34 protein-coding genes and 1 pseudogene (1 of these 35 running past the window's edge) are annotated in these 42,135 nt (G+C 42.2%); 12 read left to right on the plus strand and 23 right to left on the minus strand.

Annotated elements, in window-relative coordinates; all coding sequences use genetic code 11:
- Positions 1 to 806, plus strand: partial view of a phosphoenolpyruvate--protein phosphotransferase gene (gene ptsP / locus NL645_RS16030; protein ID WP_253652023.1) — the 3' portion only. 1,594 nt of this gene lie to the left of the window's left edge; the window shows 806 of its 2,400 coding nt (coding positions 1,595–2,400); its start codon lies off the left edge, out of view; the stop codon is at positions 804 to 806.
- 80 nt (positions 807 to 886) lie between these two features.
- On the opposite strand, the gene dhaR is transcribed toward ptsP, so the two are convergent.
- From dhaR to NL645_RS16060, 6 genes are all read right to left on the minus strand, one after another.
- Complete coding sequence (gene dhaR / locus NL645_RS16035; RefSeq protein ID WP_225461762.1) at positions 887 to 2,812, minus strand: dihydroxyacetone kinase operon transcriptional regulator DhaR; 1,926 nt, start codon at positions 2,810 to 2,812, stop codon at positions 887 to 889.
- A gap of 148 nt (positions 2,813 to 2,960) precedes the next feature.
- Positions 2,961 to 3,491 carry an MltR family transcriptional regulator gene (locus tag NL645_RS16040; RefSeq protein ID WP_253652024.1) on the minus strand — a complete coding sequence of 177 codons (531 nt, stop codon included), beginning with the start codon at positions 3,489 to 3,491 and terminating at the stop codon, positions 2,961 to 2,963.
- A 57-nt stretch (positions 3,492 to 3,548) separates the two neighbouring features.
- Positions 3,549 to 4,697: a mannitol-1-phosphate 5-dehydrogenase gene (locus NL645_RS16045; protein ID WP_253652025.1), complete on the minus strand. Its 1,149-nt coding sequence runs from the start codon at positions 4,695 to 4,697 to the stop codon at positions 3,549 to 3,551.
- Between the two features lie 112 nt (positions 4,698 to 4,809).
- Positions 4,810 to 6,762 carry a PTS mannitol transporter subunit IICBA gene (locus tag NL645_RS16050; protein WP_065769459.1) on the minus strand — a complete coding sequence of 651 codons (1,953 nt, stop codon included), beginning with the start codon at positions 6,760 to 6,762 and terminating at the stop codon, positions 4,810 to 4,812.
- Positions 6,763 to 7,365: 603 nt separating this feature from the next.
- Positions 7,366 to 9,114, minus strand: a complete 1,749-nt coding sequence (locus NL645_RS16055; RefSeq protein WP_253652026.1) for a lysophospholipid acyltransferase family protein — start codon at positions 9,112 to 9,114, stop codon at positions 7,366 to 7,368.
- 136 nt (positions 9,115 to 9,250) lie between these two features.
- Positions 9,251 to 9,517, minus strand: a complete 267-nt coding sequence (locus NL645_RS16060; RefSeq protein WP_041852999.1) for a hypothetical protein — start codon at positions 9,515 to 9,517, stop codon at positions 9,251 to 9,253.
- Positions 9,518 to 9,680: 163 nt separating this feature from the next.
- On the opposite strand from NL645_RS16060, the gene NL645_RS16065 reads away from it, so the two are divergent.
- Positions 9,681 to 10,400, plus strand: coding sequence for an SIMPL domain-containing protein (locus NL645_RS16065; protein WP_005392213.1), 720 nt, complete (start codon positions 9,681 to 9,683; stop codon positions 10,398 to 10,400).
- A 53-nt stretch (positions 10,401 to 10,453) separates the two neighbouring features.
- On the opposite strand, the gene NL645_RS16070 is transcribed toward NL645_RS16065, so the two are convergent.
- Positions 10,454 to 11,503 (minus strand): DUF4382 domain-containing protein, encoded by a 1,050-nt coding sequence (locus NL645_RS16070; RefSeq protein ID WP_046874012.1) that lies wholly within the window; start codon positions 11,501 to 11,503, stop codon positions 10,454 to 10,456.
- 229 nt (positions 11,504 to 11,732) lie between these two features.
- On the opposite strand from NL645_RS16070, the gene NL645_RS16075 reads away from it, so the two are divergent.
- Positions 11,733 to 12,008, plus strand: a complete 276-nt coding sequence (locus NL645_RS16075) for a hypothetical protein (RefSeq protein ID WP_048626615.1) — start codon at positions 11,733 to 11,735, stop codon at positions 12,006 to 12,008.
- A gap of 94 nt (positions 12,009 to 12,102) precedes the next feature.
- Here NL645_RS16075 and NL645_RS16080 read toward each other — a convergent pair whose 3' ends face one another.
- Positions 12,103 to 12,906 carry a MetQ/NlpA family ABC transporter substrate-binding protein gene (locus NL645_RS16080; RefSeq protein WP_253652027.1) on the minus strand — a complete coding sequence of 268 codons (804 nt, stop codon included), beginning with the start codon at positions 12,904 to 12,906 and terminating at the stop codon, positions 12,103 to 12,105.
- A 574-nt stretch (positions 12,907 to 13,480) separates the two neighbouring features.
- On the opposite strand from NL645_RS16080, the gene NL645_RS16085 reads away from it, so the two are divergent.
- Positions 13,481 to 14,848 (plus strand): site-specific integrase, encoded by a 1,368-nt coding sequence (locus NL645_RS16085; protein ID WP_182019229.1) that lies wholly within the window; start codon positions 13,481 to 13,483, stop codon positions 14,846 to 14,848.
- Positions 14,849 to 14,898: 50 nt separating this feature from the next.
- On the opposite strand, the gene NL645_RS16090 is transcribed toward NL645_RS16085, so the two are convergent.
- Both NL645_RS16090 and NL645_RS16095 read right to left on the minus strand, forming a co-directional pair.
- On the minus strand, positions 14,899 to 16,230 hold the full coding sequence (locus NL645_RS16090; RefSeq protein ID WP_253652028.1) for an ATP-binding protein: 1,332 nt from the start codon (positions 16,228 to 16,230) through the stop codon (positions 14,899 to 14,901).
- Between the two features lie 285 nt (positions 16,231 to 16,515).
- Positions 16,516 to 17,307, minus strand: coding sequence for a metallophosphoesterase (locus NL645_RS16095; RefSeq protein WP_078581137.1), 792 nt, complete (start codon positions 17,305 to 17,307; stop codon positions 16,516 to 16,518).
- Between the two features lie 319 nt (positions 17,308 to 17,626).
- Between NL645_RS16095 and NL645_RS16100 the strand changes: the two genes are divergently transcribed.
- Positions 17,627 to 17,914, plus strand: coding sequence for a hypothetical protein (locus NL645_RS16100; RefSeq protein WP_253652029.1), 288 nt, complete (start codon positions 17,627 to 17,629; stop codon positions 17,912 to 17,914).
- Between the two features lie 13 nt (positions 17,915 to 17,927).
- Here the strand turns inward: NL645_RS16100 and NL645_RS16105 are convergent, their stop codons facing one another.
- The gene (locus NL645_RS16105) at positions 17,928 to 18,314 is read right to left on the minus strand and encodes a transcriptional regulator (protein ID WP_253652030.1); all 387 of its coding nucleotides are present in this window, start codon (positions 18,312 to 18,314) and stop codon (positions 17,928 to 17,930) included.
- 656 nt (positions 18,315 to 18,970) lie between these two features.
- On the opposite strand from NL645_RS16105, the gene NL645_RS16110 reads away from it, so the two are divergent.
- The gene (locus tag NL645_RS16110) at positions 18,971 to 19,585 is read left to right on the plus strand and encodes a hypothetical protein (protein WP_250154589.1); all 615 of its coding nucleotides are present in this window, start codon (positions 18,971 to 18,973) and stop codon (positions 19,583 to 19,585) included.
- 573 nt (positions 19,586 to 20,158) lie between these two features.
- Here NL645_RS16110 and NL645_RS16115 read toward each other — a convergent pair.
- A pseudogene (locus NL645_RS16115) lies at positions 20,159 to 20,381 on the minus strand (hypothetical protein); the annotation flags it as partial.
- Positions 20,382 to 20,599: 218 nt separating this feature from the next.
- Here NL645_RS16115 and NL645_RS16120 point away from each other — a divergent pair.
- Positions 20,600 to 21,298: a hypothetical protein gene (locus NL645_RS16120; protein ID WP_213869531.1), complete on the plus strand. Its 699-nt coding sequence runs from the start codon at positions 20,600 to 20,602 to the stop codon at positions 21,296 to 21,298.
- 174 nt (positions 21,299 to 21,472) lie between these two features.
- On the opposite strand, the gene NL645_RS16125 is transcribed toward NL645_RS16120, so the two are convergent.
- The gene (locus NL645_RS16125; RefSeq protein ID WP_253652031.1) at positions 21,473 to 22,012 is read right to left on the minus strand and encodes a hypothetical protein; all 540 of its coding nucleotides are present in this window, start codon (positions 22,010 to 22,012) and stop codon (positions 21,473 to 21,475) included.
- 576 nt (positions 22,013 to 22,588) lie between these two features.
- On the opposite strand from NL645_RS16125, the gene NL645_RS16130 reads away from it, so the two are divergent.
- The 3 genes from NL645_RS16130 (at position 22,589) to NL645_RS16140 (ending at position 25,198) form a co-directional block, all read left to right on the plus strand.
- A complete protein-coding gene (locus NL645_RS16130) occupies positions 22,589 to 22,876 on the plus strand; it encodes a hypothetical protein (protein WP_253652032.1) in 288 nt (95 codons plus the stop codon).
- Between the two features lie 556 nt (positions 22,877 to 23,432).
- Positions 23,433 to 24,023 (plus strand): recombinase family protein, encoded by a 591-nt coding sequence (locus NL645_RS16135; RefSeq protein ID WP_001963163.1) that lies wholly within the window; start codon positions 23,433 to 23,435, stop codon positions 24,021 to 24,023.
- 203 nt (positions 24,024 to 24,226) lie between these two features.
- Complete coding sequence (locus NL645_RS16140; RefSeq protein WP_253652033.1) at positions 24,227 to 25,198, plus strand: hypothetical protein; 972 nt, start codon at positions 24,227 to 24,229, stop codon at positions 25,196 to 25,198.
- A gap of 930 nt (positions 25,199 to 26,128) precedes the next feature.
- Here the strand turns inward: NL645_RS16140 and NL645_RS16145 are convergent.
- The 7 genes from NL645_RS16145 to NL645_RS16175 form a co-directional block, all read right to left on the minus strand.
- Positions 26,129 to 27,124, minus strand: a complete 996-nt coding sequence (locus NL645_RS16145) for a hypothetical protein (protein ID WP_140104346.1) — start codon at positions 27,122 to 27,124, stop codon at positions 26,129 to 26,131.
- A gap of 2 nt (positions 27,125 to 27,126) precedes the next feature.
- Positions 27,127 to 28,851 carry a restriction endonuclease subunit S gene (locus NL645_RS16150; RefSeq protein ID WP_086587227.1) on the minus strand — a complete coding sequence of 575 codons (1,725 nt, stop codon included), beginning with the start codon at positions 28,849 to 28,851 and terminating at the stop codon, positions 27,127 to 27,129.
- Positions 28,851 to 30,341: an N-6 DNA methylase gene (locus NL645_RS16155; protein ID WP_086587226.1), complete on the minus strand. Its 1,491-nt coding sequence runs from the start codon at positions 30,339 to 30,341 to the stop codon at positions 28,851 to 28,853. The genes NL645_RS16150 and NL645_RS16155 overlap by 1 nt, the downstream gene beginning before the upstream one ends.
- Before the next feature lie 142 nt (positions 30,342 to 30,483).
- On the minus strand, positions 30,484 to 31,809 hold the full coding sequence (locus NL645_RS16160) for an MATE family Na+-driven efflux transporter (RefSeq protein ID WP_253652034.1): 1,326 nt from the start codon (positions 31,807 to 31,809) through the stop codon (positions 30,484 to 30,486).
- Positions 31,810 to 31,812: 3 nt separating this feature from the next.
- The gene (locus NL645_RS16165; protein WP_078580891.1) at positions 31,813 to 33,099 is read right to left on the minus strand and encodes a hypothetical protein; all 1,287 of its coding nucleotides are present in this window, start codon (positions 33,097 to 33,099) and stop codon (positions 31,813 to 31,815) included.
- 56 nt (positions 33,100 to 33,155) lie between these two features.
- The gene (hsdR, locus tag NL645_RS16170) at positions 33,156 to 35,600 is read right to left on the minus strand and encodes an EcoAI/FtnUII family type I restriction enzme subunit R (protein WP_140292462.1); all 2,445 of its coding nucleotides are present in this window, start codon (positions 35,598 to 35,600) and stop codon (positions 33,156 to 33,158) included.
- A gap of 786 nt (positions 35,601 to 36,386) precedes the next feature.
- Positions 36,387 to 37,544 carry a MarR family transcriptional regulator gene (locus tag NL645_RS16175; RefSeq protein WP_253652036.1) on the minus strand — a complete coding sequence of 386 codons (1,158 nt, stop codon included), beginning with the start codon at positions 37,542 to 37,544 and terminating at the stop codon, positions 36,387 to 36,389.
- 100 nt (positions 37,545 to 37,644) lie between these two features.
- Between NL645_RS16175 and NL645_RS16180 the strand changes: the two genes are divergently transcribed.
- Together NL645_RS16180 and NL645_RS16185 are read left to right on the plus strand one after the other, a co-directional pair.
- Positions 37,645 to 37,809, plus strand: coding sequence for an AlpA family transcriptional regulator (locus NL645_RS16180; protein WP_025591867.1), 165 nt, complete (start codon positions 37,645 to 37,647; stop codon positions 37,807 to 37,809).
- A 452-nt stretch (positions 37,810 to 38,261) separates the two neighbouring features.
- Entirely contained in the window at positions 38,262 to 39,077 is an 816-nt protein-coding gene (locus NL645_RS16185) for a restriction endonuclease (RefSeq protein ID WP_005480548.1), read from the plus strand.
- 398 nt (positions 39,078 to 39,475) lie between these two features.
- Here NL645_RS16185 and NL645_RS16190 read toward each other — a convergent pair whose 3' ends face one another.
- The 3 genes from NL645_RS16190 to NL645_RS16200 form a co-directional block, all read right to left on the minus strand.
- Positions 39,476 to 39,940 carry a hypothetical protein gene (locus NL645_RS16190; RefSeq protein ID WP_025500613.1) on the minus strand — a complete coding sequence of 155 codons (465 nt, stop codon included), beginning with the start codon at positions 39,938 to 39,940 and terminating at the stop codon, positions 39,476 to 39,478.
- Positions 39,930 to 40,466, minus strand: coding sequence for a type II toxin-antitoxin system MqsA family antitoxin (locus tag NL645_RS16195; RefSeq protein WP_025500614.1), 537 nt, complete (start codon positions 40,464 to 40,466; stop codon positions 39,930 to 39,932). Before NL645_RS16195 ends, NL645_RS16190 begins: the two co-directional genes overlap by 11 nt.
- 786 nt (positions 40,467 to 41,252) lie before the next feature.
- Entirely contained in the window at positions 41,253 to 41,588 is a 336-nt protein-coding gene (locus NL645_RS16200; protein WP_025500616.1) for a helix-turn-helix domain-containing protein, read from the minus strand.
- Positions 41,589 to 42,135: the final 547 nt, after the last annotated feature.

Here is a 42,135-nt window from a genome sequence, read left to right on the forward strand (position 1 = left end):
ATATTGGCGGACCAAAGGATATTGATGATGCGCTAACATCGGGGGCTGAGGGCGTTGGTCTATTTCGGACTGAGTTTCTATTTCAAAACAGTGATGAATTGCCAACTGAGGAAGCGCAATATCAAGTGTATCGTGATATTGCCGCCGCACTTGGTGATAAGCCACTTACGATTCGTAGTCTAGACGTTGGCGGTGATAAGCCTTTAGCCGCTTACCCTATGCCATCGGAAGATAATCCATTTTTAGGTTTGAGAGGGGTGCGGTTGTGCCTTCAACATGAGTCATTGTTTACCGCCCAACTTCGAGCCATTCTGAGAGCTTTTCACGAGCAACCGAATATTCAATTGATGATACCGATGGTGGCTCAGGTTGAAGAAGTGAGAAAAGTAAAAGCGCTGTTGGCACATCAAGCAACCCAACTCGGCTTGGATGCGACTCATTTGCCTGTTGGTATTATGATTGAGGTACCCGCCGCGGTATTAAATGCAGATGCGTTAGCACAAGAAGTCGACTTTTTCTCTATTGGCACCAATGATTTGACTCAATATGTTATGGCTGCCGATCGAGGCAACGCCGCCGTTGCTGAGTTAGTGAACTACTTTGAACCATCGGTACTAAAAGCCATTGAACTCACGTGTGCAGCAGGCGATCGCGCGGGCATACCGGTCAGTATGTGCGGTGAGATGGCTGGCGATCCAAATGCTACAGAAACATTGCTTCGCGTGGGGTTACGAAAATTCAGCGCCAGTTCTAGTCTGCTACCGGGACTAAAAGCGCAGATTCGTCAGTTGTCTATTGATGTTTAATCGATACCTTATCGTTAGTACATCTATACCGGCGTGCTTACGCCGGTTTTACTTTTGTTATAGGAACGCCACTTCACGGCTTAATACAGCTTCATTTGCTCCTGCAGCCCAAACTTATTAATTTTTCTCCATAGGGTCGTGCGGCCAATTTGCAATGCTTTCGCCATATCATGCATCTTTCCATCACACTGATTCCAAGCCTGAACAATCGCTCTTCTCTCAGCTTCTTCTAGCGTGATTACCGGCGTATTCTCTGCGGTATGGCGAGAATTCAGTTTAATGTCTTCTGGAATATCGTTCAGCTTAATTAAGTTCGAACTGCGGTTAAGCAAAATTCGCTCAGTTCGGTTTCTTAATTCGGAGTTATTGCCTGACCAACGAAAATTCATCAACGCTTCCAGTGCGACTGGCTCTATCGAGATCGTCACATTGTGGCGGCGCTCATAATGGCTGATAAGCTGCTGGACGAGAAATTCAATATCTTCTTTGCGCTTTCTTAGTGGTGGAATATGCAGCTCGTTCGAGGAGATTTCATAATAAAGTTGCCGACCAAATGAGCGCTGAGTGACATACTCGCTGATCTCTGAAGAGGTGCTGGTAATAAGTTGAAAGTCTACGGGGATCAATCGCAAACTGTCGCTGCGGCTGACGAGCCCAGTTTTTAACAACTTAAGTAGCACGGCTTGTAAATCGGGCGACAGATATTCCACCTTTTCCAAAAAGAGCGTACCGCCATGGGCGAGTTCAAACTTAGAGGGCATGCCTTGTCCCTCGTCGTATCCCAGGGTTTCTTTGACCAGTTGTTCTGTATTGATGGAGCGACAGTTGAGCGTAATGAACGGCCCTTCTTTGTAGGTACTTTCGTTATGAATCGCCATGGCGAGAGTGGCTTTTCCTACACCTTCTTCACCTGTAATTAGAATTGGTGATTTGGACTTTATGGCCCGTTTTGCCACGGTAATGACATGCTTCATTTTTCGTGAAATAACAGGCAAAGTGCTGAATGTATAGCGCGCACTGCCACCTATTTGTTGTTGAGCAAGTTCGCGAATTTTATCGATGGGATGCAAAAATAATAAGTGTGTGCCGTCGTTGAGTGGACGCAAGGTAATGATCGCTTCAACAAACTCGCCACGAACCTCTACCGTTGTGAGTTTTCGGTTGATGCTTGCACCCGACTCAAGACTATTGAGGACATTTGGCGGGAAACGTAAAACAGAAAAGACTTCTTTATCCAAAACCTGACTGGCTTCAATGTTTAACAAACGCTCTGATTGATGATTTACCATGGTGATACGGCTTTCTTCATCCCAGGCCAGAAGGCCGTCATCCATGCATTCTAGTGTTGCGTTGTGAGCACAAGTGAGGCGGTTAATGTTTTCTTGTTCCGACTGAATATGGATTTGCAAACTGACTTCTTTCGCGCTCGACGCGATGATGACTAAGTTTTCTTTCTTATAGGTCTCTGCTTTTTTGAGAAGGCATGTTGTGCCGCGTAACTTGCCAAATTGGTCGAAAACAGGCGCTGCTACAGAGGCATAAGAATGTAAGTGGCGATTGAAATGTTCTGCTGCGAAAACTTCACTCGGGATATGAGTACTAATACAGAGATTGACCGCATTTGTGCCAATTTTTCCTTCAGATAGAAAACAGCCTTGTTTAATGCCGAGCGCCTGCATCTCTTGCTGCATAGAGTGATGTCCCACAACGGAAAGAACGCAGCCGTTGCCGTCAGTCACCATCAATAGCAGGTCTTCGTCCCCTAGCATGTCGTAAGTGTCTTCAAGTACGGTCGTGGCGCATTCGATGAGGTGCTCGTTGCGTTTCATCAGAGATGAGAAGGTAAAGCCAGAGGCAATATGTGGCTTTGACCAGGTGTAAGGACTGCATTGCTTTATGCAACGCTCCCACGACTCAAGTACGGGTGTGCGGGAAAATTCTGGAGATACCCAATGGTGTTTCTGGAAAAACTCCCATTTGGTTTTAGTGTCTTCGATTGAAAGCATGCCATACCGTTTCAATACCAGCGATAGATTGGTCTGATATTACAGAGACATACGAATATGGACTGTGATGGCTTTCACGCACGTCATACAGAAAGGATACGCAAAGAAAAGAGGCTAGTAGAGAAGGCGTTCCTTGCCGGAGGTTGGGTTAAAAAGGGCTGTCTTTGCCCAGTTCGTTACAAATCTCGACAATCGCGAGTGACAGGCCGGACTTAATGATTTGTTGTTGGCGCAGAAGTTGGAGTTGATAAAACTCAAGGTCGATGTCGTCATCAGGTTCGTTGACTTCTAATTGCACCATGCCCATTTTCTTCACCAGATGCAGTTTTTTGATCGGTTCTAGGATATTCGGGTCAGTGAACTCGTAGTCCGATGCATCGCTGTTCAGTTGGTTTTTCAGCTTAATGATGTCTTCAATATCATGATAAATATCGTCTGGGAGGACGCCTAAGCCAAATAGGAGTTTCAAACGAACGGAGAGATCGCCCAGCGGTCCGGAGTCTTGCAGTAGGGGACCAACAACCGATTGCACGGCGAAGTTATCTTTACGAAAGATCCTTTGTATTAGCCCGTCGATGGAATCGTTGAACACATCGACTGCTGCAATAAAAAAGCCTCGTACCGATGGCGCGCTGTTTAATCGTTCAATGATCTCGGTTTCGTTGATGTTATCTGCCATATACTGAGTAACTGTTTAAAATTATATTTATGGGGAGCAGAGCTCCCCTTGATTCGATTAAAGCTGGTGGTAAATCACTTCGATTTGAGCCACTTCAACACTGTCTTCAGCCAGGCCAGTGTACGTTGCTAGCGTTTTCTTTACGCCCACGGCTTTTAATGAGGTTTGTAGTTCCACCGCTTGTGGGTCGGTGTCGTTAGTGTACTTCAACGCAGCAGCAATGCCTTTCAAAAGTGTTTGATTTTCAGTGCCATACTCAATTGTACCGAGTAACGGCTTCACTAATCTATCATTTGCACCCAATTTACGAATTGGTTGTCGTCCAACGCGATCCAATTCATCCACTAAATATGGGTTGGCAAAGCGTCCTAGGATCTTTTCGATGTAAGCGTTGTGCATGTCGCGATCAAAACCGTAGCGCTTGATCAGTACTTCTCCGCTTTCGTGCATTGCTTGTTTTACTTCAGCATGAATGCTTGGGTCTTCAATTGCTTCACGAATGGTACGGTGCCCTTTCAAACAACCTAAATAAGCGGTAATGCAGTGACCTGTGTTTAGGGTGAACAGCTTACGTTCTACGAATGCCATTAGGTTGTTGGTTTTTTCCATGCCAGCAATGTTTGGGATATCGCCCTTAAACTGTTGCTCATCGACAATCCATTCACTAAAGCTTTCTACCGTGACTTCTAGTGGATCATCGTTGGCGGCTTCTGCTGGTGGCACGATGCGGTCTACCGCTGAATCAACAAAGCCAACCAACTCGTCTGCCTTTGTGTGCAGTGATTCATCCAAGTGCTTGTACACCTCACCTTTTAGGTGTGTGGTACCACGCACCATATTTTCACAGGCGATGATGTTAAGTGGCGCGTCATTGCCAGCTTCAAAACGTTTGGCGATGCCTTTCGCGATGGTTTTCGCGATGATATCTAATACGTTTGGACCGACCGCAGTGGTAACTAAATCGGTTTTGACGATGCGATCAATCACGTCATCACTGGCTGAGTTTACCGCTGTGACGTGGGTAACAGTGTCGATTTGGCACTCGGTGCCCACGACTTTCACTTTGTATTCTTGTTTGTGGCTGAGCTGGTCTACCAACGGCGCATCAACGTCAGCGAAAGTGACCTCGACTTCTGCGTCTGCTAAGAGTTTACCGATGAAACCACGACCGATGTTACCTGCACCAAAATGAACTGCGTTTTTCATAATTCTTACCTACCAATATCTGAAAATGTTGACTTACGAAACTAGGGTGAGGCCAACCGCATAGGGGGTGACAGCTGACCTCATTTGCCTCAGGAGCAAATTAAAGGAGTAATTAAGCCGCTTGTTGACCGCCAAGGATGTTCAGAATCTCTTCCACATCGTTGGTGCTGGTTAGCTTCTCAATTGCTTCCGGCTCATCGAGCGCGTTCGTAATGGTGGTGATCACCTGGATGTGCTCATCGTTCTTAGCGGCAATGCCGATAACCAGTTTCGCGACATCGTCGTCATCTTCAGTAAATTGGATACCCGATGGGTATTGGCAGATTACAATGCCTGTTTTCTTCACGCGGTCTTTCGCTTCTACGGTGCCATGAGGAACCGCGATAGACTCGCCAAGGTAAGTTGGAACCAACGCTTCACGCTCAAACATCGCGTCTACGTATTCTGGTTCTGCGTAGCCAAGTTCAACCAATTTGTTGCCTGCAAAGCGAATGGCTTCTTCTTTGTTGGCTGCTTTCAAACCTAGGTGAATGTTCTCACGCTGGATTTGGAAAACCGATGGCTGCTGTGGCTCAAAGCAGTCGTCGTTCGCCGCCATGACTGACACTTTCACCATTTGGTCGTCATTGGCTGCGGATTGGTTTTGTGCTGCCAGTAACTTGGTGACTAGCTGGTTATACATTTCGCTGTCTAGGAAGTTCGTCAATGAAATGTGGTGTGCGTTTGGAGCATGCTTACGTGCACGATCCGTTAAGTCTTTATGAGTAATCACGATATCTGCACTCTCTGGTAAGCTGTTAATAGCAAGGTTGGTTACGTGGATGTTCAGACCTGCGTCTTTAACCTTTTTGCGTAGCATGCTCGCGCCCATTGCACTCGAGCCCATGCCCGCATCACAAGCGACAATGATGCTTTGTACTGTCGCTAGGTCTACGTCACCTTTGCTTTGGTTGTTTACCACCGCATCGTTTTTAGATGCAGATTTCATGTCTTTCATTTGTGATGTTGCTTTTTCTAGTGCTGCTTCATCACCGTCTTCTTCCGTTGACGTTTGTGTCTTCATTAGCAGTGCTGCTACGGCGAATGACACGCCTGTTGCTGCTGCGATAGACGCTAGAACACCAACGATTGAACCTTTCTGAGTCATCAACAAGATTGCGAAGATCGAGCCTGGTGATGCTGGAGAAACGATACCTGCGTTAAACATAGTTAGAACGAATACGCCAGTCATACCGCCTGCGATAGCCGCAAGGATTAGGCGAGGGTTCATTAGGATGTATGGGAAGTAAATCTCGTGGATACCGCCGAAGAAGTGGATGATGGATGCACCACCTGCCGTTTGACGAGCCGTACCTTTACCAAACACCATGTAAGCCAGCAGGATACCTAGGCCAGGACCTGGGTTTGCTTCGATTAGGAAGAAGATCGATTGACCAGTCTCTGACGCTTGCTGAATACCCAGTGGAGAGAAGATGCCGTGGTTGATCGCGTTGTTTAGGAATAGGATCTTCGCTGGCTCAACAAAAATAGAAGTCAGTGGCAGAAGGTGCGCTGAAACAAGGAAGTTTACGCCTGCTGCCAATGCGCCTGAAAGCACTTTGACAAATGGACCGATAAGGAAGAAAGCCAAAATGGCGCACAGCATACCAATGATGCCCGCAGAGAAGTTGTTCACCAACATCTCGAAGCCGCTTTTTACTTTACCGTCGATGTAGTTATCGAATTTTTTGATTGCCCAGCCGCCCATTGGGCCGACCATCATTGCACCCATAAACATTGGGATGTCGGTACCGACAATCACACCCATGGTAGTGATTGCACCAACGACCGCGCCGCGATCGCCGCCCACTAATTTACCACCGGTGTAACCGATCAGTAGTGGCAGCAAGTAAGTGATCATAGGACCAACCATGGAAGCTAACGTCTCATTTGGTAGCCATCCGGTTGGGATAAATAGAGCAGTGATAAAGCCCCACGCGATAAACGCGCCGATGTTAGGCATTACCATGTTTGACAGAAAACGACCAAAATTTTGTATCTTGATCTTGGCATCTGGTGATATCATAACAATTCCCCGTTCGATGTTCTGATGAATATGTTGTCGTAAACGGTTCGCCAAAACCGCTTGTTTGATTGCTTAGTACCCAATCAATTTACCACACATTTTCCAATTGGAACTGACGACGGGTTTTTCGTGATCAACCCCCGCATTTCTTCGGATGAAAAGCATTTTTTAAGTGATGATGATCAATTAATTGATATGTAACTTAATAACAAAAAATGACTTTCAAATCTGTCAATAAAAATATTAGTGATCAATTCGATCTTCTGACAAATATAAAATCAAAATTCATTGTGATTAAGATCACCTTTAATTTCTTTTTCAATTCAAATTAAATACTCGAGATGATCAGTGTCACATTTTGTTTGACGTCAGGTTTGATTGAAAATGTGATCTATGACCATTTTGAGGTTTTGTGAAAGTTTATAACGTGAACGTTTGTGCGATGTTGGCGTTTTGTGGATTAAAGCTTGAGATGACAGGCCTTTTTGCGATGAGTTTAACTAAACACTTTGTTTTTAATGTCTTATGGGTAAATAACGCATCACGCTGCTCGCGTTGTGTTGTTTAGAGCGATTTTGAGCAGCGCGATACCTCCGACGACGGTTAATGGTTCAGAGCTAAATACTCGCGCGCGTTTCCACTGCCCATGTAACGTGCAAGCGTTTTCTCAGGCACATCGCGTAAATCCACCATAATCAATCCATCCAGTGCGTTGTTAAACGCCGGATCGACGTTAAAACACACCAACTTACCATTCAAACTCAAATATTGGCGCAGTAATACCGGGACGCCTTTGCCTTCGTCAATTCGAGCGATCACGCGAGATAGCAACTGTAAATCTCCCAATGCGGTTAGCATGCTGGTATTCCAGTTTAAGTTGGTTTCTGGCAGTGGGTTTGACGGAGTGACGTATTCGGCGCAGTCGTTGTCGTAGTGGTGTAGGGTCATCGATTGTGCCAGCAACTGACGCGCGGTATGGCTGTAATCGTTGCTGATGCTCACTGGGCCAAATAAGTGCGTGTATTCGGGATGTTGATGGACAAAAGTCGCTATGCCTTTCCAGAGTAAGAGTAGGGCACTCATGCTTTTTTGATATTGCTCGGCAATCACAGAACGACCCATTTCAATCGACTTACCCATTTGATCGAGAAAGCGTTGGTCATAGTTGAACAATGTGCGCGAATACAATCCTTCTACGCCATATTTCGCCAATAATTGATCAACTAATCCAAGACGGTAAGCACCTACCATGCATTGGTTCTCACGATCCCACACAAATAGGTGCAGGTAATCATGATCGAAATGGTCAATGTCTATTGCTAGTCCCGTTCCTTCGCCAACCTGTCGGAAATTTAGCTCACGTAGGCGACCAATTTCATGCAGTAGGGAAGGGATACTCTGCGATTCCGTGCAGTAAACATCGAACTCACCACTTGTTAGTAGCTTGGACTCTTTTGGTAAGCTGTGCAGCTCTTCAAGCAATTGGCTTATGGGTAACCCTGCTGCAATAGGTAAGAGATCATTGTCTGAGACCGTTTGCTGAGTGGCACTTACATCGCGGTTAAGCAGGTAGGTGTTAAGCCTCAGATAATTGACGATCTGATCATCGTTGAGGTTATTGAGTTCTTTAAACTTGATTGCTTGCCCAAAGGACAATTCAATGGTTTTTGCGCTCTTGTTGAGCAGCTCTCTTCCCAACATCAAGGTGCGTAAAAGAGGGTGGATTTTACCTGCCATGTAGAAGCGTTTTGAGTTCTGCCCACGAATGAAGACGGGAACAGTGGCGGCTTTGTTCTTACGAATTAACGCACTGACACTGCGGCTCCATTCTTTGTCTTCTAAACGCTGTTGTTTGGCATCCACTAACTGCGACACTTCACCCGCAGGGAAAACCAATAACAAGCCGCCATTCGCAAGGTGTTTGTTGGCTGCTCTGAGGGCCTTCATATTCGATTTGACGGCGTCTTTGCCTTCGAATACGTCGACACCAATAAAAAGTTGGTCGAGCTCTGGTACGGTTTTTAGGTACTGATTCGCTAAAATTTGGATATCGTCTCGTATCATCAATAGTAGCTCGGCGAGAATCACGCCTTCAACACAACCGAGAGGGTGATTCGCCACAATGACGGTTGCGCCTTGCTTTGGCACTGCGTCGAGCGAACCATGGGCAATGCGATAGTCGATCCCCAAAATATCCAGCGTAAATCGCAAGAAAGTTTTGGTATCCGCATTCACGGGGCGTTGGGCGTAGAATTTATCGAGCTGACTTAAACCTGTTGCCCATTCTGCAACGTTTTCACCAATGCCAAACGGCGTTTTACGAGGGAGACGAAAAGGGGTCGAACTATCCATATTTACCTCAGCGTACAAGTGGCTGATCGGATAGTAGAAATTACAGATGACAGTTCAGAGGCAAATCCATGAGCCTTTGGTGACAAACTGGTGAAGCTTTGTTGACCAAAGGCGAGGGGATAGGGACGTATTAGCGTTACGTTTTGTCGCCAGCAAACATCAGGATACTCAGAGAGTTGAGCGTTTCACCGAGACTTTCTAGTGAGCTCAAGACCTGTTTGGTCGGCTCATTGTCTAGCAGAATGCGACCATCAAAGCGTTTCCCTTCGCATTGATCTTCATCGCACATACCCGCTTGGGGTTCTTGTGTTGAGTTGTCATCCATTACTAAGTCGTCAGTACTCAAACAAGCCGTTGAGACAAATAATCCGCTCAGAACTACCAGCCATTTTATTTTCAACATAATCTTAAAACTCACAATAAAACACCGTTCAATTGTAATTTATTCTATTCACCATTTCGAACGATATGACAAAAACTTGGCTTTAGGTCGCCATTTTCTGGCCATAGTTGAGCTATGTTATCGATACGACGAATTGTTACTTTTGGCGAAATTAGGAGGATGAATGGAGAAGATTTCCAATAAAGCGTCAATATGGCTCGGGCTGTGTCTGATAATTGGTTTAGGAGTATTGGGCTTTTTTATTCAGCAAACGGCAGTCAAATACAAAGCCTATGAACGAGTGGTAACGGTAAAGGGATTGTCTGAACGAGAGTACTCTGCCGATACAGTGATCTGGCCAATTCAGTTCACCTTAGCGAGTAATGATATGGGGGCTATGTTTGATGACATCGATCAGCAAACGCGTTTGATTCTGGATTTCTTAAGTGCCAAAGGGCTCCCTGAAACGAGCGTTTCCCTTTCTTCTCCTGCTGTCATTGACCGAAAAGCACAGCAATACGGGAGTGAGCAAGATATCGAGTTTCGTTATTTAGCCTCGCGGACCGTTACGGTTTATAGTCAAAGTGTCGATGTGGTTCGAGCGGCAATTAATGAGATTGGTGAGCTAGGAAAACAAGGCGTACTGCTGAATCAGGACCCGTACGCGAACCGCATTGAGTACAGCTTTACTAAGCTGAATGATGTAAAGCCAGACATGATCGAAGAGGCGACGAAAAACGCCCGCGAAGTGGCGCAAAAGTTTGCGAAAGACTCACAGAGTTCACTGGGTAAGATCAAACGTGCCACGCAAGGGCAGTTCTCGATTTATGACCGAGATAGCAACACGCCTTACATTAAGAAAGTACGAGTGGTCTCAACCGTTCAGTATTACTTATCGGATTAAAATAATAGTCAAAAAGCCGCTCATCGTGTGAGCGGCTTTCGATAAGATGAGAGCTATAGGATAGGATTAATATCTTGCTCTGTATGCTCACCTTCGACCACATCAACAGGTGTGTAATGTTGATAAATCAGGAAGCCATCTTCTGATGTTTCATGGTTATCTGGTGTATCAACATACGCGGTACAGGTGTACCCAATACTGTAGGTGCCTGGGCCCATGTAACCAAACTCGTAGCTGTAGGTTGTATTACCTTCTTCGTCTTGCGATTCATTCACGTTAGCTACTGCAACTGGCGCTTGGAGTGGTTCCATCGCGCCCATATCGCCCATGGTTGAGCGATCCATCGAACCTGCGTAAAGATAGACTGAGTGAACGGCAGGAACGTCATTTATTGCATTTGATGCTGCACTGTCTGCTTCACACGCTTGATACTGAATTTCACTGACTTCACCACCGATATGACCTGATTCTGATGCGTTTACTAAGCTTACCGCATTAGAGTTCATGTTCATGTAATCTTTGCCCGTTGGATCTGCCAGACCTTTACGCAAATCAAACTCGACAACATAGCTATTATGACCAGTATGAACTTTTACATACTGACCTTTTTGCGAAAACTTCAAGCGACCTTGATCGCTCGTATCTGGTTTAAAACCAAAACAACTGCCTCGGCTAGGCACAACTAAGCCTTTGATGTTGCCATCTGTCTTCTCTACGTATGACAGCGTTGTATCGTTTAATTGTTTGCCGTCTTTAGCGTACACACACATAGCATAATCACCAGGAGCGATGTCTTGCTCGCTAATGATCGTTTTAGCGTTACTTCCCTGATATTCCATTAGATCAACTTGGTGTAGTGCTCCATTGTCACTAACATCTAACAGAATATGTTCTCCAGTTTGTTCGCCAGTTTCTGGGTCAAATGGTACAAGGACAACATCTTTAAACGCTAAGACGACTTTGTTGGCATCGTCGACAGGCGCATCGGAAACGCTGAGAGAAAAAGTGGCTGCTTCTGTATCGGATGAAGAGTCGTCGCTACCACAGCCCGTCAATAAAAGACCGCCTGAGATGGCAAGTAAAGGGTAGGTATATTTTTTCATTATGACCTCTTGTTTACACTGCTGATAAATGTAAAAGGCTAGTCTCAAAGTCGAGAAATGATGTCATTGTATTGTGATAGAGAGGTCAATCTTCGATGGCGCTATATACAAGTCCTTTTTTATAAAACTAAGTTCTTAACTGTGATGAGGGGAGTTTGATAATAGTCAAGCTGGCTTGTTTCTTATGAGCGTAAGTTAGTATGATTTACTGCTAGAAGGAATTAGTATCATGGCATACAAGCACTTTATTAGAGAACTATTGGGTTTAGCGATTGTTGTCTCTGTCGTCTTTGGCGTTTTAGGTGTGATGTTAGAGCTCTTTGCACTGACGGCACTCTGGGAGCATCAGCAAGCGATAGCCGATGTATTCTTCCATGAATCTCTCTACTTTGTCGTATTTTTAATCCCACCATACTTCCTTTGGAAGTTGATTAACCGCCCTGAATTGGTTTCTGCGGACCAAGCTTATTTAGCAATGAGATTAGAGGCTGAAAGTCGACAATAAGCCGATTGAGTGAGTAATGAAAAGAAGAGGCTATGAGAAAACATTAGCCTCTTTTCTATCTGATTCGTGGGCAAAGTATTCGCTGCTTTATTGATTAAAAAGCTGCTTCGATTGTGCCTTTGAACGTACGATCGAGATAATCACGAATTGCTTGAGATTGATAAATAGAAACGAACTTTTTATACGCTTCATTATTTTTGTCTGCTTCACGAGTAGCGATTACCATGACGGCCAACGGTGCGTCTTTTGCTTCAAGATAGATACTTTGTTTCTTCGGGTCTAAACCAGAAGACATTACGTAGTTCATTGTGATCGCAGCCGCGTCTACATCATCCAATGTTCGTGGTAACTGGGCGGCATCTACCTCGACAAATTCAAACGACTTTGCATTTTTTGTAATATCAGTTAGGGCGGCTTTGTGGCCAACACCTTGTTTAAGCTCAATTAAACCTGCATCGGCGAGTAGCAATAGACCACGACCACCATTAGTTGGATCGTTTGGAATTGCTATGCGTGCATTGTTTGGAAGCTCTTGTAATGAGCGATACTTGTTAGAATAAAGCCCCATGCGCATCAGAATGGATTGACCAATCGACACTAATTGGGCGTCATGACTATTGTTGAAGTTGTCTAAAAATGGTTGGTGCTGATAGCTGTTAATGTCGATGCTACCATCACTAAGCGCGGCATTGGGTGTCACGTAATCAGAAAACTCGATGACTTCTACATTCAAGCCTTGCTTCGCTGCTTCCTTCGCTACTGCTTCAACTACTTGAGCATGAGGCCCTACGGTTGCTCCCACTTTTATGATAGAGCCATCTTTTTCTCCACAAGCACTTAAGCCAACTACTGCCGTGAGAACCAAAGCTAGTTTCTTTAGGTGACGAATACTTTTCATTGTAACTCCATTTTTGTTTTAGACGTCCATACGTTTACATGTCCATCCTATCAGAAGTCGAAAAAGGGTCAATGGTTTAAATAGCGAGCAGACATTTTGTTTCTACGACTATATAGAAAGCTTGGTAATAAGCGAAAAGAAAGAGGGGGTAGAACCGAGGAAGGTAATAAGTTTGAAGTTGTTGATGAGATGAGCAACGAATTACTACACCCACAACTGTACCCAAAGTCAGCAGACACAAAAAAGGCGTAGTAGGTACTAACCTGCTACGCCTTTCGAAATTTGGTGGCCCCTCGCAGACTTGAACTGCGGACCAATCGATTATGAGTCCTACCAGGTTCATTTTTATGAGTATGCAATGCTTGGTAATTTCTATTAAATTCAAATATTTATCTGTTTGTCTTTGTTGCGTTAGTTTGCATTGATTTTCATGTCACTTTTCTCTTGTCTGACCCATTACCTGACCTAGCTTTGCTTAGGCATGAAATCTGTCAATATTATTTTTGGCTGCTTTTAGGTTATGTCTATTGACCTAGAAAGTTAACTTCGCCAAAAAAGACAAGAGAAAATCAGAATGTTAACTGTTACTAAAATTCAATCCGCGACCAGTAGTAAAAATTCCTATTATCTCTGGGATCAATCAGGTCAACGCGGTACAGGGCGTTTGGGAGTAAAAATTTTCACTAGTGGGAAAAAGCAGTTCGTGTTTCGCTACTACCAGCACCAGAAAGAAAAATTTATCTCAATCGGTTTATTCAGTGCACGTGCTGGCAGCATGACTCTTACAGAAGCTCGCGAGAAAGCCCAAGTTTTCTCACAACTGTTGCTCGGCGGAAAAGATCCTAAATTGCACCTTGAACAACAAGAGAGCGAGCAGAAAAAAATTGATGCTGAGAGTAAAAGCTTAGGAACCATTGATGAGCTATTTCATAGCTACACGGAGCGCATGAAAATAGATGGAAAGAGAACGTATGAAGACGTGCGAAATGCGCTGGTACGAGAGTTCTATCCATATATAGACAAAAACACCAAAGCGTGTGATGTAACGACAGATGATATTAAATACGTTATTAGTATGATGATCCAGCGTGGAGCTATCACCCAAAGCAACCGAGTACGTAGCTATGTGATGGCGGCGTTTAACCATGGGATGCGCTTTGATAACGATCCTCGCTATTTCTCTTTAGAGTCGAAATTTGGCATAAAATACAATCCAGTAGCACCAATTCCAAAGCAAAAAGATGGAGAGCGCATTGGTGAAAGGTTCTTAGAATGGCGAGAGTTACGGCGTCTACTAAAAGATCTTCGTGAAAACTATGATCTTGTACCCATCGGACAAGATTTGAGGCACTTACTTCAACTGTGCATCTATCTAGGGGGACAACGACCATATGAGGTGATTACACTTGAATGGTGGAATGTTGATTGGGAAGAAAGGTTTGTCTGCATCACTAAAGAACGTTCCAAAAACAAAAAAGATCATATCGTACCGTTGAACGGATTGGCTTTTGAAATACTTCAGAAACAATATGAGCTTTCTGGTGGTGGACGATATGTTTTTCCAAATCCCAAAGATGCAGAAGAACCCATGAAAACTAGCTCAATTTGTCGTGCAGTGACTCGTTATCGCGATGCCGTAGGATTCGATAAGTTTGTGCCTAAAGATCTTCGCCGAACGTGTAAAACTTTGATGGGGGCATGCCGAATCAGCAAGGAAGTTCGAGATCGTATTCAAAATCACGCGTTACAAGATGTGAGTACACGTCACTATGATCGCTATGACTATTTTGACGATAAGTTAGTTGGGCTTGAAGCCTGGAGCAGTAAATTGAAAGAGTTGATTGGGTATGTTCCACCAGCGTTGTCAGTTGTACCCTCCGCTGAAACGTTACCTTTTCCAGACATTAAAAGTACTCAGTCGCTAAGAGCTAATCTTAAATAAAGATTGTTTTTGAAAGCCCCATTGGGGCTTTCTGTTAATTTTGTTACTACCTAGTTTTTGTCTAGATCATTCAGGTGATCAAGTAAGTATTCGGTGTAGTAAAGCGGCATCACGATGTGCTCCTTCTCTGTTGCTGGAGAGCCTTGAGTACCTGTAAGTTTGATTGTCTTGTGGGGTTTGCACTTCTCGATGTAGGATTGCAATGATTTCGCACGGGTTCGCTTACCACTCTTTACTTCTACAGGCACAATTCGACCTAGGTCATCAGCGATAATGAACTCTATCTCTGCTCTTGCGTCTCCCCAAGAGAAACTTGGTTCAATACCTAGCGCAGCGATTTCCTGTTGAACATAGTTTTCGGCGACATATCCCTTGTATTCATAGCCTTGCTGTTTGATTTCACGGTAACCAGTACCGAGCATATGGTTCAATAGCCCTACATCAAAGAGAAATAGTTTAACTGTATTGTCCTTCTGATAAGCAGCTAAAGGAGAACGAGGCTGTCCTTCAATAGGATGGTTTTTTAAAGCAAGCCGACACTTGTGAAGCCATGTAATCGCACTTTCATATTCAGCATAGCGAGACTTGCGTTCGTGAACTCCCTTGAACTTAAACCGTTTAACGGAGTCGTCGAATACCGAAGATAGTTGAGCGGGAATGCTTCGAAATACAGATTCGATTAGCTGTGCGTCCACTTTTCCAGAGTACTTTCCGAAATCACGCATGTAGCCCTCAATTAAGTTCCTATGGACTTCAGATACGGCTTCAATGCGTTCAATAATACTGAGTTCTGAGTTTTCGAACCATGAGTTTACGGCTTCAGGCATACCGCCAACAAAATAATAATCGGTCAGTAGTTCGATTAATTTTGTATGAGCAGCTGAAGAGTTCAGCTTTTGGTCAAATGCTTTGTGCAGTGCTTTTTCTCCAGATGCCCACAAGAATTCCCTGAAAGTCAGTGGCCTTAAGTTGTGCTGCTCAACTTTTCCAACGGGAAAGGACGTGAGCAATCCGATATTTGAACCACTGGCCGCAACATAAGCTTTGGGAGCCTTTTCTGCAAAGTACTTAAGAGAGGTGACCGCTCTTGGACATTCACCAATTTCATCTAAAATAAGGAGATCTGTCGATGGTTCGAAGATTTCTCCTGTTAAGAGTTCAATGTTGGTGATGATGTCATCAGGGTTTAGAGAGCCTGAAAAGGCTTCCATTAACTCAGGGCTTTCTAGAAAATCGATTCTTAGGACATTTTCGAATGTACTTCCTAATAGTTCCTGCAATAGGAATGTTTTACCAGTTTGTCTAGCACCGTCAATCAGCAAAGGCTTCCTTGTCGGCTTGTCTTTCCAGGTGAGTAGGTTTTCAAGTAGTGTTCGTTTCATCTAGCCACCTCAGTTAAAGTGCTTATCTGGTCGATTGTTTATTACATAAAAATGCGCAATAAAATGCAAGCGTTAACATTTAAGTGCGCATAAAAATGTATTAAATAACACTTTTATGCGCGTAAAAGTGTTATGTGTGTATTTGTGCGAATGATAGTGTTGGCATTGTGAAGGGAGGTGATGAATCTATGCATCATTTCTGATTGGTTGCTTCACAAGGCCAATGATCACAGTGAGAAAGCCCTAGCGGGCTTTCAGATGCCGAAGTTTGTTGCTGGCTAGCTCTTATAGGTAATAAGCTTTATTAGTAAGTAATCCACTGGTTAAGCGTACAGAACCCTTGGGGTTACAAATAAATGTCGTCCTACCGTCAGCGATGACTTTCTCTACAGCATCATGTTGATGCCCTGCCACCCAATACCTAGCTCTTGAGATCAACTCATTACTCAACCCTGCATGATAATACGGAGCATAATCGCTGCTGGCATTTTGCTCGAAAGCAAAAGCTTCTTTAGATGGAAGGTGGTGAGATATTGCTATATCAACTTTCTCTGGAAAGTTGTTAATGAATGCTTTGTGCTGCTCTTCAATCATTTGATGGCTGATGTACTTTGTATCATTCATCAGTTCTGAGTACACATCAATCAGCGCAGACGAGTATGTGTGGATAGGAAACCAAAGAGTTCCTCCATAAATACTACATCCATCTAAATTTATTGACTCATTATTCAAAAAGAACAGGTTTTCAGTTGTATCACTATGAGCCTTAAGCTTGGCTAGTACGGAACTCCTAGAATCTTTGAGAACGTCAGAGTTAGCACTAGATTTGCACCCAACGGACGTACTTCTATGGCGGTAGGATTTACTCTTATTGCTATACCATTCATGGTTTCCTGCAATCATTATCACAGTCTTAAAGTGGCGGCAAAGTACATTCTTCACATACGCCATGCCTAAGAGGCCGTTCGCTGTGTCACCTGCAACGACTAAAGTGGCTTCGTTATCGAAGCTATACCAGAAATCACGGCGTATTCCGTGAATGTCGAGATGCAGATCGGAAACAACGTAAAACTTCAAACTATCATGACCTTAGAGTTGATTGACTTCTCCATGGTACAGGGGTTTTTTAGATTAGAGAAGTGAGCACATACGCTAAGTGCTTTAACATCAGTAGCTTAAAGTGAAACCTCCATGGAAGACAATGATTGGACGCTTTGTTTGATTTTTCGGCACTAAGATTTAGACACTAACTTTTAGTGTCTAAATCTTGGTGGTTTATAACTGTCTGAAATTAATCGTTTTTATTGTAAACAGTTAAGGTTTTTTGCTGAGGAAACTTCTCAGAGGCTGGCGAGAGTGTAATTGTGCTACAGCCGTGTGTACGGCAGGCATTTTTATGAGCGAGGCTGATATGAAGAACGAGGCTAAGGCTACAAGAAGTGATAACGAGCAAGCCGAATCAAAGGATAGTAAGGTTACGCTAAATGGACTTCTTGACTTGCTTGATCACGCTATCTTTACCAATACTGATAAGCTAGTTGAAGTAACTGAAGCCCTCAAAATAGAACTGGAAGAGATCATCTATGGCTATCAAGTTGGCCTAGACGGAAAGTATCAAGAACAATCACCATTCGAGTCTGCACAGCATGAAGCTGTGCTACCCAAGCGGCATGCGCCGCAGTAACGAGTGTTCGGTATCATGAAAGATAGCCTTCTTGCAGTGTATTCTCTAATTCTTTGCCGAGAATAATCTCAAAGTCAGTAAATACAGCAATAGGGCGGCAAGCGTTGCCTTTTTCCTCTAACTGGATGAATCCTTTTGATGATAAGTCGTCGAGAGTTCGTGAGAGTTCGCGGATATGATGACCGCTAATCTCCGCAAGCTCAGCTAGACTTTCAGGCTTTTCTCTATTGATCAGCAGCATTAGTTCGATATTCTCATTACACAGTAGCTTTGAGGCTTCATTTAGTGACGTGAACCAAAGCGTCGGTAGATGCTTGTTATGGCTAATGTTGCCTGCGGCCACACTAATCATGTGCCTACGAATGAGATCTTCCGATGCAACCCCAATGCGAGCTTTCATGAGTATCCTTCTCAGAACGAAGTAATAGAATCCTAGTGTATACGACGCTGTTCTGAAAGAAAAAGTGGATAGTTATATTCGCTATGCTAATTGACGCCCCTTTCACGAGTAAAAGGTCAAGAGACTATTCTCATCGAACCCCTTTCGATTCAGTTGATTGTTAGCTCTTGTTTGGCTGCTAGCAAAGATACTCTCTCTGAATCAAAGTCCTGGGGATAATATGACACTAATTTTGATATTGTAAATGGTCCTAATTGGGTCATTTCATATAAGCACTCTGTCGATTGGTTTCAGTCAGTACTACTAGAAACTGCAATAATCAAAGAGTTCACTGAAGGGTATATTAACGAGGGTAAGTTGAACTCTAAACAAGACATTATCACTTGCTTCCATAATGCTCTTTTCCCATTTGATTTGAATATCCCTTTAGCCAATGGTGACGATGGAAGTCCCCAAACTCTTGGTGAATCAATACGTTTTTGGGTAAGACCACAAGGGAGCAGTCATCCTGTAGACGTCACAAAAGAGTTACTTACTGGCTTGATGACTTGAGTATCGGGCAAAATCGTGAGATTTCTTTCTTAGTTTTAGGTATAAGCGAGTTTAGCTAGTTGTTAGCACATACTACTTTATTAAACAACAGGATGAAACTAACTATGCCTATTAAAAGAAGAGTTAAAAATAATCATATCAATTATGAGCATGTGGCGAAGCTGATTCTTTTGTGTTCTCAAAAACACTGTTCAGATGCTGAAGCAGGTCAAAATAGGTTCAAAGTTCGTGAAGGTCTCATCCAGAAGATAACGGGCATACCTTTATCTCATGATGACCGCTTTTCCATTATCAGAGAGTTTAATTATCTAGGCTGGCAGGTAGCCATTAACCCTGATTATTGGCTTGTATTTGCGGTGGATGAAGATCAACTATTTAAATGGGATGAGGCTAGTTACCTGTATGGGCTGGAGCAAAGCATCAAAGCAATACAGCAGGGATATGAGCCGCAACTGGGAGAGATTTACGATTACTATCCACTTAGATCAAACCTAACTGCAAAGTTCTTAGGTTGGTCGGACGAAGATATTCAAGAACAGCTTGTGGAAGAGGCTTTAAGGGAAGCAACAGATGAAGTTGAAGAAGAGTATGAAGAAACAGGTGATAAATCTCTTCTAGGTATCGGACAGAATGATGAAATCTGCTTAACAAACTTCACTTTTTGGGAGTATCTAGACTTCGAACTGGCTAGAAATGGACTAGTTTTCAAATCTAAATAAGACTGGCGCAGGTGTGTGGTTACTCGATAGTAGCCACTTATCCTCCAAGGAGGTTTGTGTTGTTAACCCCTCAAATACCTACCGTGATCAATACCAGTAATCTTCACAAATGCCTAGAAGATGCGAAGTTCATATCGGAAAATGTTGGAGAGCAGAACATTCTCTTAGAGCTTCAAATTTATCTATTAAGGATAGATTTATTAATAGCCAATAGCCGTTTCCAGAGTGATTGGCGAACCAATACATTAACCCTCGATAAAATTCTTCGTAAACTTTTAGGACTCTCCAAGCAGATCGAGTCATTGACAGATAACCATGTTTTTTCAACTCGATATTGCCTTGATAGTGCTTTGGAACAAGTGAAGGTATTGATTACCGTAACCTGTAAAGCTATAGACGGTCGGTAATATTCTTGGTGTAATTTGGTGCTTGATATGATGGTTATGTTCTAAGACAGACTGAGTGATTATATGTCACCCCGACAATTACAAAGGACTATTTACAGTCTCTCCAGAAATGATTTGTGCAGTTTTTGGGAGTGCCCGCATCTGCTTAATCCTGATTCGTCACAATTCAGTGTGTGTTTCTTCCAACTCTTTTTAGATCACGAATTGATGTCTCTTTATTAGCAATTCGCAGGGGCCGATCTGAAGTTATGGTATTGTTGATAATGTCAATATTATCACGTTTCGTGTGTGTGAACTCGATAACGCCATATGAGGTCCTAAACTCCCCCCTTGCGTCCAGTCGTCATGATCGTAATTCGGTCAATCATCACTTGGGAAATGACACTGTATGGCAATCTGGTTAATAACTTAAAAGTGAACGGCCTACCTAGCGATTTTGGTATTATAATATTGATAATTAGGAAAAAACTCTTCAATATTGACGCTGCGAATAGCTAAGAAGCTCAAAGCCTATTTTTCAAGCTTTGAGCTTACCTTACGATTTGCTCAGATGATGGCTGCAAATTTAACTTTAATGAATACCAAAATTTTTTAAAAGGAACTAAAGATGGCAAGACATAGTGCCAATCGGGGAATACTGGTGCTGGAAAGTCCATGGGAATTGGATGATAGTGACTCTAACCGTTCAAGTGTTGTGCCTTTTATTGAAGGTGTTGCAAAATTGGCAGGGGATACAGAAGTTTACCATGCTGATTTTTATGACAAAAAGAGCTTTGAATATGCCTTAGAATGTCTTTGTAAAGTCAGGTTTTCTAACACTATTGTCTATATTGCAGCTCATGGGTACAAGAAGAAAATAGGTAATATGAAGTTAGAGGATATTCTTTTCGCTATTGGCATGAAATCAAAACAGTACAACATAACAGGGGTTATGTTCGGTTCATGTTTCGTCGGGGGGAATACTGAGTTAATCGAAGTCTTCACCACTGCCAATAATTTACGTTGGTGTGCAGGTTATGCTTCGACATCTAACTGGCTAAGTGGCACTTTCATCGATAGTGCAATCATTGCGCAGATGATCAATTTAGAAGAAAGTGAGTTCTCTAATCGAGATACACTTGTCGAACATCTTGCTTATGCAATATCCCCTTTCTCAGACCAAATGTACATTGGTGACGATTATGAAGAGAATCCTGTAGCTTTGTCGGACTCATTGCAGTTTATCGTGCAACCTAAGGGACAGGGTTATCATCCAAAAACGGTTTCGTCGGAAGTCTTCATAGCTAAGAAACAGTACGACGTATAAGATCTCCGCCACATGACGGATTAACTCGAACTGTAGTGGATGAGTTGATTTGGCCAATAGATAAGAGGTATTTGCAATACCTCAGATTATCCGCTAAATGCTAATTTAGGGAAAGCACTGCAAACTTTTGTCCAAAAGTGAGTTGTGTGGTTTTTGGGAGTACCCAAATCAGCCTTAATCATGATTCATCACTATCAAGTGTGTGTTTCTGCCAACCCTTTTCAAATCTCGAATTGCAGCTTCTTTCTTCGCAATCCGCAAGGGACGGCCTGAAGTTATGGTATTGCTGATAATGTCAATATCATCACGTTTCGTATGTGTGAATTCGATAACGCCGTAAGGTGTCTTAAACTCTCCCTTGCGTCCAGTCGTCATGATCGTAATTCGATCAAGCATTACTTGGGAAATAACACTGTATTCTGAAAGCGCCGATTCTAGAGAGATGTAGTTGTACTCTCCTCGTCGCAAGCATTTGGCAATGTATTCAATAGTATAACCGCCCTTATGACGACTGTATGAGAATACATAAACACCGTTGCATACCCGCTCTAGTACTCCAGCTTTCACCAAACGAGGTAAACTTTGCTGGAATGCTGTAAGTGAATCATCAAAAAATAATCTCCTGAGATCACTCTTTCGATAAACGTGTATACCTCGCCCGTCAAATTTATGCAGGCGCTCCAATGCAACCTCAATCTTCACGTCAATGCTCATAAGTAGCCATAAAAAGTAAGTATGACATATATTTTTGTACACTTATGGTTGAAGATAGCAACTGGTGATCGCTAATACCCTTCCTGATCCCTGATTGGTTTTTCCGAGTTAGGATCCTAACTCGGAATTATGATGAATATGGTTCTTTGAGGAGGGGGAATAGCGTCACCAATAGTCAGAATCTGTTCTTTATTCTCGGTTAGGATCCTAACTCGGAATTTATGGGGATGATTATGGTTGTTTTGAGGTAAGGAAATGGCAGCACCAATAGTCAGAAGCTGGTTCCCTATTCTCGGTTAGGATCCTAACTCGGAATCTATGATGATAAATATGATTCTTTGAGGAGGATAATCGCAACACTAATAGCCCAGAGTCCGATCTTTTTCATTTGGGTAGGAGTTTAACTAATTATTGCTTCTCTAATTTAATAATTAAAAAATCAAACGATTTTTATTTAATAATCAAATGTTAATGTTATTTTTAAAATAGTGGTTAAAGGTCCTTTACAAAGAGAATATTACTTGATAAATATAATAGTCATTGAATTTATCTATATATATTAAGAGGGTTGTCGATATGTCTCAAGTTTTGGTTTATTCTAAACGTAATCGTGAAATGAGTTATCTCTCTGCAAGAGAAGAACGTGAAACTAAGCCAAATAGATTTCAAGTCGTTTATAACGATATTTCGGATGAAGAAGCATTACGTAGAGCAAACTTTATTAATTTAGATGAAAAGAACAATGTTCCTCAAGTTCGTTTAAAAAGACAACCTATTAAGGAAGATAAAGAATGCCGAGTGCCTGGCTTATATGGTTGTAACCGTTATAAGTCAAGGAAAAATGAGACATTCAACGTGTTCTAACGTTGTTCTTTTTTTGCACAACGTTAAAGCCTGTGAGCTTGTGTCAGGCAAATGATGAAAGCCTTAAAAATTCCGTCATCAAAGCTCGTGGCAAGAGAATTTGCCAAGACTGGCAAGCAATGTGCCACTACTGGCATTGAAAGTGCCAGTAGTGGCAGAAGAATTTCTGCAATAATTTAGACTTATTTGGGTTTAACCTTCATTTTTGTAAAAGCTAACCTTATATTAGAATTATAACTTTATAATAGTTATAACAGTTATAATAGTTATAACATAAAAAATTAAATAAATAAAATTTAATTTTTTATGTTGGATTTTAATGTCAAGGTTTTTTAACTGAGTTTGTTTTTTATTATATATAAATAACTTTAGAGTAATGATTTTTATCTATGCGTAATAATTTATTTACTCGATTTTTATTAAGGCAAAGGTGGTTTGCCTTAATTATCGACTTAACTAGTCAACTTTAGCGAGATGTAAACACCCCTGTAGTATCAACAAACATCCGTTTTCTGATACTAGTTGTGATGCCAAAAAGGGGGCTATTGTGGGGAGTATGGGACGGACATTCGCTTATTGTCGTGTATCGACTAGTGAGCAAACAGTTTCAAATCAGATTTTAGCCATTCGGAATGCTGGCTACGATATTCAGGAGCACCGAATTGTTCATGAGACGGTTTCGGGGAGTGTACCTGCAACTGAACGACGTGAGTTCAAAATGTTGATTGAGCATAAACTTGAACCAGGGGACAAACTGGTGGTACTAAAGCTTGATCGACTTGGAAGAGATAACATCGATGTTCAGCATACGATCAGTATGCTGTTAGAAAAAGGTGTTACGCCAATTTCTCTGGATCTGCCGACCGCTGATCTAAGCTCAGCAGAGGGACGATTGATGCTACAAATGTTCTCAGCATTTGCTGAGTTTGAGCGAAACCGTATTCGGGAACGGACGTTGGAAGGGCAAGCTAGGGCTAAATCTGAGGGTAAGCGGATTGGCCGACCAGAAGCTATCAGTACAACTCAAAAAGTTCAAGAATGTAGGGTAAGAGGACTGAGTCAATCCAAAACAGCAAATGCTCTTGGTATCTCCATTCCGACGGTCAAGCGGCATTGGAACAAGCGGCTAACTGAAAGAGTTCAATGAGAACAATGTTCCATGATACTGTTAGGTTGAGTTGAGTTCTGCCAGAAGTAATTACTCGTTAAGAGGTTAACGATATTGCAAGAACCTTGTTCTTGCTTAGAGCAAGGCTACTAAGATATCACGCTGATATTTGATACAAGAACATTGTTCTGACTGGAAAATCGGATAACCTTTTTGCTAGGAAACGGCGCTGACAGAAAGGGATGCTTGTGGGCTTATTCATCAATACTCAAAAACTAACGGTAGCAAAAGAGGATCATTTAACTGAGTTCTTCGCTGCGGCGTTAAGGTCTTCAGAACGTTTCAGTCGTGCATTTGTCAGGTTGATTTTTGGAGACGAAGATAGCAGGTTGATCAGCAAGGTCGAGACACAAGTTATCTATCCTGGATGCCGACCAGACATGCGTTTGATATTAAGTGATGGTTCAATTGTTCTTTGTGAAAATAAACTCGATGCTGCCGAAACGATCGGTAATGTTGAGAGTGGCAACCTTTTACAATTGGAGCGATATCTGCAATTGCCTGTGGATCATGTGATTTATATTCGCTCTGAGTTACTGTCGCCTTCATACCAAGTTACGAGCCATCCTAAGTATCTATCGCCGATAGAAAGGCCTCATTATTTGTGGCGTGATATTTACCCTTTGTTATGCGAAGACTCCAATCCAATCGTCAAAGAATTACGAGATGGTTTTAAGAGCATGGGATTTGTTCCTGCTCACCCAGTGATTGGCGATCTGACACGTAATGTGCCAAGAGAACAGAGAGAGAATTTCTCTAAGTTTTGGATGCCGACAACGACTGCGGCCATTCAACAAGGTTGGAAGGTAGCAATTGGAGATGTAGTAGAACGATACTTTTACCACGAAACAGCAGAACTTGCTCGGGAAGTGTTCGTAAGCCCAATAAACCCTACCCGATTTTTGATTCGTTACACACCGCAAATATCTCAATGTGACGCTCTATTAAGTGCACTAGATACCGTTGAAAGTGAAGCCGAAGCACTAGTAGTGGTAACGAAAAAAACGGTACCACGAGCGAGTGGAATGGTCACTGTTATAGATGTTGAAACTCCTATGAACAATGTTCTACCAGCTCAACTAAAAACAGTGGAACAGATAGAGTCTAAGCTCAAAGCGTATGTATTGCCTTATCTGACGCTAGCTTTTAAGTAACACCTGTTTTGATTTTATGTGAATAACTATCTCGACAGTGAGATGATGTTTACTTGGAACAATGTTCTTATCGCAATCTTAAAATAGTAAAGATTGGGTATTTAATTAATCAATAAAAAACTGTGGAAGAACAATGTTCCGAATGATAAGTCAGAGAACCTTTCTTTTAATAAGAGAGGCTTTCAGAGAGTAGTGTTTGTGGAGTTAATAATTAATACTCAACAACTAGCCTTCTAAAAATATAATTAATTAAAAGTCCTGAAGAGTAGTTTTGCAATTAATAATAAAAAGGCCGAGATAAACTCGACCTTTTTATCCAACGCTTAACCGCCAGTTGGCGCGGAAGTGTAACCATCTATTAGTGGATAAAATAGTGATACATTTAATTGTATTAAAACTAAATTTTCTTTAAGCCACCAGTGAGGTGGAAGAAATTATTTTTACTTTTAAAGGTTAAGTAATATTAGTTTAAATATATCTTTAAGCCACTTTCTAGATAGAAGCTCTGCTTCTTGCTACGGGATTTAATATATTAGAATGTTTTTTCTTAATCAAGTGTTTTTTCAACTTGACTAAAAAGTTTTTTATGTATAATAAAAACTATATTTTTGACTTTTTAAGTGGATGGATCTTAATTAATATGACTATGCTATGAGCTTATTTAGCAAAAGGTCGTATTGACCCAAGGCTTTGCTCATCCATGATTTTATAGATCTTATAGTAGGGATATTCTAAATATTGGAACAATGTTCCCTGAGTCGCGAGTGTTGCAAACGGTATTGGTGAGCTGGTGATTGATACTGCGAGAACACTGTTCTCGCTCAAATCATCAAAACCTAAAGATTGAGTATTTGATTAACAAATAAAAAATGCTTCGAGGAGAACGATGTTCTACTCAAAGCTTGTTACTTGAGACTTTGGGTAGCTGAATCAGTCTGCTTTTTCTACAACCATGCCACTTTGCTCTGCAAAGTGAATCAATCGAGTGATATTGCTTAGGCTCCATTGGTTGGTGATGGCTATCACCTCGTCGTTAGGCAGGGTAATCAGCGCGTCCTCATCGCTGTGGAAGCGGCGAATTCTACCTTGAGGGATATCATCTGCTAGGATGGCAATGCGTCGTCTTACTGGCTCGTTAAATGCGTTGAGTACATCATTCAGGCTTTGTGGCTGATGCTTCTCGATCCAGTCCGTGACTAACGCTAGCGCGAGGTGACGCTTTTTATAGGTATGACCGCTATAGCGGTACTCCGAGTAATCTTTTTCGCCTTTTTGAACGCTTGTGCGCTGCTCGGCACGCTTCTCGCGGAACTTCACTTGGTACTCTTCCACTTCTGGAACAGGGATGATCTGCTCAGCATTGATCAGTACATCTTCTTTGTAGCGATAGGGCGTGAGGCGCACACAACTGATATCGACGCCTTTATCACGCAGCCATAACACAGAAGTGGTGAGTTCTTTACCGAAGTCTGCTGAGGCTAGAACGATTCGCACATCGTTACCAAAGTCATCCAAGCTGTTCTCATCAAGATCGACAAACTCTAGGATGGCTTCGCGGGCCTCGATCTCTAGACCTTCTTTCTTCAAGTACTGGGCATAGTAGTCACATGCTTTGTCGAACGTCATGGTAGAGATCATTGCGGCATAGCGTAGCGCTTGAAGTTCCATATGCGCCCCGATTTCATCCCGCTTAAGCTCGATGACGACTAAGTTGGCATTTTTGTCGATGGCTAACAGGTCGATACGGCGGCGGCTGTCTTCCCAGTCTGAAAACTCCTCTGATATCACCAAACAGTCAGGAGCGATGGCATCAATACAGCCTTTCAGCGCTTCTTGTAAATCGTGCCGCTCTTGCAGCCCTTCGGCTGCAAAAGTGGTCGGTGTCAGTGCGGTGAGGTTTTTATTGGCGATATTGTATAGGCTCATGGTTATACCGCCTGTTCGACAATAGCATCAGTCAGATGTAGTTGAGTGATTTGGGACTCTTTTAATCGAGTTTTAAGTTGATCGCAGACATCCATAAAATGATTAACCATAGCAACAACAAGTTTTTGTTCTCTCACTGGAGGAATAGGAATAACAAACTTAGATATATTACTCATACTCAAGTTTGGCCTAGCATTATCTACTTGTTTATCATACATATAAGAGATGCAGATTCGGCTATTGAAGAAAATCAGGAAAAATTCGGGTATCAGTTCATGAGCAAGTATGCGAATAAGGCATACTGCTTGATTAATATTAGCTACACGATCGCTATCAAATAATGCTGTTCTTCCAATCGATGCCCCTACAATATTCATTAAAAAATCATCTTGCTTTAGAATTGAACGAGGCTCTATGTCATTGAATTTTTTTTCTACGTACTTTTCATTATCCAATAAAAGCTTAAATGCACCTACATTTTCACTTGTAACAAAAAGGACATCTTCAGGATTTTCTGTATAACTGACACCTTGCCATTTAGGAGACGATCCTTTAGTTATTAATTCACTTAAGCTTTCGAGCCTTGAAAAACTCCATCCATTCGGCAGTTCAAACGGCTTTTCATCTTCAGCAATCGGCGGTAGGGCTTTTTGCTTTTTGATTTTCTTCTCTTTAACTAACTGTGCTTTTTCTTCCGCAATTCTTTTCAGTAACTCAGCAGCAGGTTCATCACTTGGATCTTGCGGAACCAACTTACCCATCACAGCCAGTTGTAGGATGGTTTGTTTAAGCTGGTCGATACACTCTTCAGTGGTGAACAAAGTATCGAAATGCTCACTGATTCGCGCCCAGTTTTGCATTAACTCGTTAGCATCGGCAGAGTTGGTGAGTGTGTCCAACAGAGTCGTTACCAGCACTTGATGCGCTTCAATACTGCTTTCGGTTTGTTGCTCAAGCTTGTCGCAAAGCGCCATTAATTCATCGACCTTGGCGACGATGCGGTGTTGTTCTTTTTCAGGTGGAAGTAATACCAAGATCGAGTTCATTTTCGCTTGGTTCATTTTGGGCTGGGCAATACCAGTTATATATGGAATAAGTGAAATCGAGTTAATATACAAGCTAAGGTAGATTAAAAAGTCTTCACTAATACCATCTATAACGTGTGCATGATTATTAACCCAGTATTTTCCGCGAGCCATAAATGCTATAGGGGTGCTCCTATTTACTAAGTTTGCACCATCTTCCCCTATCAAGAGAAGCGGTTTATCAAATAGATACGCATCAATCGAGTCTATTACTCCCGAAGCACCATAGTAGTCATAGATCCCTTGACGTCCTTTTCGTTCACTTACTGATAGCGGTATTCTTTGTGCGTCAAGGTTGAAAGTTATGTCTCCAAAATCAGCAGCAACCCATCCTAGAGGTAATTCCTCGGCGGAAATTATTGCATCGTGAACTTTGCTTTTCTTTGTTTTTTTTAAGGTGCCATCTGCTAGAAGTTCTTTCTTCTTAGCCATGATTCTTTGAACCAATATATCTGCTGGCTCATCATTGGGGTCTTGTGGAACTAATTTCCCGTGAACCGCTAGTTCAAGAATAAGCTTGCGCAGCTTCTTAATCCCATAAAGCTCTAGTTTCTTGCTGCTACCGCGACCAGAGGTCGATTTGGTCTTTACTGCCGAAGTCCAAATATCAATATGCTCGGTGATCAGGTTTTCTACAGCCATTATTGTTCTCCACCTTGCTTTTTACCTTGAATGGTAGAGCTAAGCGCATCACCGAGAATGCCTTTCAGTTGGTCACGCAGTGCTTTAATGTCTTGTTGTTGCTGCTGATAGTTCGCCAGTAACTCTTCAGGATCATGGCTGACGACTTCGTCCTGATACGGGTTTTTAATATCAAGGTTAAAGTTGCGCTCGATAATATCCTCAATCGACACTTTCCAAGCTTGCTTGGTCTCGATGCGGCTAGAGAATCCATCGGCCTCGTTACCCCACCAATCGATCTCTTGCTGGAACTCCTCAAACTTCATCGGTTTGGTTTTGCTGTAGTTCTTCACGCCTTCTGGGTAAGGGTGCTCATAGAACCACACTTCTTTGGTCGGTTGGCCTTTGGTGAAAAATAGAATGTTGGTCTTAATGCCCGTGTATGGGTTGAACACGCCATTAGGTAAGCGAATAATCGTGTGCAGGTTACACTCTTCCGTCAGCATCTTTTTAATTTTGGTTTTTACACCTTCACCAAATAAGGTGCCATCAGGCAACACCACACCAGCGCGACCATCTTTATCCAATACTTCGACAATAAGCTGCAAGAACAGATCGGCGGTTTCACGAGTTTGCATTTCGGCAGGGAAGTTCTTTTCAATCCCGTCCTCTTCTGTACCGCCAAACGGTGGGTTAGTCGCAATCACATTGATATTGCTATCCCAGTTTGAAAGCGGCTTGTTAAGCGTGTTGCCGTGCTTGATCTGCACAGGGACTTCGATGCCGTGGAGCATCATATTGGTGATACACAGCAAGTGTGGCAGTTGTTTCTTCTCTACACCATGGATTTGCTTTTGCAGTGTTTGGTGGTCGGCTGCGCTTGTCACGTAGTTCTCTTTGACGTGATCGAACGAGCAAGCCAGAAATCCGCCCGTGCCGCAGGCAGGATCCATAATTTGTTCACCTAGCTTTGGATCCAGTCTGTTGACGATAAAACGAGTCACCGCGCGAGGGGTATAGAACTCACCCGCATTACCTGCGCTTTGAAGATCGCGTAGGATTTGTTCATAGATATCACCAAACAGGTGGCGTTCTTTAGAGTCAGTAAAGTCGATTTCATTGAGCTTGTTAATCACTTGGCGAAGCAGTGTGCCATTTTTCATGTAGTTGAAGGCATCACTAAAGGCTTCTTTCACCACAAAACCGCGTGGGTTGGTGTCTTTCGGTGCGGTTAGATTTTTTAACGTCGGGAATAGGTCATCATTGATGAATTCCAGCAGCTCATCACCTGTAATGCCTTGGTTATCTGCCGCCCAGTTACGCCATAGGTATTTCGTTGGGATGGGTTCGCGGTAATCATCTAACTCGAACTCTAGCTCTTCCTCTTGAGCATCAAACACTTTAAGGAATAAAAGCCACGACATTTGACCTAGACGCTGCGCGTCACCATCAACACCCGCATCTTTACGCATGATGTCTTGAATAGACTTGATAACTGAACTGATTGACATGGAGTTCTACTACTAAATGACTGAAAAAAATTGGGGCAGATTATAGCATTTCTACGTCAATGTGAGTACTGAAAAGGGGGAGATGTGATGCCCAATAACGGTGGAGGTTAGTGGGCATTTATATCTGTGGTAAATATATAAATTAATGGCTTTCTGGTTGTTGATTCATGCTCTCTTTGCTCCGTAAGGCAAGGTACAACACCCAAGTGATTAGCGCATCAGCAGTAATGCCCAAGCCGAACATTATGGCGATTCGTTCAAGCGTAGGTACAAAGATACCGATTTGATAGAGCACAAAAGCACAACCGTAAAACAAGGTGTTTACGATAAGTGATTGATACAGCATTAAATCCGTGCGTCCAATACCATAAAAGTAACTGTCTATGACATTGTTTAAACTGAAAATCACATAGAACCCAACCATTAGCCAAACTAGACTGGTGATTGATTCTGGGTTTTCTATCCCCATGACATTGGCTATAAAGCTGTTCCAAAGCGGTGCGGTGAGTATCCAAACAGCAATAATTCCTAACGTTATCCAAAGGTAGCCATTGACTCGCTCAGATGTTAATCCATTGTTTGTCGCAGCATCTTGCTTAACCAGTTGCCCTAATGTCAAAACGGGAAGTAGTAGCCAGCCCCAAATAAATTGATTAGCAACCCAGAATGTTCCCGCTTGTTGTACTTGGTTAATAAGCTGAAGAATCATGACGATAAAGGCAGTATTTCGCACGAGTGACTCAAGCCCTGACTTCCATCCAATCTTTGCCCATTCTTTGAGCCATTGCGATTGATCTCCTTTAGAAAACTTGAAGCTCAGAGTGATCCCTGATTTCGATAAATAAATCAGGGCAAATAGTGCGAGAAGACTATTGACTACGATATTACTCAGAGCAATGCCATTCACTCCTAACTGAAGGGAGTAAGGTAGTTGACTGACGAAGACGCTGTCACAAAGGACAGTCATGAGCATTTGTACTATTAGGAGACCATACAGCGCCTTTCGTTCATTTCTTAGGACGAGAACTAAAGACAAAAAAGCATAGAAGCTGGAGAGCAGAATAGCGGCAGATTCCAATCGAATGTATTGGATCGTTTGGGCCAATAATTCAGCCTGTTGCTGCATAGCATCTACAAAGTTCGGGGCTAGCCACAATACCATTAAGGTCACCACAAAGTAGCAAATTAAGGTAACCAAAAGAGATAGACTGGCTCGTTCGTGAAAAGCTTCATTACTATGAATCACTCTGCCTAGAATAAATGCTAGAGGGATAAGTAATGCTTCGCTGAGGACTTCATATCCTACATTTAGCCATGCAACTTGTGCTGCAATACTAAAAGTCCATGGGCTAGGGATGCTGCCCAAGAAATGGATTCGTGTAGTTGAGTAGATTAATGGTATTAAGCTTGTCAGAATCAGCACTAGCCACAGTTGGTAGTTGATTGTTTTTATTTGATGATTTTTCAATTTTTAAGCCTTGTTATCTTCACTAGAGATCTCGTGGAGAAAGCGACTCTCCACAGAGAAATAGCCATTACTTTTAATCAGTTGTTTCTTTCTAAGCCGTTCGAACAGTGAGATTAGGTACTGATAAAGTTCAGTATATTGCACTGTATTGATATGAGTTGCTGAGCAGTTAAATACTTGCCATGGGAAATCAATCAATGTTGTAGCGGCATGTTTGGGAAGGTAGTTGTGTTTAAACTCACTTAGCAATAAATGTTCTAGCTGAACACAATAGTGCTGGATGATAGAGCAGTGAAAGTGGTACTTGTAACTGTCGTTGTTAGCGATAAGGTTCGGTAAGGAGCAAAACAAAAAGTAAACCTGAGCGGCCAACTCTTTGGCTTGCTTTCGCTCGCTTGTATGTGTTTTGGTAACTGCGTCTAATTGTTCTGCAAGGCCAAGCTCACCCTTTAAAATAGTGAAGTGAACGTTGTAGATTTGTGACTCGCGATAATAAAGAGAAATGTCAGACAGCGATTGGCCTATAACGATTTCTATAAGCAAACGCTCTTGTGTTCTAAGAGTGATTTTCGACCCTAAAATATCGGTATGAGCCAATTGTGCACCGAACAATCTGAGGAGTCTTTCATGCCAACTCTGAACCGAAATCGATGACTGAATAAATAAATCGATATCGGAGCGCTTTGTTAACTGATTAGCGCCCAAACTTCCGTAAAGTAGAGCTGTAGATACACTTGTATCTGTGCTCAATACTTTATAAAGTTTTCTGACCCAAGTGTGTTGAGATAATGGGAAGTCCGCCCAGAAGGCATCAAAGTTCTCAGAGAAGTCAAAGCAGTAAGACTGCCAAATTTGTCTTTGCCAGCGAGTTTCTAGTTCCGTCGGTATGATTTTATCTTTCAAAAATCTAATCGTTTCATCAACAGCTTGCAGTTTTTTGTAGCACGATGGGTAAGGGATTTCTGAGTATTTCTCGTCATCAATTGCATTGATGCTCTGCTCAATATCTCTAGTACAACAGATTAGTATGCCTGTTTTCCTATCTAATTGACTGGTAAGAAGGCTAGCTGTTTGACCGTATCCTGTAAGTTCAACAATCGCGTTTTCCTGTTGTTTAACCGCAGCGAGGAAATGCTCACAAGCAAGTTGCTCACCTTGCTCGGTTCCATCGCCAAAGCGAATTCGATACTCATCTAACGATAAATAAATGAACTCAGGCAAACGTCCTTGTATTTGTTTGCTTAACGTTGTTTTACCTGAATTTAGGTTACCAAAAATATAGATATGCATGATGACTTGAGGTCACTAACCAAGCTAAAGAAGCTCTAGCTTGGTTTAAATGGTGATTAAGCAGATTGATAAATCTCAGCTTCCAGTTCAGAAATCGCTTCTAAGTACTGCTCTTTTCCGCCAAAGCACTTTTTGACGATTTCAGCAGGGCGTCCCATCTCGTCAAAAGGCTTAACTTTGAGTACATGAATATTCTCAATCTCTTGAACGCCTTCGTCTGCGTACTTGTCCAGTAGGTTATTCAACACCTGCTGAGCCGTTTCACCGTACTTAGTGAAGTAGTTGCGCTTTTTGACGTTGTCAGCGCGTTCTTTTCTGGTGAGTGCTGGTTGGTCATACACGACATGACAAATCATGTCGAATGGATCGAGATCTTTGCCGACTTCCAGCTCTAACGCTTCCCAGATGATGCCTTCCTCTGCCAGTTCATCAATGATTGCTTGCTTTTTATCGGCATCTTGCCAGCGCTTAACAAAGTCATCCATTGAGGTGAACTGTTTTGCCATCGTCTTGCGGGTATAGTCTTTGAACGATTCGGTTACGAGTTTACCGTCGGAATCGTAGTATTGAACACGTTCGGCAATGGCTTTCACCGTTACACCGTTGACATGGAACTTTCTAACTCGGTTTTCATCCTGCCAATCATCATCGGGATTGCTAGCACCTGAAGGAGATGAACTATAGTCGTATGGAGCTTCTGGTTCTTGTATGCTTTCAGGGTCGATATCTTCCCCTTCAAATGGATCATCTTGTTCAAGCTCATCCTCACCATCGATAATCTCATCGAGTCCTTCATCGGTTTCGAAGTCTTCTGGTTTTGTCTCTTTAACTCGCTCAGGGACACCATCAAAGCGCTCATCCGCGAACAGTTCTGTCGCCTTTTTAAAGTCGAGAATGGTAAACCATAGCTTTCCGTAACGATCATCAATACGAGTACCACGACCGATGATCTGCTTAAACTTGGTCATCGACTGAATGCCCTGGTCAAGAACAACCAGTTTACAAGTTTTTGCATCGACACCTGTTGTCATAAGTTCTGAGGTGGTCGCGATTACAGGGTAAGCCTTTTTGGGGTTGATGAAGTTATCGAGCTGAGCTTTGCCTATTTCATCATCACCAGTGATTTTCATTACGTATTTATCATTCTTTGCAACTTGCTCAGGGTTGCAGTTGATTAGTGCCCGACGCATACGCTCTGCATGGTCAATGTCATTACAGAACACAATGGTCTTCGCCATGGGGTCGGTGCGCTTGAGATAGCTGGTGATGGTCTGTGCAACCAGTTCTGTTCGTTCATCAATGACCATAGTTCTGTCGAAGTCTTTCTGGTTATAGATCCTGTCTTCGATGACTTCACCATGTTTATCGACTTGTCCTTTTGTTGGTCGCCAACCTTGTAAATCTACATCGATATCTACACGCACAACTTTGTAAGGGGCTAAGAAACCGTCTTCAATACCTTGCTTTAGCGAGTAGGTATAAATGGCATCGCCAAAGTACTCGGTGTTAGACACGATATCGGTTTCTTTCGGTGTCGCGGTTAGCCCTATTTGAGTCGCTGAACCGAAATACTCAAGAATCTCGCGCCATGCGCTGTCTTCAGCGGCACTGCCACGATGGCACTCGTCAACGACAATAAGGTCAAAGAAATCAGGATCGACCTGTTTGTATGCTTTTTGGTGCTCTTCTGGGCCTGTCAGAGCTTGATACAGAGCTAGATGAATTTCGTAAGCAGGATCGACGCTTCTCCCTGTGACTTTGGTCATAGCGGTGCCAAACGGCTGGAAGTCGTTGGTCTTAGTTTGATCGACCAGAATGTTTCTGTCCGCCAAAAATAGGATGCGTTTTTTGGCTCGGGACTTCCATAGTCGCCAAATAATCTGGAATGCAGTGTAAGTTTTGCCCGTACCCGTTGCCATAACCAAGAGTACTCGGTCTTGTCCTGCTGCGACCGCTTCCACGGTTTTGTTTATCGCTTGTAGCTGATAGTAGCGCGGAGACTTACCGCTACCATCATCATGGTAATCTTGAGTAATAACTGGAAGGTGCTCGGTTTTGTAGCCTTTCCAAACGCAGTACTTGTCCCATAGTTGCTGAGGTGTCGGGAAGTCTTCAAGTCGAATTTCAGTTTCGAGTTGAGCTGGGTTGGTTTTGTCGTGGAAGATAAAACCGTCGCCATTTGAGGCAAAGACAAAAGGGACTTCAAGTAAGCTGGCGTAATCTAGACCTTGTTGCATACCTTTGCCGATTTCATGCTTATTCGCTTTTGCTTCGACAACGGCTAGAGGCATGCTCGGTTTATGGTAAAGGACGATGTCCGCAGACTTAACCTTTTTCCTCGCCGCTGCCTGACCACGAACAATGACCTTACCGTCACGCAGTTTAACTTCTTGACGGATTTGAGACATATCATCCCATCCTGCATCTTTGATAGCAGGAAGAATGAATTTCGTGATGATGTCGGTTTCAGATAGCTTTGATTTATTGATTGTCGATTCCATGCGATTAGCCAGCTCAGTACAAATGCATTTCATGACTATACCAAAGGATGCATAAAAGCAGAAAAGATACTGACTTATCAGTGAAGTGTGTAACGGTATGTATGAGTCTCTAAGGCGAAGGCTCTGAATATGCTGCCATCAATAGGTTTATGTGTGCAGTGAGAGTTTTGTAATGAGGCTAATCAGTAGAAGGTGTTGCCGAACAGTGGCAGCCTTTGTTCGATTAGAAGAACTTTCTGAAAATTCCCCAATACCACTGATATATTATCAAAAATATACTCTTGATCTGGGATGTGGTTTAAATTAAATGTTTTCTTTACTTTGAATCTAATATATAGAAAATAATAAACACAAAATTTTGCTTTTTATTTATTAAAATAATGCACTGTATGTTTGCCTAAGTTTTTTAAACCAAAATTGCGTGGCACATTTTTTTGCCAAGATTGGCAACGAGACTGCCAGTAGTGGCAGAGGAAGTGTCAGGATTGGCAGCGAATGTGCCAATGGTGGCACTAAAATTTAGACCTAAAAATTAGAACATTCCGTTTAAGAATCCAAATTTTAATAGATTAACGTTATATTAGAATTATAAATTTATAATAATTATAACAGTTATAATAGTTATAACATGAAAAAGTCAACAAGTAAAAACTATTTTATTGCCATAATTATCTTGGCTAAATTTAATAATTAAATTATTCGTAATTATATTTATGATTTTTATTTGATTTAATAATTAAAAATGTAAAATAAATTTGATTGTTTTTTGAACAGTTACTTTGCTGCTTAGGAGAGCAATTGATGTTTTTTAATGATCTGGTGTATGCGTTGTCTGCTAAGCCCAAGCGTTCTGGCGATATCACTTAAGTTAGTTTTGCTATTCGTTGCTAGTTGTTGTTTTAACAGCTCTTTGATCAACTGGTGTTGTTCTAGATTGGCTCCATATCCAACGTCTGGGCCACGCTTAGTTTCAATGCTATTGATTCGTTCTACACATTCGAAGCGATGCAAGATCCCAATCAGTGTGGTCCAAGTATTCAACTCATTGAAAAGCGTTAGGCACTCTTTATCACTCCACGCGTTTGGTTCTTTAGAATCTAAACATCTCACTATCGCGATACACCATGATGACCATTGACCAAAATCATCTGACTTGATCTGATTTATTTTTTTATAGCTCGCTGGGTAGTTTACTTTACATGTCTGAACAATGTTCTTTGATAGTGTGATCCAGTCCCCTGACATAGCGCTATCTTTACAGTGACGTAGAAATACTCGTGGATGCGGCGCATAGCCGCTGACCAGATCATACAGTTGTCGTCCTAACTTTTTCTGTTTGTTAGGCTGTGCAAGATACTTTTCGTAAGCAGTGCTGTTCTGGTTGGGCAGGTGTTTCAATGCAGTGATAACTGCGTATTTTTGCTGTTTATAAAGTTTAGTGGACTTAATGGGATGGTGTTTTTCGCAGTAGTAGTGAGATCGGCTGCGTAGACGCCAGCATAGTGCGCAGTAAGGTAGAACACTGTTCCAGCGTATCGCTTCTTCTTGGTGCTGTGGCGTGAGTGAACGTAAATCTTTTAACCCCCACAGTACTTGATCCATATAATCGATACGTTGTTGAGTATGAAGACCGAATCCACGTAAAGCTAGCACCGTTTCAATAAGTTTAATTGTTTTATTTAATCCACCATAACTTTCGATGATCTCGGCAAGATGGATAGCATTAGAACTGCTGTACTTTTTGAGTATGGTTCCATGTTGTCTGAGTAACTTGGTAAACCACGTTTCCAGAACAATGTTCCGAGCGGCATCAACAGCGTATAAATACCCAGAACGACGTCGCTGAGCAATTTTACAACCTCGATATTCGGCCTGTTTTTTTAAGTCATTAATTGCTGTTTCTAGCTGTACTCTCAATGCATTGCGCTTTTGATCTAAGTCCATTCGTTATCATGTCAATATGGTTTGTTGCTTATTCTATATTATGAGTTGGGCGATGAGAATCTAAGATGCGACTAAATAATAGAGAAATAAAGGTAATAAAATGTTTGTAAGACAAGAGCAGTTAGCGAAAGAGATCGGGGTAAGCGTAAGTACTTTGTGGCGCTGGCGTCGAGATGGAAAAATACCACCCGTTGTTACGCTTAGTTCTAGAGTTGTTGGGTGGCAGAGAAAAGATATTGAACGATGGCTAGAAGAACAAAAATAGATGCACTTGTTACTGCGAGAACAGTGTTCTCGCTTAACCTTCGTAAATATAAAGTAAGTCATTGTTTACATGATTAATAACACGAATAAAAATGCTCTTGCAGGAACCTTGTTCCTGCTTTTGTCTATCTCAGGGAGCCACTTTCTTCTCAAATCTTCATTAGTTGAACGGAGAACGATGTTCTCCGAATGGCGAAAGACAGAGTTAGGTATTATCCGACTCGTGTTTGGGTATATAGGCAAAGGCTGGTAGCGTTCAAACGCTACTGCGAGAACACTGTTCTCGCTCACATCATCAAAAACTAAAGTTTGGTCATTTAATTAATAAATAAAAATGCTCTTGCTAGAACAATGTTCTAGCTGTTTGTTCTCCCACTAAATACATGATTTAACTCTATGTATTAGGTCTGGCAATTGTGCTTTAATGCATTTTGATGCTTATTGGGAGGAGTTATGGCTCGGAAAAATGATGGAATTATTTGGCATTTGATGGATGCGCCGTGGTGGGTGAGTATCTTGTTCTCAGCAGGCATTTATGTTGGTTTATCTTTCCTATTGCCAGGTTTAGCGGCTCGCAGTGATAACTTCATCTTCAATGCCATTGGGCCGAATCTTCCGCAAATGGCACCGTATTTTGCTTTTTTGTTTTTAATTCCTGCTCCCATTGCATTCTTTAAGCAGTATCAGCGAAAGCATAATTATCTTGCGACGACGTCTCAAATCAGAGCACACAAAAACACGACTCCGCTTAATTCCCTCAGTTGGATTGAATTTGAAAGCTACATTGGCGAGTACTTTAAGCAGCAAGGCTACGACGTTAAACAATCTTTCTCAAAGCAGGCCGATGGTGGGGTAGATATTTGGTTAACTAAAGACGGTGAGTTGAGTCTTGTACAATGTAAGCACTGGAAAGCTAGAAAAGTCGGAGTTCAAGTCTTAAGAGAAATGTATGGTGTGATGATCGACAATCGTGCTAGCAAAATGATCATCGTAACATCGGGAGATTTTACTTCTGAAGCCATCGCCTTTGCTCAAGAGAAGCGCATGTGGTTGGTTAATGGTAGCGAGCTAGTCCACATGATTGAAGATGGACGCAGCTTTATGAATAAGCCAGTCATTGGTGAGCCTGCACCCGAGCCTCATTCCAAGGTTTGCCCAAACTGCCAGTCTAACCTTGTGATTCGTGTTGCTAAAAAAGGTCGTAATGCGGGTAAAAGTTTCTATGGTTGCTCTGCGTATCCTAAGTGTCGCTACACTTGCGACTGTTGAATATGAGTGAGGGTTCAAGCAGTTTAACCGTATAGAAGGGTGTTCTCATAACATAAAAGTTAACCTATTGAGTCTGGCTGGCAGAGAAGAATGCTACTGTGAGAACACTGTTCTCGCTCAAATCATCAAAAAAACTAAAGTTTGCTCATTTCATTGATAGATAAAAAAGCTCTCTTAGTTCTGAACCCTCTGATGGTAAATATATTAATAACAATTCTATTCTGAAACGCCTACCCCTTTATTGGTTTCTAGTAAAATAGAATGCTTAGATAAATATAGTTCGCCTAAATACCGCTTACTTTATGTGGCAATAGGATGTTTTTATGTCCGTAAGTGGCTTTGGGGGGAAATCGATCTAGCGGCTAAAAACCAGTGCAGTTAGCACTGGTTTGGCTTAGTTATTTAGTGAACTGTACGGTAGGAAGGACAACTCTTGGTAATCTCATGCGCTCACATTGGGAACTTAAATATTCTCGCCAGTATGGCCAAACATGGTAGCTAGCGTTTTTCAATGAAAACTCATCGATACATTCTTGTTCTAAAGGAGATTTTATTCTGTATTCTGCTATAAAATCACTTTCAATAGCAGCTTTTATATCTGGTTTCTCAGCATCTTCTGATGGAACGATCCATCGTGTGCCAAGTCGCACGAATACACGAAGTAATTCACCATCATCTTCAATCTGAATCGTTTCGCTCTTGTGTACAACGTGCATCTGTTGGATGTGAAGGTGTTCAATTTCACTATATGATTTAGTATCAAAATCGTCTGCACAGAATGCTCTTGTACTTTTCTGATACACATCTTCAATAACCAGATTTTCAATGGCTTTCTGTAAGTGGTTACTATTTTTAGTAGCCATAATTTGCCTCTAAACCAAACTCATGTTGACGCACTACATGAGTTCGCTTGATATTTAATTTATCGTGGAAATTTACTATTGCTACAGTCGTCCAGTCGGTAGCTATTTGACGCTTAACGCCTGCATTTGCCATCAGCTTATCGAGAGAGGCTGGAACATCGCGAGCTACCCTGATGAGCCTATCCATAGCTTCGGACTGTATTACATCATCAGACTCGTATTTTGAAAATGCCACAGGGCCGCCACCAAATATTTTTGCAGCATCCTCTTGGCTGAGACCCCAACCCTTACGAAGTTCGCGCACTTCAACGCCTGTCAAAAGGCCTTGAACTTGCTTTTTGAAAGCAATCATTGCACGTTTATTAAAACGAGCATTTGCAGGGGTTGCTTGTTCACTTCCACATACATCACAAGTTGAAAATTGACTAGAAATTGAACCATGCTGTCCCATATGTTCAACATGGATAATTTCTTCTTGGGTACTCAAGTGGCCTTGTTCGCAGATCGGACAAATTTTAGTTGTCATTGCTCAATCCTTATTGCGAGACGTGGCATGACACAAGTAATAGAATTTTACCTGTCTTACCAATCGCAAATTTTACATAATAATTACAGCTCATATACTTATATGCATGCTCTCGCCATTCCTCTCTTTGTAAGCGGTAGCTATCACATGCTGCCCAAGGTCCAGTTGGCTTTTGAACGCACCACTCAGAATTCACGTATTGGCCTTGGGTTATGGCTTGTCTTAATAAATTTTGGATATCGTCAGTATCAAGTGCAAGTGATTCTATATTGTGTATACACTTGCGTGTCCAAGGGATAGTCGTATTTCCCTCAGATTCGAGAATTTTTAGAACGTCGTCTACCATATACAATGGTCCATCGATATGGATACGTTTATCTGTTGTGGCAGTAGGTGGTTCCTGTTCAAAAGCACTAACGTTGAGTTGATTATTTACCATTATGGTAAGTTTTTCCAGTTGTTTTTTATGATGTTCGCATTTCAGAATCCAAAAATGCGTTGATTTGTGCTCTATATTACATGGTGTGAAGCGCATATGGCAATGAACAGAACCTTACAATACTGGTCGATTAACCTTGTTCCTCAAGTCTCACTATCCTTTAAATTTTCAGTACATCTTCAATTTTTACACCAAGGTCTCCAATCGTGGCTTCGAGCAGATACTCACTCTCTGTTTAGAATCCAATCATCTTCACACGTAAATTAGAATTCATTATCTTCATTGCAGGAAGAATCAAACGACCAATTTTGGTATTCGTACCGATAAACACGTCTAACTGTTGTAACTTACTCATACCAACCGTCCTCATTGCTTCTCACGCTGTTTTCAGCTTGGGAGGTTATCTGGCTGTGTGGACGAACAAATATGTTTAAATCGATAAGGCGTAGCGATAGTCCTAAGATGTCCATGAGGACGAGTACATTGGCAAAGGTGACACTGGTATCGCCTTTTTCTACCTTCATGACGGTTCTACGAGATAAGTTGGCTTTTGAAGCGAGATCATCAATACGCCAGCCTCTATCGGTGCGCTTTGAGCGAATGGCGCTCCCCAGTGTTTCCATACTGAACTCGGTATTCAAATCAGGCATAGGTTGTGCCTTTACCATCTTACCTTTTTTCATAAGTGCCTTTTAATGTACTTTTGTCACTATTGGGTTCGTCTTAATATATAAGTTCACTATAAGTTACTTTTGTAGTGACTGTATAAGAAATTATCTATAAGTGCAATTTAAGTCACTCATGGTTGGTTTGCGAGTTTAATACCTCTCTTTGTTCTCTATGAAAGATATTCATCAGCCAGAAGGGATATTTGGCAACAGCGTAGTATTCAGATTAGTATTGGAAGAAGACAGAGAAGAGTGCGTGATCGGGGCTTACCTGACCCATTACCTGACCCAAAATCGTCAGGTACAAAAAAAGGTTAGTAAACACTACGCTTACTAACCTTCTGGAATTTGGTGGCCCCTCCCAGACTTGAACTGGGGACCAATCGATTATGAGCGAAGGTCTGACGCAATCTTCCCGCGCAATCAACATAGAAACCCTGCCCCGAATTACGCCCATATCCACCAGCAAAATCACATCACCTGATTACCCGCATGACATGACAGCCAACTGACGGGGTTGATAGGGTTGTCGGAGTTGGTGGGGATGACAGGGTTGATGGGG

Origin of the sequence: Vibrio sp. Y51_MX_L26 (assembly GCF_024181935.1) — a bacterium.
GTDB classification, from domain to species: domain Bacteria; phylum Pseudomonadota; class Gammaproteobacteria; order Enterobacterales; family Vibrionaceae; genus Vibrio; species Vibrio diabolicus.

Excerpts from the sequence above, each read along its gene's own strand:
- dhaR (WP_225461762.1), bottom strand. The coding sequence starts at position 2,812 with ATGCTTTCAATCGAAGACACTAAAACCAAATGGGAGTTTTTCCAGAAA.
- NL645_RS16040 (WP_253652024.1), bottom strand. The coding sequence starts at position 3,491 with ATGGCAGATAACATCAACGAAACCGAGATCATTGAACGATTAAACAGC.
- NL645_RS16045 (WP_253652025.1), bottom strand. The coding sequence starts at position 4,697 with ATGAAAAACGCAGTTCATTTTGGTGCAGGTAACATCGGTCGTGGTTTC.
- NL645_RS16050 (WP_065769459.1), bottom strand. The coding sequence starts at position 6,762 with ATGATATCACCAGATGCCAAGATCAAGATACAAAATTTTGGTCGTTTT.
- NL645_RS16055 (WP_253652026.1), bottom strand. The coding sequence starts at position 9,114 with ATGGATAGTTCGACCCCTTTTCGTCTCCCTCGTAAAACGCCGTTTGGC.
- NL645_RS16060 (WP_041852999.1), bottom strand. The coding sequence starts at position 9,517 with ATGTTGAAAATAAAATGGCTGGTAGTTCTGAGCGGATTATTTGTCTCA.
- NL645_RS16065 (WP_005392213.1), top strand. The coding sequence starts at position 9,681 with ATGGAGAAGATTTCCAATAAAGCGTCAATATGGCTCGGGCTGTGTCTG.
- NL645_RS16070 (WP_046874012.1), bottom strand. The coding sequence starts at position 11,503 with ATGAAAAAATATACCTACCCTTTACTTGCCATCTCAGGCGGTCTTTTA.
- NL645_RS16075 (WP_048626615.1), top strand. The coding sequence starts at position 11,733 with ATGGCATACAAGCACTTTATTAGAGAACTATTGGGTTTAGCGATTGTT.
- NL645_RS16080 (WP_253652027.1), bottom strand. The coding sequence starts at position 12,906 with ATGAAAAGTATTCGTCACCTAAAGAAACTAGCTTTGGTTCTCACGGCA.
- NL645_RS16085 (WP_182019229.1), top strand. The coding sequence starts at position 13,481 with ATGTTAACTGTTACTAAAATTCAATCCGCGACCAGTAGTAAAAATTCC.
- NL645_RS16090 (WP_253652028.1), bottom strand. The coding sequence starts at position 16,230 with ATGAAACGAACACTACTTGAAAACCTACTCACCTGGAAAGACAAGCCG.
- NL645_RS16100 (WP_253652029.1), top strand. The coding sequence starts at position 17,627 with ATGAGCGAGGCTGATATGAAGAACGAGGCTAAGGCTACAAGAAGTGAT.
- NL645_RS16105 (WP_253652030.1), bottom strand. The coding sequence starts at position 18,314 with ATGAAAGCTCGCATTGGGGTTGCATCGGAAGATCTCATTCGTAGGCAC.
- NL645_RS16110 (WP_250154589.1), top strand. The coding sequence starts at position 18,971 with ATGCCTATTAAAAGAAGAGTTAAAAATAATCATATCAATTATGAGCAT.
- NL645_RS16120 (WP_213869531.1), top strand. The coding sequence starts at position 20,600 with ATGGCAAGACATAGTGCCAATCGGGGAATACTGGTGCTGGAAAGTCCA.
- NL645_RS16125 (WP_253652031.1), bottom strand. The coding sequence starts at position 22,012 with ATGAGCATTGACGTGAAGATTGAGGTTGCATTGGAGCGCCTGCATAAA.
- NL645_RS16130 (WP_253652032.1), top strand. The coding sequence starts at position 22,589 with ATGTCTCAAGTTTTGGTTTATTCTAAACGTAATCGTGAAATGAGTTAT.
- NL645_RS16135 (WP_001963163.1), top strand. The coding sequence starts at position 23,433 with ATGGGACGGACATTCGCTTATTGTCGTGTATCGACTAGTGAGCAAACA.
- NL645_RS16140 (WP_253652033.1), top strand. The coding sequence starts at position 24,227 with ATGCTTGTGGGCTTATTCATCAATACTCAAAAACTAACGGTAGCAAAA.
- NL645_RS16145 (WP_140104346.1), bottom strand. The coding sequence starts at position 27,124 with ATGAGCCTATACAATATCGCCAATAAAAACCTCACCGCACTGACACCG.
- NL645_RS16150 (WP_086587227.1), bottom strand. The coding sequence starts at position 28,851 with ATGGCTGTAGAAAACCTGATCACCGAGCATATTGATATTTGGACTTCG.
- NL645_RS16155 (WP_086587226.1), bottom strand. The coding sequence starts at position 30,341 with ATGTCAATCAGTTCAGTTATCAAGTCTATTCAAGACATCATGCGTAAA.
- NL645_RS16165 (WP_078580891.1), bottom strand. The coding sequence starts at position 33,099 with ATGCATATCTATATTTTTGGTAACCTAAATTCAGGTAAAACAACGTTA.
- hsdR (WP_140292462.1), bottom strand. The coding sequence starts at position 35,600 with ATGGAATCGACAATCAATAAATCAAAGCTATCTGAAACCGACATCATC.
- NL645_RS16175 (WP_253652036.1), bottom strand. The coding sequence starts at position 37,544 with ATGGACTTAGATCAAAAGCGCAATGCATTGAGAGTACAGCTAGAAACA.
- NL645_RS16180 (WP_025591867.1), top strand. The coding sequence starts at position 37,645 with ATGTTTGTAAGACAAGAGCAGTTAGCGAAAGAGATCGGGGTAAGCGTA.
- NL645_RS16185 (WP_005480548.1), top strand. The coding sequence starts at position 38,262 with ATGGCTCGGAAAAATGATGGAATTATTTGGCATTTGATGGATGCGCCG.
- NL645_RS16190 (WP_025500613.1), bottom strand. The coding sequence starts at position 39,940 with ATGGCTACTAAAAATAGTAACCACTTACAGAAAGCCATTGAAAATCTG.
- NL645_RS16195 (WP_025500614.1), bottom strand. The coding sequence starts at position 40,466 with ATGACAACTAAAATTTGTCCGATCTGCGAACAAGGCCACTTGAGTACC.
- NL645_RS16200 (WP_025500616.1), bottom strand. The coding sequence starts at position 41,588 with ATGAAAAAAGGTAAGATGGTAAAGGCACAACCTATGCCTGATTTGAAT.